We start from the raw sequence: 57,671 nt of genomic DNA, 5'->3' as shown, positions 1-57,671 counted from the left end.
CCTGCATGCGGCTCTTGGCCAATGAAAATCCGGCAGGAATTCCGACCAGCATCGAAAGGGCGGTCGAAGCGCCCGCGGCGATGAGACTGTTCAGAAAGGCCCGCGGGAAGTCCGAGCGGAAGATCGACCCGAAGTTGGAGAACGTAAGCTCCGTCGGCGAGTCCCAGATCGGCTCGAACAGGGCAGTGGCCGGCCGTAGCGAAAGGATCAGCACCCAAAGTACCGGAACAAGGGCGAACGCCAGAAAGGTCAGCATCATCAGGATGCCAAACGACTTCTTGAGGCGAAATGCAACGCTGGGATCACGCATCGGTTAGCCTTGTGTTCATGCGGGCCACGTAGAAGCTGACGATGGCGGCAAATACGAACAGGAATACTGCAATCGTGGCTCCATAAGCCACGTTGGAATTCTGGAATGTCTGCACATAGGCATAGAAGTTCGTCACCTGGGTCGACCGGCCCGGCCCGCCTTTGGTCATCACGAAAATCAGCGGAAAGTGTTTGAGCGAATCAATGAAGCGGAACAATGTGACCATCAACAGCGCAGGCATCAGCAACGGCAGGGTGATATAAAAGAAGGTCTGGATGCGCGAGGCACCGTCCAGCGCTGCTGCCTCGTCCAGATCGTCCGAAATTCCGTTCAATGCCGCCAGGATCAGCAACATGACAAAGGGGTAGGTTGCCCATGTGTCGGCAATGACTATGGCGGCGATTGCCCCGTTTTGGGTTGTCAGCATTGCCGGAACGGTCATCCCGAAGATGTCGAAAAAGGCGTTGATCGGGGATAGCGTCGGCGTGAACAGGGACAGCCAGACCAGCGCGACGGCGATGTGCGGAACTGCGTAGGGGATGAGGAACAACCCTCGTGCCAGTTTCCAGTTCGATACGATCTTTTGCAGGCCGACGGCAATGGCAGTTCCAAGCAAGACCTGGAAAGCAACACCGAAGCCACTGAGCGCGGCGAGGACATAGACGGAATTCACAAAGCGCCGGTCGTCCCAAAGGCGCAGGAAGTTGTCGATCCCGAAGTTGCCGCTCCAGCCGTTGATCAGATTGTAATCTGTCAGGGACAGGCCGAACATGCCGACCAGAGGAACAATGGCGAATGCCGCGACCGCTAAAAGTGCGGGCAGCAGCATTCGCACATAGCCATTCTCCAAATCGGCTGTTGCTTTGTGTAAATTTGCCATGACGCCATTTCCCGGTTGTGGGATCAGGGGCGGCCGCTAGTGCCGCCCCCCATAGAGACAAATGAAACCGGGCTTAAAGCCCCATGATGGTGTTCATCTCGTCCTGCGCCATCTGCAGTGCCTCCTCAGGCGACATCAGCCCGTTGAGCGCGCCATTGATGTTTTCGCCCACCGCCGATCCAATTTCGACCCAGTTCGGCAAAAGCGGACGGTAATGCCCGATGGCCAGGTTCAGCGCCTCGACGCGAACTTTCAGCAGGTCGGGCTGAAATGCTCCGTATTTCCCTGCAACATCGGCATCGTCGGCCAGCGAGCCGTTGACGAAATCCACAAACGGTTCGTTCAGAGTGATCTTGCGCACGGTCTCGGTGCTGGTCGCCCAGCTGATGAACCGGGCTGCTGCGTCGGCGTTGCTCGAACTTGAGGGTATGCCCAGCCCGTGCACCGCTATCGCGGGTGAGCGGCCTGCAGGCCCCCCGGGCGGCAGAGCAATGCCCATATTCTCGGCGAATTTGCTTTTCGCCGGATCAATGAGCTGACTGACGACGCCGGTACCCTCTACGGTCATGGCAATCTTGCCGTTTTGCATGCCCGCGATGATTTCCGGAAAGTTGAATGTTCCGGCACCCTCCGGCCCGTAGTCGTTGAGAAGCTTGATATAGATTTTCAGAGCTTCCAGCGTCTCGGGCGAATTGATCGCAGGGGTCAGGTCCTGATTGGTATAGTCCGCAAAGAACTTGCCGCCATAGGCCCGCATGATCATCGGGAAAATGAACATGTTGAAGCCCTGGCCGGGCGCCGCACGCAGAGCGATGGCGGCCACGTCGTCGGAATGAACAGCCGCCGCGACATCGAGCATTTGCTCCCAGGTATCGGGCACGGATTTTCCGGCCGCCTCCAGCAGATCCTTGCGATAGGTCAACATGCCCGTGCCGGCGCTGAACGGCATGCCCCAGTAATCGCCCTTGAACAGGTATGTATCCAGCGGACCGGCAAGGATATCATCCTTTCCGGCCATTTCGGGCAGGTAATCCGTCATCGGTGCCAGCCAGCCGGCGGCAATCCATTTCTGCATCTGGATCGCAGGTGTGTGGACAACATCGATGTCGCTGCTTCCTCCGGTAAACGAAAGATTGATCCGGCTTTCGAAGACATCCTGACCGACGACGTCGACATTTGCGCGGATGCCGGTTTCAGCCTCGAAATCGCCTGCAATATTCTTCAGGCCGTTGGTGTAAGGATGCCCGAACAACATGACATTGATTTCGGTGGTTTGGGCGCGCAATTGCGTCGGTGCAGCCAGCGCCGCCGCGGTTGCGGCCAGCCCCTGTAGTGTGCTTCTTCTTGTCAGTTTCATTGTAGTCTCCTCCCTGGGTTGTTTTGGTTCTCTGTGATCCGTTGTCAGTGCCGGTCCTACATTGCTGAGGATTGAGCCAGACTGACGTATTTTTGCGCCTGCGGGTCAAATTCTGCGGAAATCCTGGCGCAAAGCCGCTCTCTCGTCTCTGAAAGGCGCTCGCGATACCGTTCGGCCAACCTCGCTTGGTCACCGTCGGGGCAGACCTTGTCGGCGATTGAGATCAAGTGCAGGAATTCGCCATCCGGGCGCGTGACTGCTGTGGCAAAGCGTCGGATACCCTGGTGATTGGGCGCGTCATCAGCCGCGACCTCGATGCCAGCGGCGCTCTTGATCAACGCGCGCGCGTCCGCCTCGCTCAACATCCGCATGCGGCGAACGCCATCGAACTCGGTTGTATAGAACCCTTCGAGGAAAAAGCGATCGACCAGTTCGTTTTCCGGAACCTGAGCGAGATAAAGCTGCGAAAGCGCATCAAGTTCGTAAAGACCCCGGCGAAATCCTACCTTCGCGCGGATCTGGACATCCGGATTCGGGTGAGGTTTACAGGACAGCCAAAGCAATTCGTTCCCGGCAACCACTACGCCTTCGGCAGACACGCCGAGGTCGTGGGCCAGAGAAGTGATTTCCCGCTCGAGAAACTCACGATACTGCTCGGACATGGGAACCGTCCGCTCCAGCCGAAAATTGGGGACACAGTATTTCTCGCTGGTGCGGAACACATAACCGCGCTCCGACAGTGCTTGAACGATGCGGTTCAAAGTGGCCGGCGCGATCCCGCAATCGCGCGCAATCTCGACTTGCTTGACCGGGCGCGATCCAGCCGCCATCAGGTATTCGAGTACCTGCAAAGTTCTCTCAGTCGGGACGGACGTCAATTTCTTCAATCCTCCATATATGGAATATTGTTTATCACAATTGGAATTTATTGTCAATTATTTGATGATCTCCCTGTGGCAGTGAGCCGACATATCGGCCTTGAGCAGGGCTGAGCGGCGCTGAAATTGCCGCACTAAAATAGCTGCCGAAACAGTGTCCGGGGACGTTCGCTTTTCCCCTGCATCAGTTCGCGAGGCAGGCCGGTAACACATTGTGAAGTCGACGGATCTGGGCTTTACGTAACCTTGTTCCAAAGACGTAAAAAAGGGGGAACGAAAGAGACCTGAATCCGTCGCGCTTATTTCGGTGCGCGTGCACCAGAAGAGATCGGGATATTGCCAGGCACCTGGATATTAAGTCGGATAGCGGGATGGGACCTGTCAGACAAATCTGCTCAGAAGGGGCCGGGTGCGGCGACCTTCTGCAGAAGCGAACCGGTCATGCTGTGACAATCTCGGTTCGGGAGGTGGTGATTTCCGCTTCGACGAAATCTGGAGAAGGCGTCATCCTGGCACCAAACTCACGCGCCAGGTTGCGCATCTGAACATTGTCGTTACGGAAATACAACTTCATCCTCTCAAGTCCAAGTAACGAGCCGCACACCAGAAGCGTCGCCATCAATATTCTGCCAATGGCATGGTGCTGGTAGGCCGTTTCGACGGACAGTGCGATCTCGCAATCGCGACTTTTCCGGATCTCAATAAACTCCGCGGCTCCGCGTAATACTCCGTCCACATAGACGCCGAAAAGCAGCGTTTCGCTCCATCCCAACCTGTCGACGTGTCTTTGTATCCCTGAATCTGTCAGGGTTGCGTTAAATCGCGCACGCCGGTCTTCCGATGACAAACGTAACAGATGAGCGCCATAGGCACGGATGTCAGCAGGCCCCAGTCCACGAACAAAGACCGAGGTTCCATCGGTGTGAGTGAAGATCACACCCTTTCCGGATCGTCTGAAAGGGCGGTAATCCGGGAGACTGTCAGCGGTACGCATTCCCCGGCATTCCTTTGTCGCCCGCGGATGGCGGGATTGTTTGGGCAGACCCAATGGCTGCATCTGGCGCAATCAGGATTATGGTCCGGCTGATGTCCCCGGTCCCTGGAGAGGTGTCACACTCGCCTGCCTGTCCGCTCGACATCAATCGCTGTGCATAGTTTGGGATGTCGCTGCGTTCGATACCGATCTCGGCGAGTTGTTTGTCTCCAAACCCACTCAAGACCTGCATCATTCTCGCGCTCTGCATTACTTGCAGAACCGTCTGACATGTCCTGCCAACTGCGCGCAGTCCGACGAGGGCAGCGTCGAAGAGGTGAAACCCATCGCCTCGGGGCGGATTTATATGTGCTTTGGTCATCGCGAGTGTCCCCCGGACGCCATCCGTGCAGCTTCAGCGGCAATTCGCGGAATGTCGCATCGAGCGATGGATATGTCGGCGAGTTCGCGATCTGAACAGTGCGTCAATTCGTGGAAAGTTGTCTGGTAGACCTCCCGCCGGTGCGCCCATTCATGGTACCGTCCGGCCATGTCCTGGACGGCCGACGACCATCGCCTTGCATCCTGCCGCGGAAGTTCGGAAAGTATTGACTCGTGTGCCATGACACGCTCCTTGCCTGTGGACGCACCTTGCGGGGCGCCGTTGTCCCTCCCGTTTCGTAGACCTGTTTTGCGTCGGCACTTGCCAGCCTGACGCGCGCCGAACCGATCGCCGTTTTTGACGGCCGGCTCCTCCCAGCAGAGTTTTTGCGACTGCAATGCCGCACTGCAATAAAGATGGGCCGATCAGAGCTGGATGTGAAGATACCGATTTGGTATGGCAGCCATGCGCAATCTGCAATCTGCATTGTCCGCATGCCCACCGGCCGTTGTCGCTTCTTCGATGGGCTGCTGGGCGCTGGAATGGATGATCCTGCCAAATATGTGCGAATCCACCGCTTGCGCCCAGACACCCGCCTTGCGTTTGACGGGGCAGATCGCGGGGATGGGAGAACGGGCGGATTGGGCCGGACCGGGAGCGATGCGGGCGTAGTTGCGCCTTTGCCAGTGTTATGGCGGTATCTCGGTTTGAATTCTTTTGGGCGAACGGGACCGTCTTGACGAATTCAGGTCGGTCGGTTACCAGATGAGAGGCCGCTGACGCCTGCCATCCGCTGACAATTCTGTCTTGGTAAAGTTCTGCATGACACTGTCTTTGTAGTCCTCCACGTCTTTCGCGCGGATGGTAATGCGGGTTCCCGTTCTTAATCTTGCGCGACCTTTGCACGAGGAGTACGGGGCCATGTCCGACACCCCAGCTAATACGTTTCTTGATGGACCTTTGGGGTTCACTTATTTCAAGACAGCGCTTCCGATCATTTTCGTGACAGAAATGAGTGGGCTGCTGGCTGTCGCTGATGCTTTGTTTTTGGGTTACTATGTTGGACCGGATGCCCTGGCTGCGGTCACACTTATGTTTCCAATCTATATGCTGATCGTTGCGCTTGCTACTTTGGTATCCAGCGGCATGTCTAGTCTGTTGGCCCGCTACCTCGGCGGCAATCGTCTGGCCGAAGCTCGTGGCGTATTTGCAGGCGCACATGGTTTGGCACTGGCACTTGGGGCTGTACTGATCCTGCTTTTCCTGCTTTTCGGTCCGACAGTCGTCACATTGGCTGCGAGTGGGTCAGAAGACCTGGCGCAGATGGGGCTGGTTTATCTGCGGATCACAGTGTTGTTTTCACCGCTCCTGTTCTTGTTGTCTGTCAATTCAGACACCTTGCGAAATGAAGGACGGGTCGGTTTCATGGCTGTGATGAGCCTGCTGGTTTCGCTGGCAAATATCGGGTTCAACTATGTGCTGATTGCACTGCTGGATATGGGTGTCGCTGGATCAGCATACGGCACGGCGATGGCGCAGGTGCTCGCCTTTGCGATCATCGTGGCATTTCGGATTCGAGGATCAACCGAGTTGCGCATGTCAGCACTTGTTCAGCATAGCTTGACCCATTCATGGGGTCGCATGCTTGCCCTGGGGGCCCCGCAAAGCCTGAACTTTATTGGCATAGCACTTGTGTCTGCCGCGATCATGGCTGCGCTGCAAATTGTCCACAGCCCAATCTATGAAAGCACAGTTTCAGCTTACGGCATCATCACACGGGTTATGACCTTTGTCTTTTTACCGCTTCTGGGCCTGTCCCAAGCGATGCAGACGATCACCGGGAACAACTTTGGGGCGGGGCGGTGGCAACGGTCGAACAGCAGTCTGAAGATCGCGGTATGCGCGGCTTTTGTTTACTGCGCCTCCATACAACTTGTATTGACAGTCTTTTCTGCGCAGATTGGGCAGGCTTTTGTGGATGATCTTATCGTCGTTGCAGAGGTCGCCCGCATCCTGCCTATCATTGTCGTTTTATTTTTCGTGGCTGGCCCACTCATGATGATCGCAACCTATTTTCAGGCAATTGGAGACGCAGGCCGCGCCGCTCTTTTGGGCTTTTCCAAGCCCTATTTGTTCGCACTCCCGCTGACCTTTATTTTAACGTTCACCATAGGAGAGATTGGCATCTGGACCGCTGGCCCAGCCGCAGAAATGATGTTGCTTATTCTGACCGGCGCGGTGCTGGCGCGCACAGCACAGCGCCAATCGTTGCGTTGGGGCGTATTGCATGGGATTTCGGAGGAAACTCCATGAGCCAACCTCTTCCAACTGCGGCCGAGGCCAAAGCATCCGCCAAGCGCCTGCGCACACAACTTGCCGAACATGGAACAAAAATTGGCCATGCAAATGCACTTGAACTGGTGGCGCACGCCTACAGTTTTCGGGACTGGAACACATTTCATGCAGCAATAAAAAACCATCCACCCGACGGTTGGACACCGGGTGGACGGGTGCAGGGCTCTTATTTGTCACAACCATTTACGGCCAGTGTCGTTGGCGCAGAAATGCGGCGTCCCGGATGGTTTTGTCTGACACTGGATCTGGATGAAGCTGTGGACGTTGTGACATTTGATAGCTTCTCAAACTTCCGGAAGCGCATCCGGGGTATCGTTGGTCCCAATGGAACATCGCGCGAGAGAACATCTGACAGCTTGCCACATCTGAAAATTGACATCTGTTTAGTAACCGAGGTGTTTTCCAGCCGGTCCATATGCGATGGAATTCGTGGGCGCTAAAAGTCGTTTCGAAAGCAGACATTGCCGGGAATTGTCCGATGGCAACGCACCTTCAATAGAGCTGACGCTCTAACTTTTCCGATGAAGGTCCGCACAAAGCTCCGCAGCAACGATTCAGTCACGGAGCCGATCAGTTTTCTGCGCTACGATCACTCCATCTGCCTGCGCTTCATGCAGCGTCTGCTAGAAGCCGCAGGCCGGTGGTTTGATCGAACAGGTGCAGATGCTCGGTGCCGGGTTTCAGGTGGACAGTTTCGCCGGGCCGGACACTGAGGCGCTTCTGGAAGGTTGCGGTGAGCTCGTGTTTGCCCTTGCGCAGCACCAGCTCGGTCTGCGAGCCGGTGGGTTCGACGACCACCACTTCGGCGTGAATGCTGTCGCCCGAGGCCTCCGATTGCAAAGTGAAGCTTTCCGGCCGGATACCGAGTTGAACCGGGCCGGTGGCGTGATAGCACGACAATGCGTCGAGCTGCAGGGTGTCGCCATCTTCGAACCGGACAGGCTGACCGGCGCTGGCTGGCATTTCAGCGTCGAGGAAATTCATCGCCGGTGATCCGAGAAAGGAGCCGACGAATTTGTTGACCGGATTATCATACAGATCGAGCGGTGCGCCGACCTGTTCGATATGACCGTCCTTCAGCACGACAATACGGTCGGCCATGGTCATGGCTTCGATCTGGTCGTGGGTGACATAGACAATGGTGGTTTTCAGGCGCTGATGCAGTTCCTTGATTTCCGCACGCATTTTGACACGCAGCTTGGCGTCAAGGTTTGACAGTGGTTCGTCGAACAAAAACACTTCCGGCTTGCGGACAATGGCCCGGCCCATCGCCACACGCTGACGCTGGCCGCCGGACAGTTGCTTGGGAAACCGGTCGAGATAGGGCGACAGGCCGAGAATGTCGGAAGCGCGTTCCACCTTGGTTTTCTGCTCGCTGTCGGTTTCACCGCGCAGGCGCAACGAAAAACTCATATTCTGCGCCGAGGTCATATGCGGATACAGCGCATAGGACTGAAACACCATGGAGATGCCGCGATCCCGTGCCGGCGTGTCGTTGACGATTCTGTCGTCGATTGAAATGTCGCCGCCGCTGATCGGTTCCAGCCCCGCGATCATGCGCAGCAGTGTTGATTTTCCACATCCTGAGGGACCGACCAGCACGACAAATTCGCCATCATCGATCTGCAGCGAAATGTCAGGAATGATCGTTACCGGTCCGAACGCCTTTTTCACATGTTCAAGAGCTACATTTGCCATCACGATCTCCACTTCTGGCCATCTCGGCTGACGGGTCAGTCAGGCGAGGAAAATTCAAAATCAAGTTGTGACGTCCAGATCTGTCCGGGATGCAGCAAATCGCCGGATTTGCTGGTGCCGTCATCCTGGCGGTCACTGGTCGCCGGTTCAATTGCCACGATGTTACGCCCTGGCCGGGGATCAGCCCAGATCTGCACATAGGGAAGCCGGTCGGTCTGCGTTGTGATTTCGGCCTGAAAGCCGGGCCAGTGTCCGTTACTGCGACGTTTGAGAATGGTTCTGGCCGTGTCCGGTCCGGCCACGGCATGGCAGGCAAAACGCGGTTTCAGCTCGGTGGCGGTTTTATCAGGCAGGCCAACAGTCAGCACCTCAATGTCATCAATTTCAACAGAAGTGTTCTGGCCAACAGCAGGAAAGCCGAAATTGATGTGGTAAAGCATTGCCAGTTCCTGCGGTCGCAGCCCGATATTTTCGATCCGGTCAAGAATGCGAAACGTGGCCCCGCCAACCGGCGCCTCAATTCTGCGGGTCAGGCGATAAGACGATTTTGAAAGATGCGATACTGTCACCTCTCCTTCGCAGAACAGATGCGGCACCGCGGCGTCCCAATTCTCGCCATAGCTGGTGATGCGGGCCGGTGTCAGCGGCAGGTTGCCATGCAAAGGATGGCCGTTTGCCGGCTGGCGCATATGTTCAGCCCCGCAACTCACCATAAAGCCAGACAGGGCGCGCTCGATTCCGGTTCCCTGATCGGCATTGGGGTGATGCAGCGCCGGTGCCAGATAGCCGCTGGGGTGCTGCCAGGCGGCAGCCATGCCACGCCACCATAGCGGTCCGATATCCAGTGAGCGATCACTGAGAACCCAGAAATCGAGACCGCCACCGGTGGAAAATGCCATCGCCCTCAGACCGGTTTCCGGCCCGTCATCCAGCACGATCTTGCGCACGGATGCGAACTGGCGCAAATCGCCGGTATAGGATTTAAGTTGATCCCTGGCGGGTAATTGATGAAGGGTCACGGTGTTGCCGCAGCACCTGAATTTGTCAGGCCAAGCCGGTCAAATGCTTCGGCCGGTGCATCGACACCTGCCATCAGACGGGACATCATTTCCGCCAGGCGGGTCTCGATAGCCGGATCGTCGATCGGGTTGTTCTGGCCCGGATCGTTTTGCAGATCAAACAACACTGTCGTGTCCTCGAGTAGTGTTCCGGGCCCGTAGACCTCATACATCGGCGAGCGTGCCGTGACCGGAACTTTCAACAAAGGCGAACCTTTGGTGAATGCCATGGCCGGTTCAAGTTGCGCTTGTGCCAGTTCCTCCGGGGAGAAGAAATCAAAGATATGGGTCGGCATCAGCGTATATTGATTGATCTCCTGGGTTGCCAGATCCGGCGGATAGCGATGATAGGTGTGGTGTCCGTCGGTGATATTGACTGCACCGCCGAAATAGCCATACAGCACCGCCTCGCGCTTTGAGGGTGATCCGTCGATCAGCGGCAGCAGGGAATTGGACTGCATCTCGGCAGGCTCGGTTGCGCCATGCAGATCAATGAATGTGGCCGCCATATCAGATGTCTGGGTCAGCGCGTCGCAGCGCGAGCCGGCTTTGTCAGCGCGCCGCGGATCATGCACAAATAGCGGGATATGGGCAATTTCCTCATAGATGTTCATGCGGTTCTTGGCCCAGAAATCATGTTCCCCGAGCAGAAATCCGTGGTCAGTGGTGACCACAAGTGCAGTATCCTCCCACAGGTTCTTGGCGTCGAATTCATCCAGCAGGCGGCCGAGCTGATGATCGCAGAGCGCCACCGTGGCATAGTAATTGGCGCGCAATTCTTCGCATTCCTCGGGCAGGTCATCGACCCGGCCATAGCGCGGCCAATCCAGAATCGGGCCTTCATAATCGGTTTTGAAGTTTTCCCTGAAGCGGGCAGGGGCGTAGAACGGTTCGTGGGGGTCGAATGTTTCAATCTGGACGAGCCAGTTATCGGCCTCGGCGTTCTGCTGCAGAAAAGCGAGCCCCGCATCAAACACCTGGACCGAGGGAAACTCTGCCTCTTCGCGGATGAATTCGCGGTTGATCATGTTCTGGGATTTGTAGTTGCGGCGCTGTTTTGAAAAATTGTGGTCGTGATATTTCTCGCGCAGCCGCTCCCAATGCGGTTGCACCATGGCCTTCCACGGATCGCCTTCCTGACCGCGAATGAATTCATAGCTGTCATAGCGGTTGTGATAGGTCGCGCCACCATCTTCCCAATAGTGGAAATGATCGGTGATCAGATGGCTATACGTGTCTTTCTCAGCGGCCAGAATTTCCGGGAAGGCATTGTCGAACGGTTCCATCGGCCCCCAGCTGCGATGCAGAAAGCTGAGGCGGCCCGTCAGCATGTCGCGGCGCGCCGGCATGCAGGGCATGGAGCCGACATAGTGCTTGTCGAATGTCACCGAGCGTTTGGCAAGCCTGTCGAAATTCGGCGTTGGAATGCGGGTGCCGCCATAGGGCGAGAGCAGGTGCCGGTTCAGACTGTCGAACAGAACAAAGACGGTTTTCATGATTGTTTCCTATTTGACTGCGCCGGATGTCAGGCCGCGTACGATGAAGCGCTGGGCCACCAGCAGCAGAACCACCGCCGGAATGATCGACAGGGTTGATGCGGCGGCCATTTCTGTGAAGGCAATGGTATTTTCCTGGGCGTATTTGCCGATGCCGAGCGGCACTGTCGCGGTCTGACGCTGTGTCAGGCTGAGCGCCACCGCAAATTCGTTCCAGCTGAAAATGAAACTCAGAATACCTGTGGCGGCGAGGCCGGGACGCACAATCGGAATGATGACAAAGCGCAGAATTTCCGGCGTGGTGGCGCCGTCAATCTCGGCAGCTTCAACCATTTCTCTGGGCACATCCCGCACGAACACGCCCATCATCCACAAGGCCATCGGCAGATTGAGTGTTGTGTGAGCCAGGATGATGCCAAACAGGGTATTATCGAGGCCGACTGTACGGAACATTGTGAACCAGGCACCGGCCAGAGTGATCGGCGGCACCATATGAAACACCACCGACCAGCCGAGCAGGGTGTGAATGACCCAGGACGGCCAGCGCATCCGATACAGTGAATAGGCCGCCAGAGTGGCAATGGTGAGCACAAGAGCAGTGCTGCTCAGCCCGATGATCAACGAATTCTTGAAATTGCGGATAAAATCGGACGTCCCGGAAAACAGCACATCGATGTAACCCTGCAGATTGGGGACGAAGAAGAATTTGCCGAGCAGCAGATCGATCTGTGTTTTCAGGCTTGCCGCCACGATCCACAAAAACGGAAACAGGACGATGATCGAAAACAGGATCAGCAGCGTGTGGCTGGCGATGGTCCGCCGGTTACTCATGCCGCTTCTCCCTTCTTTCGCGCCAGCCGGGAGGCAATGGCAATCAACAGGGCAATGACGGTAAAGGTGGCTATAGAGACCGCCGAACCATAACCTGCCTGATCTTCGGTGAAGAAACGCCGGTAGATCGTGAAACTGATCACTTCTGTCGAAGTGCCGGGGCCGCCGCCGGTGAGAAGGTAGACTTCATCGAACACTTTGAAGGCGAGGATCATTCTGAAGATGAACGTCACCACAATGGTCGGGAACATCAGCGGCAGCGTGATGCTGCGCAAAGTCTGCCAGGCGCTTGCTCCGTCGATTTTCGCGGCTTCGTAGATATCCTCCGGCAGGCTTTCCAGACCGGCCAGCAACAACAGAAAACAGAACGGTGTCCAGTGCCAGATATCGACAACAATCACGGACGCCAGCGCATAGGTGGAATCGCCAAGCCAGTCCACCGGGTTGACTCCAAAGAAAATCATCACCTGATTGAACACGCCGAAATCGAAACTGTAGAGCAATTTCCAGATTGCACCGATGATGATGCCGGGTACCAGGATTGGCAGGATGAATATTGTGCGGTAAAACAGCCGGCCGCGGGTGATAGATGTTGTCAGCAGCGCCAGGCCGAACCCCAGAAGCATCTGAATGCCGACGGCGACAATCGCGAAAATGGTGGTGTTCCAGATGCCGGCATGAAACAGGGTGTCGTCAAACAGCTTGCGGTAATTGCGCAGCCCGACCCATTCCCAGATTGCTTCACGGTTGACCCATTCCACTTCGTTGAAGCTCAACACCAGCAGATTGATCATCGGCAGAACGGTCAATAACAGGAACAGGATAACGGCCGGAGACAGGGTCGCATAACGCCAGAATTTGTCCGTTGACATCATAGCTCGGCTTTCCATCTCAACTGCGGGTCACCGCCCGGCAATGCGCCGGGCGGCCCTTCGTGGTCGGCTCGGGGGGAGGCGACCACAGAACCTCGGAGATTGGTCCTATTTGAGATCCTCAAGGACGGGCGCATCGTAGCCTGAATCCGTCATGATTTTGTGGATTTCAGCTGCCGCCATGTTGAGTGCTTCTTTCAGTTCCAACTCGCCGGAAATTGCCTGATTGAAGCGCAATTCGGTGACCGCCAGAACCTGAGAGGCTTCCGGGATGACAAAGGTCAGCTGTGCCGTGGGGAGCGCAGCAGCCAGAGCCTTCATGTAGCGGTATTCCGGCTTGTCAGCCATCGCCGAGGTCATGACCTTTTTGGAAACGGGCGGTGAGCCAGCTTCTGCATAGGCGATCTGAGCCTCGTCAGTCTGGAACCAGCCCAGGAAGGCCAGCGCGGCCTGCTTGCGGTCATCGGGGATGTTCTTCGGAATCCCGCCAAGCCAGTGGCCCAGACCGGGGGACGATGGATAATCTTCAGTCCGTGGCGGAGCTGTATAATCGACATTGCCGACAACCGCCGATTTGGACGGATCGTCAAACAGGGCCGGTGCGGGGACACCCATGATGTGGCCGGCTCGTCCGGTTGACATGTTTTGGATGACATTGGTCTGGGTCTGACCTGCCGTTGAAGGATGTCCGGCATTTTTGGCAATCTTGAGATACATCTCCATGCCGGCCAGCGTTCCCGGGCTGTTGATTGTGATGGTATAATCACCGGTTTTCTGACTGGCGAATACACCGCCGCCATGGCTCAGAATATAGGGAAACACGTCAAAGGTGACATCGAAAGCACCGCGCTGGCCGCGCTGTGACATGCCATAGATTTTGGGCGGATTGTGCAATGCCTGGGCATTTGCATACAATTCATCCCAGGTTTCCGGAACGCTCAGTCCCTTTTCCTTGTAGAGATCGGCGCGGTAGTGGAGAATTGGAATGAAGGGATTGATCGGTATGCTGAGAAGATCACCATTCTCACGGTCAATGCGTTTCGTGTCGGAATTCCAATACGGGGAATCATCAAACGTATAAATGTCCGGGCTCAGTGAGAACGAGCTGTCGATTTCGTTGAGCGGCTGCATAAAGCCGCCGGTGTAGAATTCGACGAAAAATCCGGCATTCATGATGAGAATGTCAAATGGGCTTTCATCGGCACGCACAGCGGTGCGCTGCTTTTCCAGACTGCCGGCAAACGGATTGATGTCGAGTTCGACCTTGTTGCCGGTCTCTTCGACGTATTTTTCGACGACGGCCTGAAACCCGGGGAACCAGGGCGATTGATTGATGACGATTGTGATGGGCGCTTCTGCGGCGCGGGCAGGGCCGGCGCCAAAGCTTGTCAGGGCCACAGCCGACAAGGCGGTTGCCATGAAAGCACGACGTGTCGCAGCACGCCAGAACTGGCGGTAAATCATTCGGTTTTTCCTCCCAATTAAACCACAGTGCTTTGCATCGAGGTTGGTCTCGAGGGAAAACACGCGGTGACAAAACTAGGAAACCATCGAATTAACAATTCCACAAATGATTATAATTCGGTCTGCCATAGCTCTTGGCTATGTTTCAGGGTGTGGTTGATAGGGTCGGACTTTTATCGCAGAGATTGCGGACCGGGCGGTTGGGAGCAATTCCGCTCAAAAGGTTCACCCGGAAACCCCTTCAGCTCAGTTTTTCGGATTTTCGGCAGCGATACGCCGCACCACATCGGCAACAAAATTGACGGCTGGTGAGACGAGGATGGGTTTTCTGAAAATCAGCCCGGCGCCTCTGACCACTTCGACGGCCGGGACATCCAGCAGGACGATGCCCTGGCCATCCTCGGATGTGAGGATCGACATGGTGGTATAGGTGATGGCGTCGGAGCGGCGGATCAGCGACAACATGAAGCCCAGCGAATCCGACACTGTCACGCGCTTTGGCAGTTTCAGCCCGTGAGTCAGAAGAAAGGCGTCTAGCTTCTTGCGCGCCAGGGTTGGAGCCGGGGGCAGCACCCACTGATAGTCCTGAAGTTCTGTCAGGGTTATGTTTTTGCGGTCCTGCAGCGCATGGCCGGCACGGGCACAGATACACAGCCGGTCTTCGGTCAACTGCTCGGCACGGAATTCAGGCTCCGGCCCGCGCAAGGGCAATTCGGCAAGGACAAAGTCCAGATGTCCGGCCGACAATGCCTTTAGCAGGGCCTCGTCAAACCCTCCGCTGACGTTGATCGTGATGTCTGGCCGTTCCCGCAAGACAAGAGCGATGGCCTCGGGCAGCAGGCGGCGCAACCAGGACGGACCGGCCCCGATCCGCACATTGCCGACATTGCCGCTGCGGATGCCTTTCAGATCATCGACAGCCGTTGTGACCTGAACTTCGACATGTCTGGCATGCTCCAGCAGTTTTTCGCCATATATGGTCAGTTTAACGCCGCGCGGCAGGCGTTCAAACAACTGCACATCCAGCTGCCGTTCAAGATATTTGATGCTTTTCGACAAGGTCGGCTGGGCAATGTTCAGCTTCTCGGCCGCCCGTGTGACGTTGCCCTCTTCAACAACGCGGAGAAAATAACTGATTTGACGCAGATCCAACCGAGCGGTCCTCCGAAGTGCAAAATGCCGTGCAGTGTGATAGCTTCAGGCTATCGCAACGTCAATTGGGATTGATCATAGGACTTGTCCGGGCTCCGACTACGCGCCCGCCGGGTTGCCCCGGAACCGCCTGTGCCTGGCTTGAGCTGAAGCTATTTGCGAAAGGAGTTTGCTGCCTCGTCAATACTGGCGGCAATCGTTTTGTAGAAATTCTGAAACTCATCAATGCGCGCAGTGATGTCCGTCTGCTCTGCGGCAAGGGCATCGGCAGTCCGGCCAATCAGAGCCTCGGCTTTGCGCGCCCGTGCGGCCGCATTTTTCAAGAGCATTTCATATGGGTTTTCGGCGAGCTGGAAATAATCCTGACGGTCGCCGGCAATTCCGAGCCGTTCGATAAAACCCCGTTCCTCCAGCATCCGGGCATTGGTGCTGATGCTGCCGCGGCTGACATTGAGTTCTCTGGCCAATTCACCGAATGAACGTGGCTTACCGTCAAACACCATCAGTCCCATCAAGCGCCCTGCAATGCGGGGCATACCTTCGCCCTGGGCCACCAGACCGATTTGCTCGATGAATTGTTCTCTGATTTTGGCAAACTCGCGCGACATGACTTCACTCCAAACAACCAACTTCATTTAGCGTGAGCAGTTCATTCAGTCAATACTGAATAAAATGATTGACGCTGGTTTTCCGGTTTTGTATAGAGCGTTCAATTATGACTGAACACTGATATCTGCTACCAATTCAGTCCGGGACACCCTATTGGCGGTCCCTTTCGGCAAAATAGTGAAAGCTTTGGTCATGAGACATCAATTATGCGCCTGTGCCGCCGTGCTGACGCTTTGCGGCGCATTTGGTGTTTTCGGCACGCCGGCATTTTCCCAGCAGGCAAGCTCGCAAAAAATCTCAACTGTCACAGTTGCCAGGGTGGAACTGGGAGAAATCATCGGACGGGTGCCGATTTCCGGAACAAGCGTCGCGCGCGAAGAGGTTCTGATTTATCCGGAAATCAACGGATTTCTTATCGAATCTCTGACTGTCGAAGTCGGTGATAGCGTCAGGACAGGGGACAGTCTGGTCGTGCTGTCGAACAGTACTCTTACAGTTCAGGTCGCCCAGGCCGCGGCGGAATTGACAAGGGCAGAAGCCGCGATCGAACAGGCCAGAAGCGGAATTGATACAGCTCAGGCGTCAAAAGTGCAGGCCGATGCTGCGCTCGACAGGGCGCAACAATTGCGCAAGTCCGGCAGCACCAGTCAGGCGGCACTGGATCAGGCCCTGGCGGCGGCACAAACGGCCGATGCTCAATTGTCTTCAGCACAGGGCGGGCTGGCGGTGGCGATGGCGCAACGCCAACAGGCGCAGGCGCAACTGGATATTGCGAACCTCAATCTGTCGCGTGCCGAAATCGCAGCTCCGACAGACGGTCTGGTCTCCGAACGCAACGGACAGATTGGCGCAATTGCATCATCCAGCGGCGAACCGATCTACAAAATTATCCGCGACGGCATTGTTGAAGTTGAAGCGGAAGTGATTGAAACCGCGCTCGGCCAGATTGAAACCGGTGATGCGGCAGAATTGGATATAGCAGGTGCCGGTTCGGTGCGTGGAATAATCAGACGCATTTCACCGACGGTTGATCCGGCAACACGGCTGGGAACCATAAGAATTGAGATGACCGAGGCACCCGGTCTTCGCACCGGTCTTTTTGCCGGCGGCTGGATTGTGACGGCGCAGCGCATCTCTGCAACCGTGCCGGCGACTGCGATTCTGACCGACAAGTCCGGCACTTATGTGCTTGCGGTCAAGAACGACACGGTCAGTAAAACCCCTGTTGTCGCCGGTCTGATCTGGGAAAACAGACGCGAAATCATCAGTGGTCTGCAACCGGACGAGCTTGTGATTGCCAGGGCAGGGGCGTTCTTTACCGATGGCGACGTCATCAAACCGGTCTTTGCCGAAGATGCCGCAAATGCGGAAGCAGCCCGATGAACCTGTCAGCCTGGGCCATCCACAAGCCGGTTCCATCGATTGCGCTGTTTCTGGTGCTGGTCATTGTCGGGCTTGTCAGCTTTGGCCGGCTGCCTGTCACCCAGTTCCCCAATATTGATATTCCGATCATCACCATCGGCATCGGCCAGCCCGGCGCAGCACCGTCGGAAATTGCCTCGCAACTGGCAAAGCCGATTGAAAGCGCGGTATCTGATGTGGCCGGTGTCAAGCATGTCACCACAAATGCAACTGACGGATCTGCCAGTATCACGATAGAATTTGCCCTGGAGACTGACAGCACCCAAGCGTTGAATGATATCAAGGACGCAGTCGCCAATGTGCGCGGCGATCTTCCGGAAAACATAACCGAACCGTTGATCAAGCGTCTCGATGTGACTGGAATGCCGATCCTCACCTATGCGGTGTCCGATCCCACCACTTCAATTGAGGAACTGTCCTATTTTGTCGATGAGATTGTCGCCCGCGAACTGACCACAGTTTCAGGTGTGGGGAAAGTCTCGCGGATCGGCGGTGGTGACCGGGCGATCCAGGTGGATCTTGATCCTGATCGTCTTCTCGCCCTTGGGCTGACTGCAGCGGAGGTGAATAATCAGCTGCGCCAGATCAATATTGATCTTGGCGGCGGCAGCGGCAACCTCGCCGGTCAGGAATATAGCATCAGGGCGCTTGGCGGTGCCGACACGATCGAGCAATTGGCGGCGACACCGCTTACGCTGAGTTCCGGCACCACCGTCCGCCTTGACCAGATCGGCAAGGTTTTTGATGGCTCGACCGCGGCCAGTTCGTTTGCGCTTTCCGATGGCCAGCCGGTTGTCGCCTTTGGCGTGTTTCGCGCAACCGGCGCCAGTGACCTTGTGGCCGGCGACAACGCAAAGCAGCGCCTGGAGCAGATCATTGAAGTCTATCCCAATGTCAGTTTTACACTGATCGATGATGCAACGATCTACACCGGAGGAAATTATACCAGCGCCATGACAACCCTTTATGAGGGTGCGGCACTGGCAATCATTGTGGTGTTTTTGTTCCTGCGCAATTGGCGCGCCACCATCATCACTGCAGTTGCCTTGCCGCTCTCGGTAATTCCTACTTTCATCGTCATGGACTGGCTGGGCTTCTCGCTTAACACGGTCAGCCTGCTGGGCATCACACTCGTCACCGGCATACTGGTGGATGATGCGATTGTGGAAATCGAAAACATTGTGCGTCACATTCAGATGGGCAAACCGGCCTATGAGGCCTCGGAAGAGGCGGCCGATGAAATCGGCATGACCGTGATTGCCATCAGCTTCACCATTGTCGCCGTGTTTGCGCCGGTCAGCTTCATGAGCGGGATTGCCGGTCAGTATTTTAAACAATTCGGTCTCACCGTTGCAGTGGCTGTTCTGTTCTCGCTGCTGGTGGCGCGTCTGATCACCCCGATGATGGCGGCATATTTCCTTAAAGACGGCATTGAGCCGGAGCAGGAGAGCGACGGTTTCATCATGCGCCGCTATATGCGGGTGCTGGCCTGGACCCTGCGCCACCGCGCCATTACGCTTTTCCTTGGTATCCTGATTTTCGCAGCCTCGCTGTTTTCCGCCACTTTGTTGCCGACCGAGTTTGTTCCCGCCTCCGACACCGGACGTACCAGCGTCTCGCTGGAATTACCGCCCGGTTCAACCTTGAGCGAAACCCGTGTTGCGGCACGGGATGTGTCCGCTTTGGTGGCAAAAATCCCGGACGTCCGGAATGTTTTTGTCGATGGCAGCCAAGGAGACACCAAAGCCACCATTGTCGTCAATTACGGCCAAAAAGATGAGCGCGCGCGCAGCTCGGATGAGATCACCGCCGATATTGAGGCGGCGCTGGCCGATGTGCCTGACGTGCGGCTGAAAGTGCTGAATGAAAATGGCGCGCGCGACATTTCAATCAGCGTGCTGGGTGACAGCGAAGAGGCTGCCGCAGAGGCCGCCCGGAAACTGGCGGTGCAGATGAATAATCTGCCATCGGTTGAAAATGCCTCGACCACCGCGTCGCTGGTGCGGCCTGAAATCCAGATTACGCCGAAGCCCGAACTGGCAGCGGAACTGGGCGTGACGGCGTCAGCCCTGGCGAGCACCATCCGCATTGCGACGATTGGTGATACCGGCGGAAATCTGGCCAAATTCAACACCGGCGAGCGACAATTGCCGATCATTGTGCGGATGGAAGAAGAGGTGCGCAACGATTTGTTTCAGATGGCCGGACAACGCATTCCAAGCACCAAGGGAAAACCCGTTCCGCTTGGCGTTGTCGCCGATGTGAAACTGTCAACCGGACCCAGCTCAATCGAGCGCTATGACCGGCGCTATCGTACCACGGTCGAGGCCGACCTCGCCGGGGGAGTGTTACTGGGGCCAGCCACGGAAGCCATCAACAAACTGGAAATCGCCAATAACATGCCGCCTGGAACATCCATCCAGAGCGCAGGTGATGCTGAGGTGATGGGCGAAATCTTTACCCAGTTCGGCCTGGCCATGGGGGCCGGCATTCTGCTGGTCTATGTGGTGCTGGTTCTGCTGTTCTCCAGCTTCATGACGCCGGTCACCATTTTGCTGTCGCTGCCGCTGGCGATTGGCGGTGCGATTTTCGCGCTGTACCTCAACGGTTCGGCAATCGGCCTGTCTGTCGTCATCGGCTTCCTGATGCTGATGGGTATTGTCACCAAAAATGCAATTATGCTGGTCGAATTCGCCCTGGAAGCCATGAACAAGGGCGTCGAACGCGACACGGCGATGCTGGACGCCGGGCACAAACGCGCCCGGCCGATTGTCATGACCACAATTGCGATGACAGCCGGCATGGTGCCCAGCGCCCTGGCCATTGGAACGGGCGGCGAATTCCGCGCGCCGATGGCAGTCGCCGTTATTGGCGGCCTGCTGTTATCAACGGTCCTGTCGCTGCTGTTCGTGCCTTCGGTGTTCAGTGTCATCAACGGTCTGAAAACCCGGCTGCGCCGCGGGCTGGTGACAGTTCTTGGCGCCAACCAGCCTGCCCGGTGAGACGGGCTGGCGTTGACAGCTATTTTGTGTGGGCCGCGCCATCAGACCTAAGGCATATCTCGGCGGCCGGTTCGGCCTTTGATCCTATTTCCAGAATCCGGCTGACTTCTTATCATTTACGACATGGTTCGGCCGATGCATGCAATTCCGAGAATTTCGTCGTGGTACACATCTTGTGGGGGAAGGGAAATGCTGAGGATCCGCAAATGTCGGCGAAGTCCCGCAGATCCGATATTGAACCAAACCAATTTCGGTTTTTTGGTAAGCGTCCGTTCTCGCCCAGAAAGCTGATCACAAAATCAATCCTCTCAACGAACTCATGCCTTGGCGCTAGGCCGCCCAAGCAGCGTAACAGATCGGGTTTTTCGGACGCTTGCATTCAAACAGGCAAAAGCGGCAACCCAAAAGGCAGACCAAAAGGATCGCGCAATGAGCTTGGTACCAGTTCACGATTGATCGAAAGGGCGAACATCTTCGCGGCGGTTGTTGTCAGCTACTGCAGAGTTGGGCAAGGCGTCTTGGGGCCATCTGACGGTATGCCGAGTCCCTTCAGGGGATCTCCCGACCCTTGCGGTGCACACGGAAACGGAACCGTCGTTCCCTGGGCCGGAATGCGCCGCTTCTTACCTGTTGGCGATTCAGCCATATTGGCGCACACTAGCGATCCGTCAGGCTGTGTTTGCACCGTGCCGCCAACTTGTTCGCAGGCCCTAGCATCCACTTTAGACACAGCAGTTGAGGTGTTCGACTTCGCGGAATTCCAATCTTTCTGTTGGGCAAAGCCATTGCCGGCAAAGACCAGCAAAAAAGCGAATGAAAGGTTAGAAATCAGTTTCAGCTTCATGGAATCCAAGCTCCAGATGAACCCTACTTGGTGAGGAGACCATAGTCCGGATTGCCTGCCGAGGCAATTATGAGGGAGATGCTGATGACCTTTTGGAAGCTGTGGCGAGTTCAAAACAGCTTATCTGTCCCTGCCGACACGACACAAACGCAGTCTTGCCAATATCAACTGGTCGTTTTCTCCGGACGCTTGCGTCTCTCGAAACGCGGCCCCGTTTGAGCCAGGCATAGAGCCGTAGGTGCAGCGCTTGCGGACAATCCTTACAGAGTAAGCGGCCAATTGATGTTTGAATCGCTGGCTGATTTACATCAGATTCTTGCTTGGGATAGCGCAATTTTCTGAGTGTCACTCCGATCAATCCATTCACCACCGTGCGGTCTGCGCCCGGTGTCAGATTTGAAATCCCAGCGCCGAGTCTGCATAGCGATGTTCGGAAATCGGTAGCTGTCAGCGTGTAGAGAGTTCGGCGTCCACGCGAATAGGCCGTGCGCGCCACATTGCGGATCGAGCCGCGTACGGCATCGAATGCCGTCAGGCACTCGGTTTCTGACAAGGCCCTCTTTCCAGATATCAACAACGCTCCCGCCTCAATAAGGAACGGCACCTGGTACATGCCATCAACCGGGCGCTCGCCATGGAGATTGAGGCGCAATTCAAATAGCCCATGGCCCGATTACGGGGCACGGGCAACGTTGGCAATACGGCGTCCAGTGACGGGCAGTTTTTGCCGACTGTGCGCCAAAGCGAGGCGATGAACCTTGTCCATGCTAAATATGGCAACGATCCGGGGTTGAAGGCTTGGACATATGTGTCTGATTAGTTTGGCCCCTTCGCCACCCGGATCGTCCCAGCTACCCTCGGCGTGGCATCCTATAGACTGGAGGGGTTGATGCTGAATGAAACGGGCTGGAAGCTCAAAGAGCAATATGCCGCCACGGTGGCCTCAACTGACCAACGAAGCTTCTCGCGCATATCTCGCCTCCGGGAGGGCGCATATCCGGCTGACAGCAAATACAGATGGAAAAATCGATGACAAAAAGCTTAACGTATGATTCTGCCGCCGCCGGTATCAGGCCCGTTCTACATCTGTGTGGCACCGGGAGGCGGCAGGGCCTGCCATTTCAAAACTGTTGTCCTGGCGATCAAAATCGTTGCAGATTGGCATCATGAAGAATCTTACCGGTCTGCCCCAATTTGTTGCTGTCTGTGCCAGTCGAAACCTGACCGTGGCGGCCAACGTACTGGGCGTGTCGCAACCGGCCTTGACCCAGGCCATTGCCAAGCTGGAAAAGCAACTTGATGTCGTCCTGTTCGACCGGACCACCCGGCCCATGGCGCTGACACCCTATGGTGCGCTGGTGTTGGACTATGCGCAATTGCTGGAACAGAATACCGATCGCTTGACGGAAAACCTTGCGGCCATGAAAACCGGATCGGGTGGCATATTGCGCATCGGGGCCGGACCGGACTGGATTCACGAAATCCTGCCTGTCGCCATTTCTGATTTGCAGAGGGATCATCCCGGCGTCCGCGTCAATCTGACAGTGGCGTTGAACGACGAGTTGCGGCGCAAGCTGGATATGGGCGAAATCGACCTGTTCTTCGCCTCTCTGACCGACGACTATTTCGTGGGCGGCTATCGCACGCGCATCCTTTTACGTGAACACATGCATATTCTGGCGCACAAGGATCATCCGATCCATCGCGGTGGTCTCAAGACATTGGCGCAACTTGCCAGCGAATCCTGGGTTCTGACCGGGTACGACACCTTTGGCCGGCAATTGTTGCGCCGATTGTTCGGGCAACACGACGTCGATCTGCCGCCACCATCGGTGGAGACCAACTCGGTTCGTGCCATGATCAATATTCTGCGCCACAGCCAGAAACTGGGTTTTCTGTCGCGCGCGCATGCCAATGCATATCCCGAGATCAAGGTAGTGGACACCAACATCGCCCTGCCGATCCGCGAAGGTGGTGTCGTCTGGCGTGCCGATGCCCCGCTTTTGCCTGTAGCCGAGCGTCTGTTGGAACGGGTGAAAGCGGTGATCAGCGCCCGGCTCGACCATGCCGGTTAGGGCGCGCCGATACTGTTTGTCAGATCATCCTGAGGTGGCTCGGGATAGTGCAATCCGCGTTGGCCATACAGCCAGCGATTCTGCGACACGGGCTGCGGCGGCGCGCCAATGCCAACCAGCAATCACCGGGGGATTGCAGATCAGACACTGAGACCGGGCGTTGGGGAAATACATGCCGGTGTTTGCGATCAGGTTCAGCGCCGGTGTGTCGATGTCGAATCTGCCAGCCAGATCAAGCAGAATTCTGGGGCACAGGCCGACGGTGATCAAGACAAAGTTGGGCTGCGCAGTTTTTGTTCTACTAAACCCGTTGATTTATTATCAGTCCTAACATAACCTGCTGATGAGGAAATAGCGAAATAAAATAATTAAATACTTATAATACAACCTGGAGGATATGATGAAGAGATTTTTGGGACTTGCGGTCGCTGCAATGCTTGCGGGAACGGGGATGGCCCAGGCGGAATGGCCTGAAAAGCCGATCAAGCTTGTGGTGCCATTTGGTGCCGGGGGCACGTCGGATCAGGTGGCCCGCATTCTTCAGGCTGGCATCGAGGAATCCGGCGCGCTGTCGCAGCCGGTGACGGTGGTCAACGTTGGTGGGCACTATTCCATCGGTGCGCGGCAAGTGATGGAAGCAGATGCCGATGGTTATAACTTCCTGATTATCCACATTGCGCTGATGGGCGGCGAGGGTACCGGCGCGCTGGATTTCAGCTGGCGTGACTTCAAGCCGGTGGCGGCAACGGGCGAATTTTGTTTGTCCCCGATGGTCCGCAAGGACAGCGGCATCAACAGCGTTGGCGAGCTTTTGGAAAAAGCCAAGGCTGATCCGGATACGTTGATCTTCGGTGCCAACATTGGTGCCATCAACCACCTGGCCGGCGTGATGATGCAGGAAACCATGCCAGGGGCAAAGTTCCGCTTTGTCCAGATTGGTGGTGGCACAGCCAACTTTACTGCCCTGACCGGCGCGCAGACCAATGCGACTGTTCTGTCCGGGGCAGAGGTCATCAACTTCACCCTGCTGCCGGATGGTTCCGAAAATCCGGAAAGCCAAATCAAGCCGCTGGCCTATACCGGCGCAGAACGGTTCGTAGGCTTGCCCGAACTTCCAACGATGAAGGAAGAAGGTTTTGACATGACCTTCTGCATCAAGAACTGGATCTTCGCTCCCAAGGACACTCCGCAAGAGGTTGTTGACGGTTTTGCCGGTGCCATCGGCGTGGCAATCAAGACCGACCGGTTTCAGAAATTCCTGAACGATAAGGGTTTTGCGGAATCCTTTCTGACCGGCGAGGCGCTCCAGGCGGACCTGGACTCGACTTGGGCCGCGATCGAGCCTGTGGCAAAACTCGCCGCCGAAAACTGAGCCATAGTAACAGGATCACGTTGGCGCGTCCCGGAGATGCGGGCGCGCCAACCCGTCTGGAAAGGCGCATCCCATGGATCGACGTCCCCTGACCGAAATTGGCGTTTCCGCGCTGATCGCGCTGATCACGGCGGTATTTCTGGTCCAGGCGCTGGCCCTGCCACCGGGGCGGTTTGAACCCCTGGGCTCGGGTCCGGTGCCGATCTGGACCGCCGCCATCGTGATCCTGTGCTGTCTGGCCGTCATCGTTGGTGCGGCATTGTCGATGCGCGGCACCAGCATTGCCAGGACGGCGCATCGGGAATTTTCCGGCGGCCACCCGATCGGGGGCGCCATCGTACTGGGTCTGACCGTGGCCTATGTCGGCGCGCTGCAACTCAAGCTGGCGGGCTTTGGCATCGTCACTTTTGTCTATTTGTTGCTGCTGATTCTCGGGTTGGAGGGGTTTGCCCGCCGTCGTATTCTGCCCGCGGCGATCCTGTCGGCCCTTGCCGCCTTTGGCGCGCAGTACGTATTCACTGAAATCTTCGTAGTCGACCTGCCGGTCTGAGGAGGCCAATTGGATCTTCCCGCACTTTTTGGCGCCATCGGACACATCTTTGCCCCTTGGACGTTCTTCATGTTGTTTCTTGGCACAGCGCTGGGAATCGTGGTGGGCGCAATTCCGGGCCTGTCAGGGGCGATGCTGATCGCGCTGACCCTGCCGCTGACGTTTTACATGGACCCGTTCGATGCCGTCGTTCTGCTGATTGCCATGTATGTCGGCGCCATTTCCGGTGGTTTGATCACCGCGACGCTGATGCGGATGCCGGGCACGCCCGCGTCGGTGATGACCACACTGGACGGCTATCCCATGGCCCGCTCCGGACAACCGGGCCGCGCCCTGGGTCTGGGCATCACCGCCTCATTCGTCGGCGGCCTGGTGTCCTGGATGGTGCTGCTGACAATCACGCAGCCGCTGTCGATCCTGGCCACGCGGTTCGGGCCGTTCGAATATTTCACGCTTATCATGATGGCCATGGTGCTGATCGCGTCGGTCAGCGAGGGGTCGCTGGTCAAGGGGCTGATTGCGGGGCTTCTGGGTATGCTGGTGTCGATGCCGGGGGTGGACCCCTCCAGCGGCATGCCGCGGCTGACCTTCGGATTCTACCAGTTGAACGGTGGCTTGCAGCTTTTGCCGGTGCTGATCGGCACGTTTGCCGTAAGTCAGGTGATCAAGGATTGTATGGATCGCGGCGGCGTGCCCGAACGGCAGGAGTTGAAGTCCTCCAAGGTCCTGATGTCGCTGCGTGATCTTCGGCGCAACGCCGGCAACATGATCCGGTCGTCATTCATCGGGACCTGGATCGGCATCCTGCCGGGCATCGGCGCGTCCATCGGGTCTGTCGTGGCCTATACTGTGGCGAAGAACATGTCCGACACACCCGAGAAATTCGGGCATGGCTCGGAGGAGGGCATCATCGCTTCGGAGGCTGCCAACAACGCCACGGTAGGCGGCGCGCTGATCCCGCTGATCGCGATGGGTATCCCGGGAAGCGTCATTGATGCGATCCTGATCGGCGCGCTGACCATTCATTCGATCCAGCCGGGCCCAACCCTGTTCCTGACCAACAACGACATTGTCTGGGGCATGATTGCCGCTGCCCTGTTGGCCAATATCCTGATGTTTGTGTTGATGACATCGTCGGTCCGATACATTTCGGGCCTGATCTATCTGCCCAAAAGCTTCGTTCTGCCCATCGTGATGATGTTCTGCGTCATCGGGTCCTACGCGCTGAACAACACCATGTTCGACGTCTGGGTGATGCTGGTATTCGGGGTGATCGGGTTTTTGATGGAAAGGGCCAGCATCCCGCTTGGCCCCTTTGTCATCGGCTTTGTTCTGGCACCGCTGGGCGAGGAAAAGCTGCGCAGCGGGCTGATGATGACGGCCGGGGATTTTTCCCCCATCGTCACCCGGCCGTTCCCGCTTGCCTTCACGCTGATGGCCATTGCGCTGCTGGTTTGGCCGATCATTTCCGAGCGGCGGCGCAAGGCCAAGGCTCGGGCAAGCGAAGAGGGCTAGCAGGCGATGAAGGCTGTTCTTTTGCTATATGATTCGCTGACCCTCAAATCCTTGTCCTGCTATGGCGGGGCACATCCAACCCCGAATTTTGACCGTCTGGCGGCGCGCAGTGTCCAGTTCGACAGACACATCGTCGGCTCTTTGCCCTGTATGCCAGCGCGGCGCGATCTGCAGACCGGGCGATTGAATTTTCTGCACCGCTCATGGGGACCACTGGAACCTTTTGATGTAACGGCCACGGGGCTGATGCGACAAGCGGGCGTTCACAGCCACCTGGTCACCGATCATTACCACTATTTCGAAAACGGTGGTGCCACCTATCACACTGCTTTCGACAGCTGGGATTTCATTCGCGGGCAGGAGGCCGATCCCTGGGTGCCGTGCATCGCCCCGCCGCATGCTGCCTTCGCGGCACAGTATCACGCCGAACAGGTGGAGACCGACGCTTCGGGCTACCGCCTTCAGGCCGCAATGAACCGAACGCGTATCCGCGAGACGCCGGAATTTCCGACTGTGAAGACATTCGATGCCGGTCTGGCGTTTCTGGAGGCGCATGCCCGGAACGAGGATTGGTTCCTCCAGATCGAGGTATTCGATCCGCACGAGCCTTTCCATGCACCGCCCGAATTCCGTGCAGGTTTTCCGACAGCGGGCGAAAAGGTGCGGGACTGGCCGCGCTACCGCCGCGACGAACCGGGGGACGATACCGCCGATCTGGTGGCAAGCCAGGCAGCCCTTGTGGCGATGTGCGATGCCCAGCTTGGGCGGCTTCTGGATGCGATGGATGCGGGCGACATGTGGCGCGATACGGCGCTGATCGTGACCACCGATCACGGCTTCATGCTGGGCGAACACGGCTGGTGGGGCAAGAACCGGATGCCATTCTATTCCGAAATTTCCCGCATTCCGCTGTTTATCCACGCGCCGGGGCAGGCGACTGGACGCTCTGCGGAACTGAGCCAGAACATCGACGTGATGGCGACGCTGCTTGATCTTTTCGGCATCGACCGGCCGCAAACGGTGCAGGGGCGGTCGCTTTTGCACGGGGCCAAAGGTCGTGAAATCGCGCTTTTCGGTATTTTCGGCGGCGCACTCAACGCCACCGACGGGCATCACAGCTATTTCCGCTATCCTGCGGAGATGGAGGCCACAGCCATCTTTGAGTACACGCTGATGCCGCAACATTCCGGCGCGGCCTTTGCTGCGACCGAACTGAGCCAGGCAACTCTGCACGCTGGTTTCGATTTCACCCAGGGCATGCCGGTGCTGAAAATCCCCGCGATCAAAGGGGCCAAGCGTCCACCGATGCAGGGCGGCGGGTTCGATGACACGCAGACAGTGCTTTACGATCTCGGCGCCGACCCGGATCAGATGGCACCGTTTCGCGACCCGGACATCGAGGCGCGGTTTTGCGCCGATATGGCGCGGACGATGTGCACCCATGATTCACCACCCGAGCTTTACGCCCGCTTTAACCTCACGGTGCCCCAATGACGAAACCAGTGTTCCCCGCTATCAATCTGCCGCATTTGCAATCGGTGGACTTGCCCGATTTCGTCCGCCTGCGCCTGCGCCAACCTGATGTGGCGGCGCTGGATGATGTGGCGGCCTCGGTCGCGGAGGCGCTCGCCGCGTCGAACCTGTTCAACCTGCCGGCGGGGTCCGAGATTGCCGTGGCGGTCGGAAGCCGGGGTATTGCCCAAATTGACACTGTTGCGCGGGCAGCAGTCGCTTGGCTTAAGGGCCGCGGCTACGCCCCCTTTATCGTGCCCGGAATGGGCTCGCATGGCGGCGGCACTGCCGAGGGGCAACGGGCGGTTCTGGCCAAGCTGGGCGTTACCGAAGACGCGATGGGCTGCCAGATCCGCGCAACGATGGACACGGTGCAATATGCCGACCTGGCCGATGGCACGACCTGCCATTTCGACGCCCATGCGGCGCGCGCCGACGGTGTGCTGGTCATCAACCGCGTCAAGGCGCATACAAGTTTTCCGCGTCCTATAGAAAGCGGGCTGACCAAGATGCTGGCCGTGGGGCTGGGAAAGGCCGGCGGGGCTCGGCAGGTGCACATGATCGGGCCGCGCGGCTTTGACGAAACACTGCCCGCGCTTGCGCGAAAGATCATCGACAATGCACCGATCACTGCCGGTCTTGCATTGGTCGAGAATTCCCACAAACAGCTCAGCCATATTGAGGCAGTCGCCCCGGCCAATTTCGCGGAAACTGACATGCGGCTTCTCGAAACCGCCAAAAAGGCCATGGCGCGACTGCCTTTCGATCAACTGGACGGCCTGCTGATCGAACGGCTGGGCAAGGATATCTCGGGCGCGGGTATCGACCCCGCCATTTCGGGCCGTACCGATATTCGCGGGGTCGACAACCCGGCAACGCCCTTTATCCACAAGATCGCGGCATTGGCGCTGACCGACCGTACCGACGGCAATGGGATCGGCGTCGGAATGGCCGATTACATCCCCCGTGCAATGGCGAATGCGCTGGATTTGCAGGCAATGTACATGAATGCGATCACCGCCACGATCCTTGAAAAGGCATACATTCCCATCGTCCTGCCGGATGAGGCCACCGTCATCCGCGCGCTGGTCGCCACCTGCTGGAGCGCGGGCGCGCCGCGGCTGTGTCACATCATCTCATCCGCACAGCTGGATGAAATCGCTGTCACCGCCAACCTGCTGCCGGAACTGAAGGCGCAGGGCGTCGTGATCGACCACGATGATCCCGCGCCTTTGCGGTTCGACGAAACTGGAACCCTCCTGAACCGGTTGGAACGATGACCCCCAAAAACCTGCTGTTCCTCTTCTCCGACCAACATGCGGCCCATATTATGGGCTGCGCTGGCGAGCTGCATGCCATCACGCCCGCGCTCGACCGGCTGGCAGGCAAGGGTGTACGGATGACGAATTCCTATTGTCCGTCACCGATCTGCACCCCCTCGCGCATGTCGATGCTGACGGGATGTTATCCCTCGTCACAGGATTGCTGGACCAATGACGACGTGCTGGGTTCCGACCACCCCACCTGGCTGCACGCGCTGGGCGCGGCGGGGATAATCCCTGGTCTTGTCGGCCGCATGCATTCGGTCGGTCCGGATCAGATGCGTGGCTATGCCTGGCGCGAGGTCGGCGATCATTCGCCCAACTATCCCGGTGTTGCCTGGCACAATATGGGCGTCTTGCAAGGTACCAACGATCCGAACCCGGAAAGCCTGATCGCTTGCGGTGCGGGACAGTCCGCCTATGAGTTGAAAGACCACGATACTACCGACGCTGCGCTGAAAGCCCTTGACCGGCTGGCCTCAAGCGGCGAACGATTTGCCCTGACGGTGGGGTTCATGCTGCCCCATGCTCCCTATGTCGCCGCGCGCCGTTGGGTGGACCATTTCATGACCGTGCTGCCGCCGCCCGAAATCCCTGCCGGGGCCAGCGATGCGGGCTGGATCGCGTGGTGGCGTCAGAACCGGGTCATCGGCGAGGTGCCGGAGCGGCAGTCTCGCCTGGCTCGGGCGGCGTATTGGGGGCTGGTGGCGGAACTGGACGAGATGATCGGCCAGATCATTGACCGGGTCGAGAAGCTGGGACTGAGCGACGACACGCTGATCGTCTACGCCTCCGATCATGGCGAGCATGTGGGCGAGCGCGGGTTGTGGTGGAAGCACACATTCTTTGATGAAAGTGCCAAGGTGCCGATGATCCTGGCGCATCCTTCGCTGACCCCAGGCACTCGTGACGAGGTGGTCAGTCTGGTAGACCTGTCGGCGACCATGATCGACGCGATGGGTGCTCCGCCCTTGCCGGACGCCGACGGGCGCAGTTTCTGGCCATTGTTGACCGACGGGCACCACGACTGGGACAATGCCGTATTCAGCGAATATTGCACCGACGCCGTGCCTGCCTGGACCGGGGGGCGGGCGGTGCAACAGCGCATGCTGCGGCAAGGCGATTGGAAGCTGCACTATTATAACGGCGAATCGCCACGGCTGTATGACCTTGCCAACGATCCGCAGGAACTTGCCGATCTGGCCGACGATCCCGAACACGCCGAGCGCGTCGCGCGCATGCTGGCCCGGGTGTTGGACGGTTGGGATCCGGATGCCATTCGGGAGCGGATGGAAAAGCGCCGTGCGAACAAGGATATTCTGGCTGCCTGGGCCCGGCAGACGAACCCGGTCAGCACGCATCTGTGGCCGCTTGATCCGGCAATGAACCGGCTGGAGGACGCGTGATGTCGGCTCCGCTGTCCCAAGCCACGATCCATCATTTCCGGCACGCGCTGCCACAGCCCATTGCCACGGTTATGGGCCCGATGACCCACCGGCCGGCGCTGCTCTTGCGGCTGGAAGATGCCGAGGGCGCGCATGGCTGGGGCGAGATCTGGTGCAACTTTCCACCCGATGGGGATTATCACCGTGCCCGTTTGGCGACCCGGATACTGCCGGCGGCGCTGGCCGGGATGACAGCAGAAACCCCCGATGCTTTCGCGCAAATCCTGCGGCGGCTGCACCGGCTGATCCTGCAATGCGGCGAGCCTGGACCAGTGGCGCAAATCGCCTGCGCCGCAGATATTGCGCTGCATGATTTGCGCGCCCGCCGGGCAGGTGTGTCCATATCGCAAATGCTGGGCGGGACCGTCTCCGCCGTCCCCGCCTATGCCAGCGGCATCAGTCCCGACAAGGCCCCCGAGCAGATCGAACGCATGCGCACGCTGGGATATCGCCAGTTCAAACAGCGCATCGGGTTCGGTCCTGACGATGGCATCGGAGCTGCCGAAGACACCGAACAATCCCTGCAAGAAGGCGAAACCTTGATGCTGGATGCTAATCAGGCCTGGGATCTTGCCTCTGCGCTGAGCCAGAGCAAACGCCTGGCAAACATGAATCTGGTTTGGCTTGAGGAACCTTTGTCTGCAGACGCTTCGGACGATGACTGGCTGAGTTTGGCCCGCGCCGCGTCAATGCCTCTTGCGGGCGGCGAGAATCTGACCGGTGGTGCCTTTGACCGGGCCATCGCACTGGGCGCGTTGGGGGTGATCCAGCCGGACATATGTAAATGGGGCGGTCTTTCTACGACGTACAAGGTAGCGCGCGCCGCCGTGGCCGCGGGCAGGCGGTACTGCCCTCATTTTCTGGGCGGCGGCGTCGGGCTCGCCGCCTCCGCTCACCTGCTGGCAGCAATCGGCGGCGACGGGGTGCTGGAGGTCGACAGTTCCGAAAACCCGTTCATTCCTGTGTTTTCAGGCCGTGGATTGGCTCTGGAAGACGGGCTGTTCCCGATCAGCACTGGACCGGGACTTGGCTTTGATCCCGATGTCGACGCGCTCAAGGATCTTTTGACCGCCCGCCTGGAAGTCACGCTATGACGGTGTCCGCAATCTTGATCCACCCCGACGATAATGTGGCCTGTCTGCTGCGCGATCATCTAGCCGGCGAATGCGCGACCTTGCCGACCGGCCCGACCGTTGCGCTGAAATCTGACACGCCGATGGGCCACAAAATCGCCCTGGTCGCGATTGCCAAGGGCACGCCAGTGATCAAGTTCGGTGCCGTAATCGGCCACGCCACGATCGACATCCTGCCCGGCCAGCATGTGCATCTGCATAATCTTCAAGGAGGGCTGCGATGAGCACATTTCAGGGCTTTCCCCGCGCCAATGGGCGGCCGGGGATTCGCAATCATCTCGTGATCCTGTCGATGTGCGGCCTGAACGCTCCGGGCGCACGGCGGGTTTCGGCGGATTTGCCCGATGCCGTGTTGATTTCCAGTCCCTATGGACGCGGCCACGTCGGCGCGGACAGGGCATTTCACGATCATATGTTGTTGGCCTTTGCCACCCATCCCAACACCGGCGCTGTCCTGATCCTGGCCCCCGATGACGGGCTGTGCGATGCAATGGCCGATAAGGTGGCTGCATCCGGGAGGGCGGTTTCGGGATTTTCGCTGCAACGATGGGGCGAGGACGGCACCGCGATGACCGCCGCAGCCATCGCAGAAGGGAACCGCCTGTTGGCGCAGGTGCAGGGCGAACCGCAGGCGAATTGCCCGATGTCGGACCTCATTATCGCGGCTGAATGCGGACATTCCGACGCCTCGTCAGGCGTCGTTGCCAACCCGCTGGTGGGGGATCTTTTCGATCATCACATCGCCCTGGGTGGCGCGGCCGTGTTCGCGGAGACGCTGGAATGGCTGGGATGCGAGCCAGGCCTTTACGCGCGCTGCACGACACCGGATGTGGCCGCCCGCCTGAGCCATCTGGTGCAGGCCCGTCATGCGATCACCGCGGCCGCAGGGCATGACATCCATATCGGCAATCCAGGGCCGCAGAACCACATCGGCGGTATCACCACGCTTGAGGAAAAGTCGCTGGGCGCTATATCCAAGGGCGGCACCGGGCCGATCATGGGTGCCTTGTCTGAGGGTGAAGCGATCACCGGTCCCGGTCTCCATCTTATGGACACGCCGACCCTGTCGCCTGAATCCATATCCTCGATGGTCGCCTCCGGGTCCCAGATCGTTTGTTTCACTACCGGTCACGGCAACCCCTATGGCAGCGCGCTGGCGCCAACCATAAAGCTGACGGCCAATCCCGACACGGCCGCGCGCCTGCCGGATCAGATCGACTTTGACGCCTCGGAGGTGTTTCGCGGTCTGCGCGAGCGGGCGGCCGTGTTGCCCGGTCTCGTCGCTTTGGTTACCAGTGTCTGCAACGGCGCGCTGACGGCAGTGGAGCGGAACCGGGACGGGGATGAGGTGATCTCGCGCCTCGGGCCATCGGTTTGAAGGGGCATATCCATATCACGCCGCTCGGCGGAATTGCGGGCGATATGTTTGTCGCCGCCATGCTGGATGCATTTCCTGATTTCATTGATCCGGTGACAGAAGCAACCGGTGCTGTCCTGCCGCATCTCAACGCGACGCTTTCGCATTGCACCAAGGCCGGTATCGCGGCATGGCGCTTCACGGTTCCCGAGCAGAATGTATCGACGCCGATCCATTACCCCGACATGGACCACATGCTGGTCGGTGCCGATCTGCCCGAGGTGACCCGAACCCATGCCAGGGCGATGCTGCGGTTGCTGGCAGAGGCAGAGGCCAGGGTTCATGATGTGCCGCTGGACCGGGTACATTTCCACGAGATCGCCGATTGGGACACACTGGCCGATCTGACCGCCGCTGCCGCCCTGATTGGACTGCTCGATGGCTGGAGTTGGAGTCTTGATCCGCTGCCCCTGGGCGGCGGCACGGTGAAAACGGCACATGGCCTTCTGCCGGTTCCCGCCCCTGCAACGGCCTATCTGCTGGAGGGCATGGCCGTCCAGGATGATGGCATTGACGGTGAACGGGTGACGCCGACGGGTGCAGCGATTATGCGTTACATCGCCGATCACCTGACACTGCGTTCCCGTCCGATGGGCCGACTGCAGGCGACCGGATATGGTGCTGGCACCCGGGATTTACCGGGCCTGGCCAATGTGGTCGTCGTGCAGGTAATTTCCGGACCGTCGCAGCCCGGCGATACGGTCTCGATTTTGGAATGGGACATTGACGACATGACAGGCGAAGAGATTGCCGTCGCAAGCGACCATCTGCGGTCCTTTGATGGCGTGTTGGATCTTGTTACCCTGCCCATGATTGGTAAGAAAGGCAGGCACGTCACCGGTTTTCGGTTGATGGCCCAACCGCTCCATGCTGATGCGGTTGCACAGGCCGTTTTCGCCCAGACCACCACGCTGGGCCTGCGGTCGCGACAAGACCAGCGGCTGATCCTGCCGCGCGTGGTCATATCTGGCGTCAAGGCCGCGATACGCCCTGCCGAAACGACCTCCAAGGCCGAAAGTGATGCCGTTGCGGATTTGACCAGCCTTGCTGCACGCCGGGCCAAGGCGCGGAAGGATGAGCAATGAGTACACGTCTGACAGAAGCAATTTCCCGCCACGAGGCACTGACCATCGCCGTCAGCGGCGGTGTGGACAGCATGATTCTGGCCCATATTGCTCATTCCGTTCTTGGCCGGCGGGCGCGCATGGTCCACGCGATATCCCCCGCCGTGCCACCTTTGGCCACGGAACGAGTCCGCGATCATGGGGCAAGGTCGGGGTGGCGGCTGGAGCTTGTTGATGCCGGCGAATTCGACGATCCGCGATATCGTGCTAACCCGGTCAACCGGTGCTTTTTCTGCAAGTCCAATTTATACGCCGCGATTGCAGGTCTGACAAACAGCCCCATCGCGTCAGGTACGAACTGCGACGATCTGGGTGATTTTCGTCCGGGCCTGGAGGCGGCGCAGCAGTGGCAGGTGGTGCATCCCTATATCGAGGCCGGACTGGACAAAGCCGCAATCTATGCGCTGGCCAGACATTTGGGATTTGGCGATCTGGCGGAATTGCCGGCCCAACCGTGTCTTGCCAGTCGGGTCGAAACCGGAATCGCAGTCAATGCAAGCGATCTGGCCTTCGTCGATCATATGGAAACGTTGTTGCGCGCTGATCTGGGGCAGGCGGCAACAGTGCGTTGCCGCATCACACATGCAGGCGTCATCGTTGAAACCGAAGGTGAAGCACCACCCGCATCCATCGCCGCCGCCTGTCGTGAAACCGGGCGCGACTATCTTGGCCACCGCCCTTATCGCAGGGGTGCCGCATTCCTGAAAGTGGATAAATGACCGACCATCGCATGGACTGGGATCGTGGCGCACGCACGGGAACGAGCGAAGCCGTACTCTGCGACGGCAAGTCGGTCGACCAGATCGCCGCCATCCTGGATACAGCCGAAGCCGCCGGAAAGCGCCTGCTGCTGACGCGGCTTTGCGCCGATATGGCCGCAACGCTGGCGCGCAAGACCTGGGATTATGACCCTGTCAGCCAGACCGCCATTCTCGGCGGAATGGCCGCTCAGCCAATGCGCACGGGCATCGGCATCGTCGCTGCTGGCACCTCCGATTTGCCGATTGCCGCCGAGGCGCAACGCACATTGGCGTTCCACGGCGCAGAAGCGTCGATCACGTCGGATGTCGGCGTGGCAGGGCTTTGGAGGCTGATGGATGAGATCGAGTCTTTGCGCCAGCATCGCATCCTGATCGCCATCGCCGGGATGGAAGGCGCATTGTTCAGTGTGCTGGCCGGTCTTACGCGCGCCCCGATCATAGCGGTGCCCTCGCCGGTGGGTTACGGCGTGGCCCGGGGTGGACGTCTTGCACTGGACGCAGCACTTGGCAGTTGTGCGCCAGGGCTGGTGACGGTGAATATCGGCAACGGCTTTGGCGCTGCTTGTGCGGCGTTGCGCATGTTGGGGGACAGATGAGCGAATTTACCGTTCAATTCGTTCCCGTCACAGTCACACCTGCCACGATCTGGCTTTTCGTGTCGCTGAGCGATGGTGAAACTGTCGGCTGGGGCGAGGCCACATTGGAGAATCAGGAAGCGACGGTGACTGATTGTTTCAATGCTCTGCCGAAGCGCCTGACTGAGGCCGATCTGGCCGATCTGCGGTTCGATACGCTGCCGCAGGCCGCCCTGTCCTCGGCCCTGCGCCAGGCACAAGCCGATCTGGCCGCACGCATGGCAGGAGTGTCTCTTTCAGATCATCTTGGCCGCGCCGGGCGAGACCAGATCGGGATTTACGCCAACATCAATCGCAGCACCCGGGATCGCAGCCCCGAAGGCATGGCGAGTAATGCCCGCCGCGCGCTGGCGCATGGTCACAATGCGATCAAGGTCGCACCGTTTGACGAGGTTCGGGCAACGATGGGCCGCCGTGAAATGACCGATGCGATGGGCCTTGGATTGGCCCGCATCGCCGCAGTGCGTGATGTGGTTGGCGAGCGGAGGCTGATGGTCGATTGTCATTGGCGGTTCGATGTTGCCGGTGCCGGAAGGTTGATCGACGCTTGCGCGCCGTTGAAACCGTACTGGATTGAATGCCCGATTTTGGAAACCGAAGCTGGAATTGCGGAACTGGTGTCCCTGCGCAGGCGGGCCAATGCCGCAGGCATGCGCCTTGCCGGACTGGAAACCGCAATCCTGCGGCAAGGGTTCGCGCCCTATCTGGCGGCGGGTGCTTATGATGTGATGATGCCGGACGTCAAATATTGCGGCGGCCCGCGAGAGATGCTGGCGATTTCCGTCGATATGGCGCGCCACGGCGTGGCGTTTTCGCCGCATAATCCGTCTGGTCCGATATGCCACATGCACAGCATGCACATATGTGCCTCTCTGCCGCAGGAGGAACTCCTGGAAACCCAGTTTGACGAGACGCCGATGTTCGATAGCCTGGTCGATCAGGCGCTGCCGCAACCCATTGGCGGACGTGTAACATTGCCAATGTCCAGGCTCGGTCTTGGCCTGTCGCTGGTAGTGCCTCAACCTGAGTCCGGACCTTCAACATGATCAATCCCGATCTCGGCATCACCGTCATGCCCGAATATGCCCAGTCCGAGGGTGTTGACGCGGTGCTTGACAACATAGCCGGACTGGCGCGTGCCGGGTCGCTGACGACATCGCCCTATGTGGCGTCTCTGGCACCTGGGGGTACGGGCCACCGGGAGCCACCCAGCGATGGCGGGTTGGGGCAAAAGCGGTTGCTGGACCGCTCACTTTGGGGCCAGCGCGAATTGTGGATGACGGCGGCACCTTCGTTCCGGCCCGACCCGCGGCTGTACGAAGGTCTGGCCTATCGCCCGCCGGAACCGACCGCGCTGACCGACGATCAGGGCGCGGTTGTCGGGCATTTCGTTGATGCTGCCAAGGCGCGCGGACTGGAGGTCTGGATGCAGATTCAGGCGGCAATCCCGCCGTGTTACAGGGTTCAATTCGGCGGCCCGTTGCCGGGTGATGAACCGTTGCTGCCCACTTTGGTGCCGCGCACCGGGCGGGTTGATCGCAATGCCTCCCTCGCGTCGTCCGATGTGCGCGCCTATGTCCGCGCCATCACACGGGACCTGTGCAAGACCTACCCGCAGATCGACGGGCTGAAATTCGACTGGCCCGAATATCCTGTGTATCATTTCGACGCCCTGTTTTTTGATTTCAACCCGGCGATGGCACCGTATGCTGCAGCACTGGGGCTGGATCTTGATGTGCTGGCGCGCGGGACCATGGCGTTTCTGTCCGATCTGGGTGACAGTACCCTTCGGCACAAGGCCATATCGCTCGAGGATTTTGACAGTTTTCGCGATAGCCTGCTGACCGCCTATCCTGTTTTGGGCGACCTTCTGGAACTGCGCCGGAGTGTTGTCACGGATTTCGCCAGGTTCTTGCGTAGAACCGTGGATGAGGCCAGCCAGGGCAAATGCAAATTGTTCCTGCACGCATTCCCACCCCCTTTGAATCTCGCCACCGGATTTGACCCGGCGGCAGTAGCGCCCAATTGCGATGCGATGGGGGTGAAATTCTACACCATGCATTGGCCGTTGATTGAGGCAGATTATCTGTCAGCTCTGACCAGCCGCAGCGACTTTTCACCACCTGCGGTCGCGCGACTGCTCAGTCGGCTGTTGCAATTATCGCCGGAGATGCCACGCGACCCGAACGACATCAAATATCCCGACCCTCAGGATGCGCACCCTGCGACAAGCGCGTCCATCCGCAGCAAGATCGATCAGGTGCGTGGCCAGGCGGGGAGTACCCCGGTTTGGGGCATGTCTCACGGTTATGGACCACTGGAGGATGTCATGCGCCGGTTTGAGGCGTTGGGCGCGGGGCCGGTGCAGATGAACCGGTATGCATACCTGTCAGATGCAAAGCTTGCCGCATTGGGCGCGCGCTGAACTGTTGGAATACCAAAGCCGGTTCAAATGCGCAAAATGGCATTGAAAACCGTCGGATCGCGGTTTGATCAACTGAACTATGCCAGCCAATTTATCACCTGTGCCGCGGGAGCGTTCCTCGTACTCGTTGGATACGGATTATTCGTGGGATCCTATTCCGCACCGGTTCGCTCACTGGGGGTTTGAAACACCGCCGCAAAATCGTTCACACCGGAGAAAGTGTAAACTATGCGTCGGTATGGACCGTTGTCGATCTCCATTTTGGCTGAATGGCGGAAAGTAAAATGAATTGGCGTAATACAGGCGCAATCCAAGCCACTAAATATCGTACAATAAATTCGAATTTCACACGACAAGCCTCTATCTGCTGCAATTTAAACTGAATTTCTTCATCATGAAAAGGAGTTATTCAACATGTGTTGACCCTTCCACTCTGCTCAATCGGGTTGCACCCCATTCCGCTCTGTGGAACGAGTAACCATAGCCGTTGTATCCTCATCAGCTGCTTCTATAAACGTTGTAAAAGCGGGCCCGTATCGGAGGAGATTACAATGAATACTGAAAGCAATCGTGCCAAGTTGCGCGAATTAATTGCCGAAGTGGACAATCGTAAAGTCGACAAACTGATGCAGGGCGCGGTTGATCTGCACGTCCATTCCGGGCCCTCGATCATGGAACGTCAGGTTGATCATTTTGAAGCTGTAGAACAGGCGGCCCAGGCAGGGATGCGGGGCATTTTATTTAAGGATCACCATTATTCTGTCGCACCATTCCTGCCCATTATGGAGCGCTTGCTTGGTCACCATGGCGTGTCGATGTTTGGTGGTCTGGTCCTGAACAATACCACTGGGGGCTTTGATCCCTATGTTGTCGATTCTCAGCTGAAGCACGGCGGCAAGATCATTTGGATGCCTACTGCACAATCAGCAAATCATATTCGCAGTTCATTTCGTAAATCCCGTCTGGCGACGAATGTTCAGTTGCGCCCGCCTAAATTGTTGACCGTGCTGGACGACAAGGGTGACATCATCGATTCCATCAAAGAAATCCTGGATTCGATAGCCGAGTTCGACGCGATTTTGTCATCGGGTCATCTGCATGTCTGGGAAATCTGGAAACTGTTTGAAGAAGCAAAAGCGCGCGGTGTAAAAAAACTGATTGTCAATCACCCGATGTATGGTCTGCATTTCACCTATGACGATATTCGCGAAATGGCAGAATTCGGAGCCTTGATTGAGCAATCAGCCTGTCTTTATGTCGACAGCCGTTTCAATGTCTATGAGCCGCATAAGCTGGCTGAGCATATTCGCGCAGCCGGTGTCGAGAATTCCTCAATTGGATCAGATCTGGGGCAAGTAGACAATCCTACACCCGTGGAAGGTATGCGCCAGGCGATCAAACTTTGTCTGGCATCTGGCTTCACTGAGGGAGAAATAAAGCTTCTGGTGCGCGATAACCCATCAAGACTGGTGGGTCTTCCCATACCAGACAATGCTGGACAATGAGTGTCCAGCCTGAGCGCTATTCAATGGGGCAGCTATGAGTAATTCCAACATGGCATTACGACAGAGATTTCTGGCTGGCGCTCAGCTTGTCGGTAGTTTTCTGAAAGTCGCTCACACCATGCCAGCGGAAATTCTTGCGACAGTGGGCTTTGATTTTGTCGTCATTGACGAGGAACATTCAGCGATAAATCGAGAAAGCACGGACCATATCATTTTAGCCTGCCGTGCATCGGGATTGGGCTGTTTGGTGCGGGTCCAGAATGATGATCCAGCGGCAATTCTTTCGGTGTTGGACTGTGGTGCCGACGGTGTCCTGGTGCCGCATATTACGTCAGCGGCGAAGGCAAAAAAGATTGTTGATGCGGCACGTTACCGAACGGGTTCGCGCGGTTATTCGGCGACCACCCGGGCTGGAAATTTCGGGAGTAAATCAATTGCGGAGCATCTTCGCGATGAAGATGAACGAGCGCTTGTGATCGCCATGATCGAAGATCCCGAAGCTGTCGATAGCATTTCACAAATCGTGGCCACGACTGGACTTGACGGGGTCTTTATTGGCCGAGGTGATCTGACTGTGGCTTATGGTGAGTGCAAAGCTGGATCGGCCCCAGTGAAAGATGCAACACAGCAGATCGTGCAAGCCGCGCAGGCAGCAAATGTGCGTATCTGCGCAATGTCGGGAAGTGTGCAAGATGCGCAGGCTCTTTCGGACATGGGTGTTAGCGCCTTTATCGTGACGTCGGATCAAGCATTGTTGCGTGATGCCGCCCGTTCGTTGCTACAGAACTTTCAAGACGCTCTCCCGATACAGAAAGGCGGCGCAGTTGGCCTATGATAAATCCGACCCCCGGGCAGCACTGGCAACTGCAGTCCTGCGCAAACCCAAGACGGGGTTGATCGCCGAGGCGCAACTCGCGACCTTTTATGATACAGCCCCGAACATTCGTGACAAAAATGGCGCCAGCTGGTTTTTGCGCGGGCATAACTTCATTTTGGTTCAGTCCGAAGCGGAACCCGGTGGCACCTTCAATCGCAACAATCAGCCGGATGAATATGTTGTGCTATTGCCTTCAGCCGGTGCTGTCATTTCGGTGAATGGAAAAAGTCAGAATGTGGTGGGCAATTCAATTGCCTTCATTCCTCCGGGGGACAGTTGTGTAACCGTTCCAGAGGGAGGGCGGTTCTTCAGGCTATTTACCAGCCAGTCGTCGGACCTTGTCGCTTTGTGTCCTAATGCCAAGGCCTATGACATTCCGCGCGATCATATACCTTCATTCCAGGCTTGGCCTGTGCCACTTGATGGTTGGAAATTGCGGCACTATTCGCTGGATGTCATGAAGGAGGAGGGCCGGTTTGGCCGCATCTTTCGCTGTACGACATTCATGGTGAACATTCTTGATCCTTATGAGGGTCCGCGGGACAGCTCCAAATTATCACCGCACCACCATGACGACTTCGAACAGGGTTCGCTGGTGCTTGAGGGTTCGTATTCGCATCACCTGCGCTGGCCTTGGACGACCGATATGGCCGACTGGCGTGATGATATTGAGTTCAAGGTCGGCGCGCCGTCCGCTTTGGTGATCCCGCCTCCGGTTGTGCATACAAGCCGGGCTACCGGTTCCGGTCATAATGCAATGGTCGACATTTTTTGTCCGCCGCGCATGGATTTCAGCCTGAAGCCGGGATGGGTTCTGAATGCCGACGATTATCCAATGTTGGAGGTAGAGAGTTGATGAGCGGATTGTGGCCGAACAAAAAGAAAGCTCGATGAACAACAGCATTGGCATTATCGGGCTTGGCAAAATGGGTACGGCAATTGCCGAACGGTTGTCGGGACAAGGCTTTCAGATTGAGGCTTGGACAAGACGCGGCGTGGATGCCGGTTGGGCATTGGAATGCGGCGTTACCGGGCACAATAGCTTAGCAACAATTGTTGAATGCGCTGACATAATCTTGCTGTCGCTGAGTGATGATCAGGCGGTCTCATCAGTTCTTGACGGGCTGCTGGAAACGAACTTGGAGGGACTGCTGATTGTTGATTGCAGCACCGTCAATCCGGCAATTCATACCGCTTTTGCTGCGCGCATCGACGCGGCAGGCGCCCAGTTGCTTGATGCGCCCATCTCAGGCTGGCCAATTATGGTTACGCAGGGCAAGGCCGGGATCTACATTGGTGGCCAAGCCTCTGATGTTGACAGATTTCTACCTGTTGCTGGAGCCATGTCAAACCGCATCCATTATGTCGGTCCGCTGGGGCATGGCATGGCGGCCAAGATCGTCAACAACATGATGCTGGCAAGTTATTGGCAATGTCTTCGCGAAGCGCTGCAAGTGGGGAAAAGTGCTGGTCTGTCGGGTGACAAAATGCTTGAGATTCTGACTGGCAGCCCTGCTGCCAATGGTGTGTTGGCACTTAAGGTTCCCGTTATTCTGGGCGAAAGTACGCCACCAAGTTTCACCGTTTCCGGGATCGTTTCTGATCTGGCAATGTTCAATGATGTGGCAATGTCAGCCGGGATTGATGCGCCAGCCCTTGGTGCCGCGCTGAAGAGTTTCATGCGCCACGAGGAAACGGGCGCGGGGGAAGAAGATTTTGTCTCCATGGTGGCCGCAGCTTTGAAGGACAGCCCGATGGATAGTAAAGATGTTCTTTGAACCCGATGAGGGCCACGGGCTTGCCCATAACCCGATTGCGGCCTGCGTTTCGCCCCGGCCAATTGGATGGATTTCAACCATAAACCGCCAAGGGTGTCACAATCTGGCTCCGTTCAGCTACTTCAATCTGGTGCATAATTTTCCGCCCACGGTCATGTTCTCGTGCAATGGGCTCAAGCCGGATGGCAGCCCGAAGGATTCCTGGGTGAATGCACGCGACACGGGCGAGTTTGTGTACAACGCTGCCACATTTCCATTGCGCGAGGCTGTGAACCTAAGCTCGACCGCATGGGCCAGCGAAGTTGACGAGATGACGAAAGTCGGGCTGGAGCCCGCCGCCTCAAAGTTGGTCCTTCCAAACCGCGTTGCAGCTTCACCTATTCAGTTCGAATGCAAGACAATTCAAGTACTGCATCTTCCCACTAACCGTCCCGAAAACCCAAACACTGTTGTTTTTGGCGAAGTTGTTGGTGTCCACATTGACGATGCCTGTCTGACCGATGGTTTGGTGGATTACGACAAGGTCCAGCATATTAGTCGCTTGGGATATCTGGATTTTGCTACGATTGGCCCTCGGTTCGAACTACCTCGGGTTTTCGCTAAACGAGAGCAGGACTGACATGATCAAATATGAAACTCTGAAGCGGGTCTCTGCGGATCTTTACGACTGGTCTCTTAAAAAAATCCCTGAAGATACAAAATTACGACTTGAAGAAGCCCGTTCCGAGGAAACCGGAGAGAATGCCAGGAAGGTGCTGGATTTCATGATCCGCAGCGCGCAACTGGCGGAAGAAAAAGACAGGTTTTTGTGTTCTGATGCGGGTGTTCCTGTCTATGCGGTCAAGATCGGAAGTCAGGCCAGGTTTGAAGGAAATCTCAAATCCGCATTTGCTGCGGGTTTTGAGGAACTGGTCGAACGAATTGATCCGCCCCTGCTGAAATTTGTTCAAAACCCGCTGACCAATGAAAGATCTTTCAAAGGCAAAGATATGCCTATCATATCTTGGGATGTCGTTGATGGAGCGGACTATATTGACATCACCTGTTCGCCGAAAGCGCTGGGGTCAGGGCGTTGGGCGTCACTTGAAATCTTCGTCTATCCGGAACTGGCAGATATTGAAGAATATATTTTAAAAACGGCTATCAAAGCAGGCTCTCAACATTGCCCGCCGGTGATGATCGGAGTGGGCATCGGGGGATCATTTGATCATGCCGCGAAGATGGCCAAAATGGCGACCCTTCGCCCAATGGGCACCCCCAATGAGGAACCTATCCTTGCTGACATGGAAAAACGCCTGCTGAAAGCCATCAACAAATTGGGGTTCGGTCCCATGGGGCAAGGTGGAGATACGACCGCTTTGGGTATCCACATTGATTATTCTGCCGGTCACGGATTCACGCCAGTTGCGATCTGTTTCAATTGCTGGATCAACCGGCGTACAAGAGCGCGGATTTATAATTCGGGCCAGATCGAACGGATTGAATAATGCAAAATCAGAGCCATGATCTAGCACTGCCCTTCGACCAGCAAGCGCTCAACCAACTGAAAATAGGCGATCTTGTCTATTTGACCGGGGATATCGTGGTTACAGTGGGATTGCCGACGCATAAACGGATCAAGGAATATATCGAGGCCGGCAAACCACTTCCCTTGTCGCTAAAGGACGGAATGCTCTGCCAGGTTGGTGCTTATGTCGAAGAAACGGATAAGGGGCGTGTTTGCCGATATATCAATCCTTCAACAAGCACACGTTTTGAGCCTTACCTGCCGACCATCATTGACCGAAGTGGCGTAAAGGCAATTGGCGGGAAAGGCGGCGTCGGGCCTGACACGGTCGCCTCGATGCAACGCAATGGGTGCGTGTATCTGTCTTTTGTCGGCGGCGCCAGCGCTCTGACATCAGAGGCGGTCGAGGAGGTTGTTGAAGTCGTCTGGGACGACTTCATTCTTCAGTTTCGTCTGACGCGACTCAGGGTCAAGCGGTTGGGCCCTCTGACTGTCGGCGTGGATACAAAGGGTAATTCACTCTATGTTGACTTGCAAAAACAGGCGGAAGGCCGGTTGGACGGTCTAATGCAGGAATTGAATGAAACCCGACTCTAAAGCATTTCTGCCTTGCACAAAAAAGTACCGCGGGCGCTTTTTGATAGTGACAAATTCCGTCAGGTGAGCGTGGCAACATTCTTGGCGATCTGCAGGGCAGAGGTCTGAAGTGGCTCCAGAAACTTGGTGATCGCCTCGCTACGCCGCAGCGCAGAGCGGAAATATGTCACCCCCAGTGTTCCCAACACCCTGTTTTGCCCGAGAATGGGCACGGCGATGGTATTTGATCTTGCATCGCCTGTGTTTACCTCCCGTTCTGAAAATCCCTGTTCGCAAATGACTTTTAGTCGCTGGTAAAGCGGCGCGTCAGACAGGTCCGAAGTTTCTGGGGTTTGCTGGTCCGGATTCAAAATCGAATTTATGAGAATTCGCTGCTCTGCGGCAGGACAAAACGCCAGATAGGCAAGACCAAGCGCATGCCGGTCCAGTGAGAGCCTCATGTTTAACGTGGCATGGAATGGTGAAATCGGACTGTCCGGAATTGTTGAAAATCGCACCACTACTTCGCTGCCATCGAGGATGGCAATCGAAGTTGGCCAGGTCAGCAATTGTGTGACCGCGACGGCGTGAACGCGCCCCGCTTCCACCACGAGTGGGTCACTGTGAAAGCCCGAACTGAGGGACATCACTTTTGAAGTCAGCTGGTATTCTGATTGACGTACGTTTCTGCAAACGAAGCCAAGCTGTTCAAGGGTTTGCAGTTGTCGGACAAGTGTCGCCTTTGGCAGCTGAGTTTGGGCATGCAGGTAGGCGATGGACGAGACTTTACTTTTGTTCATGGATTCGAGGATTTGTAAGCACCTCTCAACTGAACGCACCGGTGAATATGACGCCATTTCTGGGTTTCCTCTGCATTCCCTGATGGCCCGGAGGGTATTCCACGTGGCGGAACATAGCCACGCTTTTGTTGATGCAGTTACCGCCAACGAGCAGAGTAGTGGTATGAAGATTGGGTCAGATATTTGAGCGTAGAATGCTACGCAGGATGCAACGGACCAACAAATCTTCGGCAAAGAGAACGAGGAAATCGATGAACAAACTCAGTCATATCAGGAACAGATAGCTCTCGTTGATTCAACAGCGACAATCAGAGCCCATGGAACCCTGTTTATGACTGCAGTTCGGGATTCATTACCCCCAGGGAGGGATAAAATGATCAAAATACTCAATACGTTAGGGCTATCGGTGGCACTGTCACTTTGCAGTGCAGGATTGACCAATGCTTCAGATGTGGAACTGCCAGAGACGGTCTCCTGGACAGCCTACAATGTCGGAAGTTCCGGCTATGGGCAATCGGTTGCAATTGGCAAGGCCCTGCAAGATGCCTATGGAGTGACCTTGCGAGTGGTTCCAGCGAAAAACGATGTTTCTCGGGTGGTGCCTGTTATCAGAGGACAGATCGATTTTTCGGCTGCTGGGTCTGGTGTATTTTATGCCGCAGAGGGCGTTTTGGGGTGGGCAAAGCCTGAGCTTGGTCCACAACGGCTGCAAATGGTGGCAAGTGCAACTGGTACCAATTGCCTGGCGCTTGGCACAGCGGCAGATGCAAATATCAAGACCGCAGCCGATCTAAAGGGCAAGCGGCTACCGTGGGTAATTGGCTCACCGGCTTTGCAATCCAATGTTACCGCCTTTCTGGCCTATGGTGGACTTACCTGGGATGACGTCATCAGAGTTGACGTCAGTGGTTTCGATGCAGCGTGGAAGGCCATACTGAACGATCAGGCAGATGCGATGACATCCTTTACATCGGGTGGTGGCACGGAACTGGATGCCTCCCCGCGCGGTCTGCACTGGTTGTCGACACCTCACAGCGAAGATGAAAACTGGGATAGGATGCAGACTGTAGCGCCTCATATGGCAAAGCGCCTTGCAACCTCAGGCACAAATATTTCAAAGGATAATCCTTTGGAATGCGGTGGCTTTCCCTATCCAATTCTTGTGACGGCTCCTGATCAGGATGCTGGTTTGGTCATGAATATGGCCGGTGCAATAACTGAGCAATTTGACAATTATGTCTCAGCGGAGCCAGCCGCTGCAGGCTGGGCCTCTGACCGGCAGAATTTCGAGTGGGTTTTGCCGTATCACGACGGCGCCGTTGCCTTCTGGAAGTCACAGGGCATGTGGACCGATGGTGCAGAAGCAAACAATCAATATCTGCTGAAGCGTCAATCGGTAATTGCTTCTGCTTGGGACGCCTTGGAAGACAAAAGCCCCGAAGGTTTTGAGGAGCGGTGGATGGAAGCACGCCTGAAGGCGCTGACAACTGCTGGCATGCCTGCCTATTGGGAGAAATAGCCAAAATGGCATCGGTAGAAATGGAGGCGGCCACCGGCCGCTTCCGCGATCTTGGTCAGGCATGGATATGGCTCTTGCGGGTTGGAACCTGTATTGTTGTTCTGCTTGCGATAAACCAGGTATTCAATTTGCACTTTTTTGTCGGCCATACGCTTTTGGCCAACCAGTATATGTATATGCTGTTGCTATTGATTATTCCGACAGTTTTTATTCTGCTGCCAGCAACTGGTTCTGCCCCCAAAAAACGCGTCCCTGTATATGATGTGATGCTGGCAGTTGCGACCGTTGGTGTCTTGGGGTGGTTCATAGCCAACTCTTTGCAGATGATGCAAAATGGCTGGGAACTGGCTGCCCCGCTGCACGCCTCTTACTTTTCGATGGCTCTGTGGCTTTTGATATTTGAGGCAGCACGGCGGGCAGGGGGAACGGCACTCGCGATCATCGTTGCCCTTGTGTCCCTCTATCCACTTTTTGCAGATATTATGCCCGGCCCAATTCGGGGTTTTTCCTATCCTTTGGAAATCGCCGCGGGCTATCACGCTATGAGCAACGAAAGCATCGTCGGAATTCCTCTGCGCGCTTTTTCCAATCTGGTGATTGGCTTCCTGATCTTCGGTGCAGCGTTACAGCATACCGGAGCGGGTACTTTTTTTATCAATCTGGCTTTTGCTCTGCTGGGCCACATCCGTGGTGGTCCAGCGAAGGTGGCCATTGTTGCCAGTGGTCTTATGGGTTCAATGAGTGGCTCAGTGGTCACCAATGTGATGACCACCGGTGTCATGACCATCCCAGCCATGCGACGCATTAAGTTAAGCGCACCTTTTGCCGCTGGCGTGGAGGCCTGTGCTTCAACAGGGGGTGTGTTGATGCCGCCTGTGATGGGCGCTACGGCATTTATCATGGCCAATTTCCTTGAGGTCTCATATGCCAGCGTAGCTCTGGCTGCCATCATCCCCTCATTTCTGTATTTTTTTGGTCTGTTTGTTCAAATCGATTCCCGCGCGGCAAATGATGGGATCGAAGGGTTGGATAGGTCGGAACTACCTTCAATCCGGCAAACCCTGAAAGACGGCTGGTACTACATCTTTGCCTTCGCGCTGCTTGTTTACCTGCTTTTGTTCTTGCGCCGCGAAATGCTGGCGCCATTTTACGCCACGCCGGTTCTTTTGATTATCAACCAGTTGTTCTCAAAGAAAAATCGCTGGGGGCGCAAGGAACTGTTGGCTTTCGTCGATACCCTGACAACCTTATTTGTCGAGCTTGTCGCAATTCTCGCCGGGATCGGATTGATTGTTGGGGCTCTTTCAATGACCGGATTGGCCGGTACTTTGGTGAATGACTTGCTTTCGATCGCCGGTGGATCGCCTATGATACTTCTGGTGATCGGTGCCATGACAAGTTTTGTTCTTGGCATCGGCATGACCGTGACAGCAGCTTACATTTTTCTGGCAATTATTCTGGCTCCAGCCCTGATCTCTACCGGGATGAACCCGATGGCCGTTCATATGTTCATCTTCTATTGGGGGATGCTGTCATTTATTACACCACCTGTTGCACTTGGTGCTTTTGCGGCGGCGTCGGTAGCCCAAGCTGCGCCAATGGCCACAGGGTTTGAGGCCATGCGCCTTGGCAGCGTGATCTATTTCATTCCGTTCTTCTTTGTGCTTGATCCGGCGCTGATCCTTGTGGGCAGCGTAACCCAGATCCTAAGCTCACTTAGTCTGGCTATTGTCGGGGTGCTTTGTTTTGCAAGTGCCATGCAAGGTTATCTGGTTGGCGTGGGACGTTTGAAGCTGTACGAGAGGGGATTGCTGATTGCAGGCAGCATCATCATGCCTCTGCCAGGGCACACAGTCATTCCTTTGAACAAGATCGAGATGCTTGGTTTGTCTGCTTTGGTGATTGTCCCTGTTGTGGCGATGGCTTTTCTGCGGCACCGGCAATCTGTAGCTTTGACCACGAAGCCGTGACGTCATTTTCGAAACCGCTGGCGTCTGGTCCGCAAATCCAACTTATTCCCGGCCCTTCCATTCTGCCTGACAGGGTGCGAGCGGCCATGCACTGCGCATCCATTGATATTTATTCCGGACCATTGCTGGACGTTACAGCAAGATGCGAAGCGGGCCTGAGAGGTGTGTTTGAGACATCAGAACCGGTCTTTCTTTACGCCGCAAATGGCCATGGCGCTTGGGATGCGGCGCTTAGTAACACACTGTGCCGGGGTGAAAAAATTCTGGTGCTGCAATCAGGACGCTTTGCCGTGGGTTGGGGCGAGATGGCGTCCGCAATGGGCTTGCAGGTCGAGATATTGTCAGCCGACTGGCACAGTGCCGTTAACCCGGAGGCACTGTCTGAGCGCTTAAAGGCAGACAAAGCCCATACTATTCGTGCCATCCTATGTGTGCAGGTGGATACGGCATCAGGGGTCTCGAATGATGTCGGGGAGCTGCGACAGGCCATTGACGTTGTAGGGCATCCAGCGCTGTTGATGGTCGATGCTGTGGCATCTCTTGGCACCATGCCATTCGAATTTCAAAAATGGGGGGTAGATGTGGCGGTGTCCGCCTCGCAGAAGGGATTGATGAGCGCTCCAGGTCTGGGTTTCGTCGCTGCCAGCCAGCGTGCGCTGGAAGCACATAAATGTGCAGACCTGCGCACACGATATTGGGATTGGAGCACACGCAACGGAACAAACCACTATCAAAAATACTGCGGTACTCCGCCAGAGCAATTATTATTCGGATTGGCCGAAGCATTTGACATGATGGCCGAGGAAGGACTTTCTACGATTTTCAAACGGCATGAGTTGTTGAAACAAGCTACTCAGTCTGCCATTTCAAGCTGGCATGATGTTGGGGCCATTGCGAATATACCGGTGCAGAAAAACCAGGCATCTTCGGTCTCTGTCTTCAATCTACCAGACGGATTGGCGGGCAAGGTCATCTCTTTCTGCCGTGAAAACTGTGGAGTGACGTTAGGTGGAGGCCTGGGGAGATGGTCTGGGAAATCAATTCGAATTGGACACATGGGGCACATCAACGCCCCGACCCTGCTGGGAGCCATTGGATGCATTGATCTGGCTCTGAATGTGCTTGGCCTTGACCCCAGCCAATACGGCGCAGCGGCGGCTGTACGTGCCTTAGGGCGAGGAGGAGAGGATCCAGACGAAACCTGACTAACCATATATCATCTGTGTGGCCATCACTGGATCATTGCAGCGTACGTAAGTTAATCCTGCAGTTCCGATCTTCGTTGATGAACAAGTCGAGAGTACCCAAGCCGCATTTGAAGCCGGTGCAACCATTGTGCATTGCCATGTGCGCAACGATGACCAGACCCCAAGTTCCGATCCTGAGAAATTCGCCCGCCTGCAAGAAGGTATCTTCGCCCAGGTACGGACGCGTCCGTTCTTTTGTCCAATACGGGCTTCGTCCTGAAACCAGATCTCAATTGGCGTGCCATCCGGCAGGTCGGCTATGTGGGCTGCGAGCCTAATGGCGAAGTTTTTTTGAAAGCCTCAATCACCTGTGGATCTTGAGCAGGATGCTGCGGACGGCCCGAGATATGGGAAAAGCCGAGTTCAGCCAGATAATCGGAGACGACGCTTTGAGAGCACGTTACCTCGAACCGTTCGCTGATTATCCGAACCAGATCGATGCGCCGCCACCGCACAACACCATTTATCTCCCGGTCTGGTCCGGTTTCGACAATCTGCGCCAGTTCCAGCATTTGCTCATCGCTCAGCAAACGAGGGCGTCCGGCTCCTTCGCGGTTGGTCAATCCATCCGGGCTATTCACATCGGAGAAAGTGTAAACCATGTCTCCGGAATAAACTGTAAAGCATGTGTCCGGTATGGACTTTGGGATAATGGCGGAGAGGAAGGGATTCGAACCCTCGAGACGGTTACCCGCCTACACCCTTAGCAGGGGCGCGCCTTCGACCACTCGGCCACCTCTCCGTCGCCGGGGATAGCGCGATGCGTCGCGGTTGCGCAAGGGTTTTTTCGGTGGGCCGGGAAATTTGTCGTCAGGCTGAGGTGGCGGGCTGTGGAAGCGGACGGCGTGCGAGACCTCAATTCAACCAGAAAACCGCGGCGCTGAATTGCAACGCCGCGGCTTTGTCAGTAATTTCGTGCCGAATAAGCCTCTCAGGCGAGGGCCTGATCCAGATCGGCGATGATGTCTGCCGGGTCTTCAATGCCGATTGAGACACGCACCACATCGGGGCCGGCACCGGCGGCTTTTTTCTGCTCGTCGGATAGCTGCCGATGGGTCGTCGAAGCAGGATGGATAATCAGGCTTCTGGTATCGCCCAGATTGGCAAGATGCGACAGCAGCTCGACTTTTCCAACCAGCGCAACACCTGCCTCATAACCGCCGGTGACACCAAATGTGAACACCGCTCCGGCACCCTTGGGCATGTATTTCTGCTGCAGCTTGTGGTAGCGGTCGCCGGGCAGTCCGGCATAGGAAACCCAGGAGATTTTTGGGTGTTCGGAGAGGAATTCGGCGACCTTCTGGGCATTGTCGCAATGGCGCTGCATGCGCAGGCTGAGGGTTTCAATGCCGGTGAGGATGTTGAATGAATTGGTCGGCGAAATCGCCGGACCCAGATCGCGCAGACCCAGCACACGGCAGGCAATGGCAAACGCGAAATTGCCGAACACTTCGCCAATGACGATGTTGTTGTATTCCGGGCGCGGTTCGCTGAGCATCGGATAGCGGCCTTCGCGCATCCAGTCGAATGTGCCGCCATCAACAATGGCACCGCCCATGGAATTGCCATGGCCGCCGAGAAATTTTGTCAGCGAATGCACGATGATATCCGCACCATGCTCGAATGGCCGGCACAGATAGGGAGTGGCCATTGTATTGTCGACAATCAGCGGCACACCGGCACGTTTGGCGATCTTGCTGAGGGCTTCCATGTCGGTCACAACGCCGCCCGGATTGGCGATGCTTTCAACAAAGATCGCCTTGGTTTTCGGGGTGATGGCATTTTCAAAAGTGGTCAGATCATCGGTATCGGCCCAGACCACATTCCAGCCGAAATTCTTGAAGGAATGGTTCATCTGGTTGATCGAGCCGCCATATAATTTGTTGGCGGCGACAATTTCGTCACCCGGCTGCATCAGGGTGTGGAACACCAGCAGCTGAGCGGCATGGCCCGAGGCGACGCAAAGTCCGGCAGTGCCGCCTTCGAGCGCTGCCACACGCTCTTCCAGAACCGCTGTGGTGGGGTTGGTGATGCGGGTGTAGATATTTCCGAAGGCCTGCAGGCCGAACAGGCTGGCTGCATGATCCACGTCCTCAAAAACAAAGGCAGTGGTCTGGTAGATCGGTGTGATCCGCGCTCCGGTGGTCGGATCGGGTTTGGCTCCTGCATGGACTGCAAGTGTATCAAATGACGGGCCGTTGTCAGACATGGATTTTCCTCAATTGGTTTTCGATAATCTCACCGGAACTCATAGCGGATATTTGCCGATGCTGGCAAACAAAGCTGTGCCGCCTGCTGGCAGTTCGTGAAAATATCCGCCTCTTATGGGCTGCGTGCGCGCAACAGAATCTAACTGAAGGCGATCCAGGTGCCATGGCCGAGCAATCCCAGAGCCAGCACCAGAGTGACAAGGGCTGACAGTCCAAAGCCGCCAAAGCGCTGCCAGCCCGGTGCATCTTCCTGAATGAAATGCCAGGCGTGGAGAATGCGGCCGATGACAAACAGGATGCCGAGAATGTGCAGCACAAAGAGCGGCGTTCCCACCAGAGCGGCGATAGCCAGCAGCAACAGAGTGATTGGCATGTTTTCAACGGCATTTGCGTGGCCGCGCATGATGCGGATGAGGTGCTTGTTGCCGCCATCGCCAACGGCAATGCGGTTCTTGCGGCGCAGCGAGCCGGTGCTGTTGCCCAGCCATGTCAGAATGAAGGCGCAGAGCGCTGCGTAAATACCGACAATGGCAATGGCTGACGGATCGAATGGTGTGTTCACTACGTTTCCTATATCTTCATTTTCGGTTGATCTGAATATAAGGTTGGATCGTTTCAGAGCATAGATATTTCGCAAAGCCCGGGCCGTTAATCGCGTCGCGCGAACATTTTCAGACCTTCCGCCCGTTTATAAAAGCCGACCAATACCACAGCTGCTGCAAAGTTCGACAGGTGATGGGCCGGGGCCAGTCTCCATGTCGGACGTGTATGTTCCACTGAGCGGAACTGATATGTATTTCGATAGAGTTTCAGGAGGGGATCAGCCTTACTCACCATGAGTCGGTATGAAACTCGAAATCCAATTTGGGAGGAAGTAGCATGCATAAGAAAATGGCCGCGGTTGCAGGGGCATTGCTGTTATTCGCAACAGGTGCAAATGCGGAATATCCAGAAAAACCAATCCAGTGGGTCTTCCCGAACAATGCTGGAGGCGGAATTCACAATCTCGCCCTTGCAACCTTGAACATCATTCAGGGTGATATTCCGCAATCGATCACGGTGACGGCGATGCCTGGGGCCGGAACGGTTGCGGGAACACGCTTTGTGGCTGAGCAACCGGCAGATGGATACACGTTCCTGTTCATTCATGACGCACCATTTCAAACCAGCGCCATGGGCTTGCTCGGCTTTGACCTTCTGGATCAAATTGAGCCGATTGCCCGTGTTGCGGAGTTCTGCCTTGGTTTGTTTGGAGCGGCTGATGCACCATATTCGGACCTGAAGGGGTTGCAGGCCTATGCAACAGAACATCCGAATGAGGTGAATGCTGCAATCAATATCGGATCGCTGTCACACATCAACATGTTGCGATTGGAAGAAGAGCTGGGAATTGATCTTAATCTTGTCTCTGTGGGCGGGGGAGGGGCTGCCAGTCGCCAGGCTCTGATATCAGGGGAGATTGATCTGATTGATAATTCACCTACAGAAATCGGATCGCAGGTCCGTGCGGGCGATGTGACTGCTTTGGCTTGGTACGGAAGTGAACGCCATCCGGCCCTGCCTGATCTCAGCACGATGGGCGAACAGGGTTTTGAAACCCCGAGGACAAGCTGCGCCTATGGATATCTGTGGGGACGTAAGGATCTTCCGCAGGATATCAAGGATTACTGGAGCGGCGTCTTTTCCGAGGCTTTTGCAGATTCGGCTAATCGAGATGATTTGATGGAGCGCACCAGCATGCCACCAGCAGTTCTGACGGGTGAGGAGCTTGCAAAGTTCGCGAAAGAAATGAACGATGAGCGCCGGTCTGCATTCGAGCGCTTTGGGCTGGTCAAGTAGCAGAACAGATAAGGGGTCGGCCGGGTATTTCCGGTCGGCCTGTTCTCCTTTAAGGCTTGCGTCTGTCTGTTGGTATTCTGACAAATGATGAATTCCTGGAACTGCGCGTTGGGGATGGCGCGAATTCTTGGTGTCAGGTCATCTTGAGCGATCTGTGCCGATTGTGCTCCGGCAGATTGCAATTGCTGACTGATGAGGGGGACCGAAAATGCGAGATATCGTATCAGGCCTATTGTTGACAGCTTTCTCGGCGGTGATGTACTGGCGCGCGACGCTGATAGCTAACCCTGGCTATGATTTGCTCGGACCGGGGTTTCTCCCGAAGTTTGCTGTGGCGTTGATGGGGATTTTGTCTGCAATTCTGTTGGCCGTGGCAGTGTTGAAGCAGGTGCGCCAGACAGCGTCTGCTGAGCGCGCGGAACTTTTGAGTTGGTCGCTCCCTCTGGATTTGATCCGGCAGAGTCTGATTGTGTTTTTGCTGGGGGCCTATGTGTACATTCTTATTTCAGGATGGGCCCATTTCGAGCTGGCTTCCGTGCTTTTTGTACTGTCTGCCGGAGCTGTTCTTGCGCCACTGAAGGCCAGGGCGCTGATAATTCTGGGCATTACAACGGTTTTGGCAGTGTTTGTGGTCTCCTACACGTTCCGCAACATTCTATTCGTCAACCTTCCATAGTGAGTGGGTATGAACGACCTTCTTAATTCTCTTGCATACATGCTCGGGCCAATGCCGATGCTTTATTGCATTATTGGTGTGTTTGCCGGTGTCGTCGTTGGTGCTATCCCCGGGTTGGGAGGCGGCATGTTGATGGCGCTGGTCCTTCCTGCCACATTTGCCATGGACAATCTACTTGCCCAAGTGCTGCTAATCGGGATCTATGTGGGCGGAGTGACAGGTGGCCTGTCATCAGCCGTTTTGATTGGTGTTCCCGGTACTCCAGCTGCAGTCATGACGGCGATTGATGGTCACGCACTGGCTAGAAAAGGCTTTGCAGCGCGTGCTCTTTCGATCGGTATCATGGCATCTCTGTTTGGGGGCATCGTCTCCTGGCTGGTTCTTGCCAGCCTGTCCGCGCCATTGGCACGGCTGGCATCGCAACTTCAAAGTTTTGATTACTTCGTCTTCATTGTACTGGGATTGATACTGATTGCGTTTGCCGGTCAGGGAGCCATTCTGAAATCATTGATTTCAGGCGTCTTGGGGATCAGCCTGGCGCTTGTCGGATTCGACAGTATTTCAGCTACAAACCGTTTCACCTTCGGGGTGCCGTCGCTGTCGAACGGGTTTGATCTGCTTGCGGTTCTGATCGGTGCGTTTGCGGTGCGGCAGATGCTGGTTGACTCAAGTGATGATCGCCAGATCATGCAACAGGCTTCTGCGCGTCTGCCCGAAATTCTTCATGAACTGGGCCGATGCTTTCGCTATTTCGGAAATTTGATCAGGTCGTCTCTGATTGGGACACTTATCGGCCTGATGCCAGGGATCGGTGCCAATATTGGTGCAATCGTAGCCTATTCAGCGGCGAAAGGCATGTCCAAGAACCGTGATGAATTCGGCAATGGCAGCGAGGAGGCGCTTGTCGCCTCGGAGAGCGGAAACAATGCGACGGTTGGCGGCGCGCTGGTGCCGATGATCGCGCTGGGCATCCCGGGTTCGGGTCAGGACGTGCTGCTGATGGCGGCACTTATTCTGCACCAGATCCAGCCGGGGCCACTTCTGGTTTCCGAGCATCCGGAAGTATTTTACGGCATTATTTCAACCTATCTGGTTGCCAATATCGTTACCCTTTTCGTGATGGTTCTGTCCGTGCGCTATCTTCGGTCAGTTCTTTCTGTGCCCAAATATTTGTTGGTTCCTCTGGTTCTGATGCTTTGCACGGTCGGGGTGATATCGACCAACAACCGGGTTGAGGACACGGCCATCATGTTTGCATTTGGCGTTCTTGGCCTTTTCATGTCGTGGTTCCGGTTTCCGCTTGCTCCATTCGTGATCGGATTCATTCTGGCCCCGTTGGCAGAAGAGCGGTTGCGGACTGCGGCGGGAACGGCGCGTGGCAACTGGCTTGAATTGCTGCTGACGCCTGTCCCGTTGATCGCCATCGCGGTGCTGGTTGCCATTGGACTGATGTCTATTATCGGGCGAATGCATTTTCGCGACCAAATGGGCACGCGATCCAAACGATCCTAGCCGAACCCAAAAACAATAAAATTTGAAAGCAAGTCCATGCGACCACCTAATTTTCTTCTGTTCATGACCGATCAGCATCGGGCTGACCATCTGGGTTGCTATGGTAATCCGATTGTCCAGACGCCCAATATTGACGGGATCGCGAACCGTGGACAGCGTTTTGACAATTTCTATGTTGCCTGTCCCATCTGCATGCCAAACCGAATTGCTATGATGACGGGGCGTATGCCGAGCACGAATGGATCCCGCCATAATGGCATTCCGCTGGATCTTGAGGCGGTGACATATGTCGATCTGCTCAGATCCGCCGGCTATAAAACAGCATTGATCGGTAAGAGCCATCTTCAGAATATGACTGGCCGCCCCCTGATCGACAATGCAGGATCGAAAACAGATGATCTGGTTGAGCCGCCAGAAGTTCTTAGTGATGCCGTTCGCGACAGACGAACGGGGCCGGCTTATGAAGCAGAGATGATGAAACTGTGGGCAAAGGACCCAGACCGCGAGATTCAACTTCCCTATTATGGCTTCGACCATGTCCGCTTCGCAAACGGACATGGAGATCAGGTTCATGGTCACTATGATCGTTGGCTTCTGGACCGCCATCCTGATCCGGACGCCTTGCGTGGCCCGTCTTCCTCGTTAAATTCGCCCGGTTTGGAAGCGCCTCAGGCCTGGCGCACTGCGATGCCTGAAGAACTCTACCCCACCAGCTATGTCGCCGATGAGACGCTTTCCTTCCTGGACGGGTTTGCACAGGGTGATCAAAGCCAGCCATTTTTCATA

54 protein-coding genes, 1 tRNA gene and 1 pseudogene (2 of these 56 running past the window's edge) are annotated in these 57,671 nt (G+C 56.6%); 35 read left to right on the top strand and 21 right to left on the bottom strand.

Translation table 11 applies throughout. From position 1 onward, the window contains the following. The 6 genes from RAL88_RS03370 to RAL88_RS03345 form a co-directional block, all read right to left on the bottom strand. Positions 1-310 carry the beginning of a carbohydrate ABC transporter permease gene (locus RAL88_RS03370; RefSeq protein ID WP_306267305.1) on the bottom strand. The gene continues 521 nt to the left of window position 1, outside the view, so only the first 310 of its 831 coding nucleotides appear in the window; its start codon is at positions 308-310; the stop codon falls past the left edge of the window. Next, positions 303-1,190, bottom strand: a complete 888-nt coding sequence (locus tag RAL88_RS03365) for a carbohydrate ABC transporter permease (RefSeq protein WP_306267304.1) — start codon at positions 1,188-1,190, stop codon at positions 303-305. The genes RAL88_RS03370 and RAL88_RS03365 overlap by 8 nt, the downstream gene beginning before the upstream one ends. Before the next feature lie 73 nt (positions 1,191-1,263). Then, positions 1,264-2,547, bottom strand: a complete 1,284-nt coding sequence (locus RAL88_RS03360; RefSeq protein WP_306267302.1) for a sugar ABC transporter substrate-binding protein — start codon at positions 2,545-2,547, stop codon at positions 1,264-1,266. Positions 2,548-2,603: 56 nt separating this feature from the next. After that, entirely contained in the window at positions 2,604-3,398 is a 795-nt protein-coding gene (locus RAL88_RS03355; RefSeq protein ID WP_306267300.1) for a MarR family transcriptional regulator, read from the bottom strand. A gap of 466 nt (positions 3,399-3,864) precedes the next feature. Beyond that, on the bottom strand, positions 3,865-4,419 hold the full coding sequence (locus RAL88_RS03350; protein WP_306267298.1) for a GNAT family N-acetyltransferase: 555 nt from the start codon (positions 4,417-4,419) through the stop codon (positions 3,865-3,867). 357 nt (positions 4,420-4,776) lie between these two features. Beyond that, complete coding sequence (locus RAL88_RS03345) at positions 4,777-4,950, bottom strand: DUF1127 domain-containing protein (protein WP_306269575.1); 174 nt, start codon at positions 4,948-4,950, stop codon at positions 4,777-4,779. A 295-nt stretch (positions 4,951-5,245) separates the two neighbouring features. Here RAL88_RS03345 and RAL88_RS03340 point away from each other — a divergent pair, with 295 nt between their 5' ends. From RAL88_RS03340 to RAL88_RS03330, 3 genes are all read left to right on the top strand, one after another. Then, the gene (locus RAL88_RS03340; protein WP_306267297.1) at positions 5,246-5,452 is read left to right on the top strand and encodes a hypothetical protein; all 207 of its coding nucleotides are present in this window, start codon (positions 5,246-5,248) and stop codon (positions 5,450-5,452) included. A gap of 249 nt (positions 5,453-5,701) precedes the next feature. Then, the gene (locus RAL88_RS03335) at positions 5,702-7,093 is read left to right on the top strand and encodes an MATE family efflux transporter (RefSeq protein WP_306267295.1); all 1,392 of its coding nucleotides are present in this window, start codon (positions 5,702-5,704) and stop codon (positions 7,091-7,093) included. Next, positions 7,090-7,575: a glyoxalase superfamily protein gene (locus tag RAL88_RS03330; protein WP_306267294.1), complete on the top strand. Its 486-nt coding sequence runs from the start codon at positions 7,090-7,092 to the stop codon at positions 7,573-7,575. The genes RAL88_RS03335 and RAL88_RS03330 overlap by 4 nt, the downstream gene beginning before the upstream one ends. 169 nt (positions 7,576-7,744) lie before the next feature. On the opposite strand, the gene RAL88_RS03325 is transcribed toward RAL88_RS03330, so the two are convergent. The 8 genes from RAL88_RS03325 to RAL88_RS03290 form a co-directional block, all read right to left on the bottom strand. Further along, positions 7,745-8,833, bottom strand: a complete 1,089-nt coding sequence (locus tag RAL88_RS03325) for an ABC transporter ATP-binding protein (RefSeq protein ID WP_306267293.1) — start codon at positions 8,831-8,833, stop codon at positions 7,745-7,747. A gap of 35 nt (positions 8,834-8,868) precedes the next feature. Further along, a complete protein-coding gene (locus RAL88_RS03320) occupies positions 8,869-9,768 on the bottom strand; it encodes a DUF4432 family protein (RefSeq protein ID WP_371932140.1) in 900 nt (299 codons plus the stop codon). An 80-nt stretch (positions 9,769-9,848) separates the two neighbouring features. Next, on the bottom strand, positions 9,849-11,387 hold the full coding sequence (locus RAL88_RS03315; RefSeq protein ID WP_306267290.1) for a sulfatase: 1,539 nt from the start codon (positions 11,385-11,387) through the stop codon (positions 9,849-9,851). Positions 11,388-11,396: 9 nt separating this feature from the next. Next, on the bottom strand, positions 11,397-12,218 hold the full coding sequence (locus RAL88_RS03310; RefSeq protein WP_306267288.1) for a carbohydrate ABC transporter permease: 822 nt from the start codon (positions 12,216-12,218) through the stop codon (positions 11,397-11,399). Then, on the bottom strand, positions 12,215-13,090 hold the full coding sequence (locus RAL88_RS03305; RefSeq protein WP_306267286.1) for a carbohydrate ABC transporter permease: 876 nt from the start codon (positions 13,088-13,090) through the stop codon (positions 12,215-12,217). The genes RAL88_RS03310 and RAL88_RS03305 overlap by 4 nt, the downstream gene beginning before the upstream one ends. A 108-nt stretch (positions 13,091-13,198) precedes the next feature. Beyond that, positions 13,199-14,554, bottom strand: a complete 1,356-nt coding sequence (locus RAL88_RS03300) for an ABC transporter substrate-binding protein (RefSeq protein WP_306267284.1) — start codon at positions 14,552-14,554, stop codon at positions 13,199-13,201. 246 nt (positions 14,555-14,800) lie between these two features. Next, a complete protein-coding gene (locus tag RAL88_RS03295) occupies positions 14,801-15,706 on the bottom strand; it encodes a LysR family transcriptional regulator (RefSeq protein WP_306267282.1) in 906 nt (301 codons plus the stop codon). A 152-nt stretch (positions 15,707-15,858) separates the two neighbouring features. Further along, entirely contained in the window at positions 15,859-16,314 is a 456-nt protein-coding gene (locus RAL88_RS03290) for a GbsR/MarR family transcriptional regulator (RefSeq protein ID WP_306267281.1), read from the bottom strand. Between the two features lie 193 nt (positions 16,315-16,507). Here RAL88_RS03290 and RAL88_RS03285 point away from each other — a divergent pair, with 193 nt between their 5' ends. Beyond that, on the top strand, positions 16,508-17,698 hold the full coding sequence (locus tag RAL88_RS03285; RefSeq protein WP_306267280.1) for an efflux RND transporter periplasmic adaptor subunit: 1,191 nt from the start codon (positions 16,508-16,510) through the stop codon (positions 17,696-17,698). Beyond that, positions 17,695-20,739, top strand: a complete 3,045-nt coding sequence (locus tag RAL88_RS03280) for an efflux RND transporter permease subunit (RefSeq protein ID WP_306267279.1) — start codon at positions 17,695-17,697, stop codon at positions 20,737-20,739. The genes RAL88_RS03285 and RAL88_RS03280 overlap by 4 nt, the downstream gene beginning before the upstream one ends. Positions 20,740-21,232: 493 nt before the next feature. Here RAL88_RS03280 and RAL88_RS03275 read toward each other — a convergent pair whose 3' ends face one another. Both RAL88_RS03275 and RAL88_RS03270 read right to left on the bottom strand, forming a co-directional pair. Then, positions 21,233-21,583, bottom strand: coding sequence for a hypothetical protein (locus RAL88_RS03275; protein WP_306267277.1), 351 nt, complete (start codon positions 21,581-21,583; stop codon positions 21,233-21,235). 67 nt (positions 21,584-21,650) lie between these two features. Continuing rightward, positions 21,651-22,196, bottom strand: a complete 546-nt coding sequence (locus RAL88_RS03270; protein WP_306269574.1) for a DUF1488 family protein — start codon at positions 22,194-22,196, stop codon at positions 21,651-21,653. A 553-nt stretch (positions 22,197-22,749) separates the two neighbouring features. Here RAL88_RS03270 and RAL88_RS03260 point away from each other — a divergent pair. From RAL88_RS03260 to RAL88_RS03155, 22 genes are all read left to right on the top strand, one after another. Beyond that, on the top strand, positions 22,750-23,658 hold the full coding sequence (locus RAL88_RS03260) for a LysR family transcriptional regulator (RefSeq protein WP_306267276.1): 909 nt from the start codon (positions 22,750-22,752) through the stop codon (positions 23,656-23,658). A 400-nt stretch (positions 23,659-24,058) separates the two neighbouring features. Then, positions 24,059-25,030: a tripartite tricarboxylate transporter substrate binding protein gene (locus tag RAL88_RS03255; RefSeq protein WP_306267275.1), complete on the top strand. Its 972-nt coding sequence runs from the start codon at positions 24,059-24,061 to the stop codon at positions 25,028-25,030. Between the two features lie 73 nt (positions 25,031-25,103). Further along, positions 25,104-25,580, top strand: coding sequence for a tripartite tricarboxylate transporter TctB family protein (locus tag RAL88_RS03250; RefSeq protein ID WP_306267274.1), 477 nt, complete (start codon positions 25,104-25,106; stop codon positions 25,578-25,580). A gap of 9 nt (positions 25,581-25,589) precedes the next feature. Further along, positions 25,590-27,095: a tripartite tricarboxylate transporter permease gene (locus RAL88_RS03245; protein WP_306267273.1), complete on the top strand. Its 1,506-nt coding sequence runs from the start codon at positions 25,590-25,592 to the stop codon at positions 27,093-27,095. Positions 27,096-27,101: 6 nt separating this feature from the next. Next, positions 27,102-28,589 (top strand): sulfatase, encoded by a 1,488-nt coding sequence (locus tag RAL88_RS03240; protein ID WP_306267272.1) that lies wholly within the window; start codon positions 27,102-27,104, stop codon positions 28,587-28,589. Positions 28,590-28,639: 50 nt separating this feature from the next. Then, a complete protein-coding gene (locus RAL88_RS03235) occupies positions 28,640-29,887 on the top strand; it encodes a hypothetical protein (protein WP_306267270.1) in 1,248 nt (415 codons plus the stop codon). Then, a complete protein-coding gene (locus RAL88_RS03230) occupies positions 29,884-31,335 on the top strand; it encodes a sulfatase-like hydrolase/transferase (protein ID WP_306267269.1) in 1,452 nt (483 codons plus the stop codon). The genes RAL88_RS03235 and RAL88_RS03230 overlap by 4 nt, the downstream gene beginning before the upstream one ends. Then, positions 31,335-32,468 (top strand): mandelate racemase/muconate lactonizing enzyme family protein, encoded by a 1,134-nt coding sequence (locus RAL88_RS03225; protein WP_306267267.1) that lies wholly within the window; start codon positions 31,335-31,337, stop codon positions 32,466-32,468. Before RAL88_RS03230 ends, RAL88_RS03225 begins: the two co-directional genes overlap by 1 nt. Next, positions 32,465-32,731 carry a UxaA family hydrolase gene (locus RAL88_RS03220; protein ID WP_306267265.1) on the top strand — a complete coding sequence of 89 codons (267 nt, stop codon included), beginning with the start codon at positions 32,465-32,467 and terminating at the stop codon, positions 32,729-32,731. The genes RAL88_RS03225 and RAL88_RS03220 overlap by 4 nt, the downstream gene beginning before the upstream one ends. Then, complete coding sequence (locus RAL88_RS03215) at positions 32,728-33,885, top strand: UxaA family hydrolase (protein WP_306267263.1); 1,158 nt, start codon at positions 32,728-32,730, stop codon at positions 33,883-33,885. The genes RAL88_RS03220 and RAL88_RS03215 overlap by 4 nt, the downstream gene beginning before the upstream one ends. Next, positions 33,882-35,009, top strand: coding sequence for a LarC family nickel insertion protein (locus RAL88_RS03210; protein ID WP_306267261.1), 1,128 nt, complete (start codon positions 33,882-33,884; stop codon positions 35,007-35,009). Before RAL88_RS03215 ends, RAL88_RS03210 begins: the two co-directional genes overlap by 4 nt. Next, a complete protein-coding gene (locus RAL88_RS03205) occupies positions 35,006-35,767 on the top strand; it encodes an adenine nucleotide alpha hydrolase (RefSeq protein WP_306267259.1) in 762 nt (253 codons plus the stop codon). The genes RAL88_RS03210 and RAL88_RS03205 overlap by 4 nt, the downstream gene beginning before the upstream one ends. Further along, positions 35,764-36,405 (top strand): nickel pincer cofactor biosynthesis protein LarB, encoded by a 642-nt coding sequence (gene larB, locus RAL88_RS03200; RefSeq protein WP_306267257.1) that lies wholly within the window; start codon positions 35,764-35,766, stop codon positions 36,403-36,405. Before RAL88_RS03205 ends, larB begins: the two co-directional genes overlap by 4 nt. Then, entirely contained in the window at positions 36,402-37,490 is a 1,089-nt protein-coding gene (locus RAL88_RS03195) for a mandelate racemase/muconate lactonizing enzyme family protein (RefSeq protein ID WP_306267256.1), read from the top strand. The genes larB and RAL88_RS03195 overlap by 4 nt, the downstream gene beginning before the upstream one ends. Further along, positions 37,487-38,869, top strand: coding sequence for a hypothetical protein (locus RAL88_RS03190; RefSeq protein ID WP_306267255.1), 1,383 nt, complete (start codon positions 37,487-37,489; stop codon positions 38,867-38,869). The genes RAL88_RS03195 and RAL88_RS03190 overlap by 4 nt, the downstream gene beginning before the upstream one ends. 551 nt (positions 38,870-39,420) lie before the next feature. Next, complete coding sequence (locus tag RAL88_RS03185; protein WP_306267253.1) at positions 39,421-40,374, top strand: DUF6282 family protein; 954 nt, start codon at positions 39,421-39,423, stop codon at positions 40,372-40,374. A 34-nt stretch (positions 40,375-40,408) separates the two neighbouring features. After that, positions 40,409-41,209 carry an HpcH/HpaI aldolase/citrate lyase family protein gene (locus RAL88_RS03180; protein ID WP_306267251.1) on the top strand — a complete coding sequence of 267 codons (801 nt, stop codon included), beginning with the start codon at positions 40,409-40,411 and terminating at the stop codon, positions 41,207-41,209. Continuing rightward, entirely contained in the window at positions 41,199-42,107 is a 909-nt protein-coding gene (locus tag RAL88_RS03175) for a hypothetical protein (RefSeq protein WP_306267250.1), read from the top strand. Before RAL88_RS03180 ends, RAL88_RS03175 begins: the two co-directional genes overlap by 11 nt. 34 nt (positions 42,108-42,141) lie before the next feature. Then, positions 42,142-43,029, top strand: coding sequence for an NAD(P)-dependent oxidoreductase (locus RAL88_RS03170; RefSeq protein ID WP_306267249.1), 888 nt, complete (start codon positions 42,142-42,144; stop codon positions 43,027-43,029). After that, positions 43,019-43,648 (top strand): flavin reductase family protein, encoded by a 630-nt coding sequence (locus RAL88_RS03165; protein WP_306267248.1) that lies wholly within the window; start codon positions 43,019-43,021, stop codon positions 43,646-43,648. The genes RAL88_RS03170 and RAL88_RS03165 overlap by 11 nt, the downstream gene beginning before the upstream one ends. A 1-nt stretch (position 43,649) precedes the next feature. Further along, positions 43,650-44,516, top strand: coding sequence for a fumarate hydratase (locus RAL88_RS03160; RefSeq protein ID WP_306267246.1), 867 nt, complete (start codon positions 43,650-43,652; stop codon positions 44,514-44,516). Beyond that, entirely contained in the window at positions 44,516-45,133 is a 618-nt protein-coding gene (locus tag RAL88_RS03155) for a fumarate hydratase C-terminal domain-containing protein (protein ID WP_306267244.1), read from the top strand. The genes RAL88_RS03160 and RAL88_RS03155 overlap by 1 nt, the downstream gene beginning before the upstream one ends. 59 nt (positions 45,134-45,192) lie before the next feature. On the opposite strand, the gene RAL88_RS03150 is transcribed toward RAL88_RS03155, so the two are convergent. Beyond that, on the bottom strand, positions 45,193-45,969 hold the full coding sequence (locus RAL88_RS03150; protein ID WP_306267243.1) for a helix-turn-helix domain-containing protein: 777 nt from the start codon (positions 45,967-45,969) through the stop codon (positions 45,193-45,195). A 316-nt stretch (positions 45,970-46,285) separates the two neighbouring features. Between RAL88_RS03150 and RAL88_RS03145 the strand changes: the two genes are divergently transcribed. The 4 genes and pseudogenes from RAL88_RS03145 to RAL88_RS03130 form a co-directional block, all read left to right on the top strand. Further along, positions 46,286-47,431 (top strand): TAXI family TRAP transporter solute-binding subunit, encoded by a 1,146-nt coding sequence (locus RAL88_RS03145; protein WP_306267241.1) that lies wholly within the window; start codon positions 46,286-46,288, stop codon positions 47,429-47,431. A 5-nt stretch (positions 47,432-47,436) separates the two neighbouring features. Next, a complete protein-coding gene (locus tag RAL88_RS03140; RefSeq protein WP_306267240.1) occupies positions 47,437-49,401 on the top strand; it encodes a TRAP transporter fused permease subunit in 1,965 nt (654 codons plus the stop codon). Continuing rightward, positions 49,398-50,606, top strand: a complete 1,209-nt coding sequence (locus RAL88_RS03135) for an alanine--glyoxylate aminotransferase family protein (RefSeq protein WP_306267238.1) — start codon at positions 49,398-49,400, stop codon at positions 50,604-50,606. The genes RAL88_RS03140 and RAL88_RS03135 overlap by 4 nt, the downstream gene beginning before the upstream one ends. 10 nt (positions 50,607-50,616) lie before the next feature. Continuing rightward, positions 50,617-50,814 (top strand): annotated as a pseudogene (locus tag RAL88_RS03130) (3-keto-5-aminohexanoate cleavage protein); the annotation flags it as partial. A gap of 91 nt (positions 50,815-50,905) precedes the next feature. Here RAL88_RS03130 and RAL88_RS03125 read toward each other — a convergent pair. The 4 genes from RAL88_RS03125 to RAL88_RS03110 all read right to left on the bottom strand — a co-directional run bounded on the left by RAL88_RS03125 (position 50,906) and on the right by RAL88_RS03110 (position 53,420). Next, positions 50,906-51,250, bottom strand: coding sequence for a winged helix-turn-helix domain-containing protein (locus tag RAL88_RS03125; RefSeq protein ID WP_371932139.1), 345 nt, complete (start codon positions 51,248-51,250; stop codon positions 50,906-50,908). 50 nt (positions 51,251-51,300) lie between these two features. Continuing rightward, positions 51,301-51,390: transfer RNA gene (locus RAL88_RS03120), tRNA-Ser, on the bottom strand. Between the two features lie 189 nt (positions 51,391-51,579). After that, positions 51,580-52,857 carry an O-acetylhomoserine aminocarboxypropyltransferase gene (locus tag RAL88_RS03115; RefSeq protein ID WP_306267235.1) on the bottom strand — a complete coding sequence of 426 codons (1,278 nt, stop codon included), beginning with the start codon at positions 52,855-52,857 and terminating at the stop codon, positions 51,580-51,582. A gap of 140 nt (positions 52,858-52,997) precedes the next feature. Continuing rightward, positions 52,998-53,420, bottom strand: a complete 423-nt coding sequence (locus RAL88_RS03110) for an MAPEG family protein (RefSeq protein ID WP_306267234.1) — start codon at positions 53,418-53,420, stop codon at positions 52,998-53,000. Positions 53,421-53,737: 317 nt separating this feature from the next. Here RAL88_RS03110 and RAL88_RS03105 point away from each other — a divergent pair, with 317 nt between their 5' ends. The 4 genes from RAL88_RS03105 to RAL88_RS03090 form a co-directional block, all read left to right on the top strand. Further along, positions 53,738-54,697, top strand: a complete 960-nt coding sequence (locus RAL88_RS03105) for a tripartite tricarboxylate transporter substrate binding protein (protein WP_306267233.1) — start codon at positions 53,738-53,740, stop codon at positions 54,695-54,697. A gap of 208 nt (positions 54,698-54,905) precedes the next feature. Then, on the top strand, positions 54,906-55,373 hold the full coding sequence (locus RAL88_RS03100; RefSeq protein WP_306267231.1) for a tripartite tricarboxylate transporter TctB family protein: 468 nt from the start codon (positions 54,906-54,908) through the stop codon (positions 55,371-55,373). 9 nt (positions 55,374-55,382) lie between these two features. Next, positions 55,383-56,885, top strand: coding sequence for a tripartite tricarboxylate transporter permease (locus RAL88_RS03095; protein WP_306267230.1), 1,503 nt, complete (start codon positions 55,383-55,385; stop codon positions 56,883-56,885). A 36-nt stretch (positions 56,886-56,921) separates the two neighbouring features. Next, a protein-coding gene (locus RAL88_RS03090; RefSeq protein WP_306267228.1) for a sulfatase crosses the window boundary here: on the top strand, positions 56,922-57,671 show its 5' portion. It continues 855 nt past the right edge of the window; the window shows 750 of its 1,605 coding nt (coding positions 1-750); the start codon lies at positions 56,922-56,924; its stop codon lies beyond the right edge, outside the window.

It is taken from the genome of Pararhizobium sp. IMCC3301, assembly GCF_030758315.1.
Classification (GTDB): Bacteria; Pseudomonadota; Alphaproteobacteria; order Rhizobiales.
This window is presented reverse-complemented; position numbering and strand designations above follow the sequence as displayed.

What these genes read in the sequence shown, in the direction of transcription:
- RAL88_RS03365 (WP_306267304.1), bottom strand. Translation starts at nt 1,190, where the DNA reads ATGGCAAATTTACACAAAGCAACAGCCGATTTGGAGAATGGCTATGTG.
- RAL88_RS03360 (WP_306267302.1), bottom strand. Translation starts at nt 2,547, where the DNA reads ATGAAACTGACAAGAAGAAGCACACTACAGGGGCTGGCCGCAACCGCG.
- RAL88_RS03350 (WP_306267298.1), bottom strand. Translation starts at nt 4,419, where the DNA reads ATGCGTACCGCTGACAGTCTCCCGGATTACCGCCCTTTCAGACGATCC.
- RAL88_RS03345 (WP_306269575.1), bottom strand. Translation starts at nt 4,950, where the DNA reads ATGGCCGGACGGTACCATGAATGGGCGCACCGGCGGGAGGTCTACCAG.
- RAL88_RS03340 (WP_306267297.1), top strand. Translation starts at nt 5,246, where the DNA reads ATGCGCAATCTGCAATCTGCATTGTCCGCATGCCCACCGGCCGTTGTC.
- RAL88_RS03335 (WP_306267295.1), top strand. Translation starts at nt 5,702, where the DNA reads ATGTCCGACACCCCAGCTAATACGTTTCTTGATGGACCTTTGGGGTTC.
- RAL88_RS03330 (WP_306267294.1), top strand. Translation starts at nt 7,090, where the DNA reads ATGAGCCAACCTCTTCCAACTGCGGCCGAGGCCAAAGCATCCGCCAAG.
- RAL88_RS03325 (WP_306267293.1), bottom strand. Translation starts at nt 8,833, where the DNA reads ATGGCAAATGTAGCTCTTGAACATGTGAAAAAGGCGTTCGGACCGGTA.
- RAL88_RS03315 (WP_306267290.1), bottom strand. Translation starts at nt 11,387, where the DNA reads ATGAAAACCGTCTTTGTTCTGTTCGACAGTCTGAACCGGCACCTGCTC.
- RAL88_RS03310 (WP_306267288.1), bottom strand. Translation starts at nt 12,218, where the DNA reads ATGAGTAACCGGCGGACCATCGCCAGCCACACGCTGCTGATCCTGTTT.
- RAL88_RS03305 (WP_306267286.1), bottom strand. Translation starts at nt 13,090, where the DNA reads ATGTCAACGGACAAATTCTGGCGTTATGCGACCCTGTCTCCGGCCGTT.
- RAL88_RS03300 (WP_306267284.1), bottom strand. Translation starts at nt 14,554, where the DNA reads ATGATTTACCGCCAGTTCTGGCGTGCTGCGACACGTCGTGCTTTCATG.
- RAL88_RS03290 (WP_306267281.1), bottom strand. Translation starts at nt 16,314, where the DNA reads ATGTCGCGCGAGTTTGCCAAAATCAGAGAACAATTCATCGAGCAAATC.
- RAL88_RS03285 (WP_306267280.1), top strand. Translation starts at nt 16,508, where the DNA reads ATGAGACATCAATTATGCGCCTGTGCCGCCGTGCTGACGCTTTGCGGC.
- RAL88_RS03280 (WP_306267279.1), top strand. Translation starts at nt 17,695, where the DNA reads ATGAACCTGTCAGCCTGGGCCATCCACAAGCCGGTTCCATCGATTGCG.
- RAL88_RS03275 (WP_306267277.1), bottom strand. Translation starts at nt 21,583, where the DNA reads ATGAAGCTGAAACTGATTTCTAACCTTTCATTCGCTTTTTTGCTGGTC.
- RAL88_RS03270 (WP_306269574.1), bottom strand. Translation starts at nt 22,196, where the DNA reads ATGTACCAGGTGCCGTTCCTTATTGAGGCGGGAGCGTTGTTGATATCT.
- RAL88_RS03260 (WP_306267276.1), top strand. Translation starts at nt 22,750, where the DNA reads ATGAAGAATCTTACCGGTCTGCCCCAATTTGTTGCTGTCTGTGCCAGT.
- RAL88_RS03255 (WP_306267275.1), top strand. Translation starts at nt 24,059, where the DNA reads ATGAAGAGATTTTTGGGACTTGCGGTCGCTGCAATGCTTGCGGGAACG.
- RAL88_RS03250 (WP_306267274.1), top strand. Translation starts at nt 25,104, where the DNA reads ATGGATCGACGTCCCCTGACCGAAATTGGCGTTTCCGCGCTGATCGCG.
- RAL88_RS03240 (WP_306267272.1), top strand. Translation starts at nt 27,102, where the DNA reads ATGAAGGCTGTTCTTTTGCTATATGATTCGCTGACCCTCAAATCCTTG.
- RAL88_RS03230 (WP_306267269.1), top strand. Translation starts at nt 29,884, where the DNA reads ATGACCCCCAAAAACCTGCTGTTCCTCTTCTCCGACCAACATGCGGCC.
- RAL88_RS03225 (WP_306267267.1), top strand. Translation starts at nt 31,335, where the DNA reads ATGTCGGCTCCGCTGTCCCAAGCCACGATCCATCATTTCCGGCACGCG.
- RAL88_RS03220 (WP_306267265.1), top strand. Translation starts at nt 32,465, where the DNA reads ATGACGGTGTCCGCAATCTTGATCCACCCCGACGATAATGTGGCCTGT.
- RAL88_RS03215 (WP_306267263.1), top strand. Translation starts at nt 32,728, where the DNA reads ATGAGCACATTTCAGGGCTTTCCCCGCGCCAATGGGCGGCCGGGGATT.
- RAL88_RS03205 (WP_306267259.1), top strand. Translation starts at nt 35,006, where the DNA reads ATGAGTACACGTCTGACAGAAGCAATTTCCCGCCACGAGGCACTGACC.
- larB (WP_306267257.1), top strand. Translation starts at nt 35,764, where the DNA reads ATGACCGACCATCGCATGGACTGGGATCGTGGCGCACGCACGGGAACG.
- RAL88_RS03195 (WP_306267256.1), top strand. Translation starts at nt 36,402, where the DNA reads ATGAGCGAATTTACCGTTCAATTCGTTCCCGTCACAGTCACACCTGCC.
- RAL88_RS03190 (WP_306267255.1), top strand. Translation starts at nt 37,487, where the DNA reads ATGATCAATCCCGATCTCGGCATCACCGTCATGCCCGAATATGCCCAG.
- RAL88_RS03185 (WP_306267253.1), top strand. Translation starts at nt 39,421, where the DNA reads ATGAATACTGAAAGCAATCGTGCCAAGTTGCGCGAATTAATTGCCGAA.
- RAL88_RS03180 (WP_306267251.1), top strand. Translation starts at nt 40,409, where the DNA reads ATGAGTAATTCCAACATGGCATTACGACAGAGATTTCTGGCTGGCGCT.
- RAL88_RS03170 (WP_306267249.1), top strand. Translation starts at nt 42,142, where the DNA reads ATGAACAACAGCATTGGCATTATCGGGCTTGGCAAAATGGGTACGGCA.
- RAL88_RS03165 (WP_306267248.1), top strand. Translation starts at nt 43,019, where the DNA reads ATGTTCTTTGAACCCGATGAGGGCCACGGGCTTGCCCATAACCCGATT.
- RAL88_RS03160 (WP_306267246.1), top strand. Translation starts at nt 43,650, where the DNA reads ATGATCAAATATGAAACTCTGAAGCGGGTCTCTGCGGATCTTTACGAC.
- RAL88_RS03155 (WP_306267244.1), top strand. Translation starts at nt 44,516, where the DNA reads ATGCAAAATCAGAGCCATGATCTAGCACTGCCCTTCGACCAGCAAGCG.
- RAL88_RS03150 (WP_306267243.1), bottom strand. Translation starts at nt 45,969, where the DNA reads ATGGCGTCATATTCACCGGTGCGTTCAGTTGAGAGGTGCTTACAAATC.
- RAL88_RS03145 (WP_306267241.1), top strand. Translation starts at nt 46,286, where the DNA reads ATGATCAAAATACTCAATACGTTAGGGCTATCGGTGGCACTGTCACTT.
- RAL88_RS03140 (WP_306267240.1), top strand. Translation starts at nt 47,437, where the DNA reads ATGGCATCGGTAGAAATGGAGGCGGCCACCGGCCGCTTCCGCGATCTT.
- RAL88_RS03125 (WP_371932139.1), bottom strand. Translation starts at nt 51,250, where the DNA reads ATGGTTTACACTTTCTCCGATGTGAATAGCCCGGATGGATTGACCAAC.
- RAL88_RS03115 (WP_306267235.1), bottom strand. Translation starts at nt 52,857, where the DNA reads ATGTCTGACAACGGCCCGTCATTTGATACACTTGCAGTCCATGCAGGA.
- RAL88_RS03105 (WP_306267233.1), top strand. Translation starts at nt 53,738, where the DNA reads ATGCATAAGAAAATGGCCGCGGTTGCAGGGGCATTGCTGTTATTCGCA.
- RAL88_RS03100 (WP_306267231.1), top strand. Translation starts at nt 54,906, where the DNA reads ATGCGAGATATCGTATCAGGCCTATTGTTGACAGCTTTCTCGGCGGTG.
- RAL88_RS03095 (WP_306267230.1), top strand. Translation starts at nt 55,383, where the DNA reads ATGAACGACCTTCTTAATTCTCTTGCATACATGCTCGGGCCAATGCCG.